A 54969-nucleotide genomic window follows, 5' to 3' on the forward strand; every position below is an offset into this window, starting at 1 on the left:
CACCCGCGGTCAGCAGTGGTGTGGCTGGGCAATTGACGCAGTTGGTGTTCGGTTTGCTGCTGGTGCTGGGGTTGATCTTCTTCCTCGCCTGGTTGCTGCGTCGGGTCCAGCAGGCTGGGCCGGCGGGCAAGGGGCAGGTGATCGAGCTGATCGGTTCCCGCGCGCTTGGCCCTCGCGACCGATTGATGCTGGTGCAGGTCGGCAACGAGCAGATTCTGCTTGGCTTGAGCCCCGGCACCATCACCGCGTTGCACGTGCTCAAGGAGCCGGTGCAAGTGCCCGGCGGGACTGAAAAAGCGACCCCGGAGTTTGCCCAGCGCCTGATGGAGCTGATGGGCAAGGATCATAAGGATAAGAAGTAATGGGTGCGCTACGCATCATCTTGACGTTGGCCCTGATGCTGGCCGCGCCGCTGGCGTTCGCCGCCGATCCGTTGTCGATCCCGGCGATTACCCTGGGCACCAATGCCGACGGCGCTCAGGAGTATTCGGTCAGCCTGCAAATCCTGCTGATCATGACTGCGCTGAGTTTTATCCCGGCGTTCGTCATGCTGATGACCAGTTTCACCCGGATCATCATCGTCTTCTCGATCCTGCGTCAGGCCCTCGGCCTGCAACAAACGCCGTCGAACCAGATCCTCACGGGTATGGCGCTGTTCCTGACGATGTTCATCATGGCGCCGGTATTCGACCGGGTTAACCAGGATGCCTTGCAGCCGTATCTGGCGGAGAAACTCACCGCTCAAGACGCCGTGGCCAAGGCTCAAGTGCCGATCAAGGATTTCATGCTCGCCCAGACTCGCAGCAGCGATCTGGAGTTGTTCATGCGCTTGTCCAAACGCACTGATATCGCGTCGCCAGATCAGGCGCCGCTGACGATTCTGGTCCCGGCGTTCGTCACGTCCGAGCTGAAAACCGCATTCCAGATTGGCTTCATGATCTTCATTCCGTTCCTGATCATCGATCTGGTCGTGGCCAGTGTGCTGATGGCCATGGGTATGATGATGCTCTCGCCGCTGATCATTTCCCTGCCGTTCAAGATCATGCTGTTCGTGCTGGTGGATGGCTGGGCGTTGATCATCGGCACGCTGGCGAGCAGCTTCGGCGGTGTATCGCCATGACGCCAGAAGTTGCGGTAGACATCTTCCGGGAAGCGCTGTGGCTGACCACCATGATGGTTGCCGTGCTGGTGATTCCGAGTTTGCTCGTGGGTCTGTTGGTGGCGATGTTCCAGGCCGCTACGCAGATCAACGAACAGACCCTGAGCTTCTTGCCGCGCCTGCTGGTGATGCTGGTAACGCTGATTGTTGCCGGTCCGTGGCTGGTGCAGACCTTCATGGAATACATCCTGCAGCTGTACGGCAGTATTCCTCAGGTCATCGGCTAAACCATGTCGCTGCTCCAGCTGACCGATACCCAGATCAGTACCTGGGTGGCGACGTTCATGCTGCCGCTGTTTCGTATCGGTGCCTTGCTGATGGTCATGCCGGTTTTCGGTACGACGCTGGTGCCCACGCGAGTGCGCCTTTATTTCGCGCTGGCGATTACGTTGGTCATCGCTCCCGGCCTGCCGCCGATGCCGCCGGTCAATGCGCTGGACTTGAGCGGACTGCTGCTGATTGCCGAGCAGATCCTCATCGGCGCGGTGTTGGGTTTCTCCTTGCAGCTGTTCTTCCAGGCTTTCGTGGTCGCCGGGCAGATCGTCTCCATTCAGATGGGCATGGGCTTCGCTTCGATGGTCGACCCTACCAACGGCGTCTCGGTGGCGGTGATCGGGCAGTTCTTCACCATGCTGGTGACGCTGTTGTTCCTGTCCATGAACGGCCATCTGGTGGTCTTCGAAGTCCTCACCGAAAGCTTCACCACGCTGCCGGTCGGCAGCGGATTGATGGTCAATCATTTCTGGGAACTGGCCGGCAAACTGGGTTGGGTCCTCGGGGCGGCGCTGATGCTGGTGCTGCCGGCGATCACTGCGTTGCTGGTGGTCAACATTGCGTTTGGCATCATGACCCGGGCGGCGCCGCAGTTGAACATCTTCTCCATCGGCTTTCCGCTGACCCTGGTGCTCGGGCTGTTCATTGTCTGGGTCGGGCTGGCGGACATCATCAATCAGTATCAACCGCTGGCCTCCGAGGCCTTGCAGTTTTTACGTGAACTGGCACAGGCGCGCTGAGTCATGGCTGAGAGCGAAAGCGGTCAGGACAAAACAGAAGACCCCACGGACAAAAAGAAAAAGGACGCCCGTGAGAAGGGAGAGATTGCGCGCTCCAAAGAGCTGAATACCCTGGCGATCATGCTCGCCGGCGCCGGTGGCCTGCTGATTTTCGGTGGTGCGCTGGCGCAGGACCTGATGGAACTGATGCGCCTGAACTTCTCGCTGTCGCGGGAGGTGCTGTTGGATCAGCGCTCCATGGGCATCTACCTGCTGCACTCGGGACAGATTGCCTTGCTGGCGATTCAGCCAGTGATGATCACTTTATTGCTCGCCGCTCTGATCGGGCCGATTTCGCTGGGTGGCTGGCTGTTCTCCGCCGGCACCATGGCGCCCAAGTTCAGCCGTATGAACCCCGGTGCCGGCCTCAAGCGCATGTTCTCGTCCAAGGCCATAGCGGAACTGCTTAAGGCCCTCGCAAAATTTTTCATCGTGTTGTTCGTGGCCCTGGCGGTGTTGTCCTCGGACATCGATGACCTGCTACGCATCGCCCATGAACCCTTGGACATGGCGATCATTCACAGCCTGCAAGTGGTCGGCTGGAGCACCCTGTGGATGGCCTGCGGGCTGATCATCATCGCCGCCGTGGACGTGCCGATACAGCTCTGGGAAAGCATCAAGAAACTGAAGATGACCAAGCAGGAAGTGCGCGACGAGCACAAGGACCAGGAAGGGCGGCCGGAGGTCAAGCAGCGGATCCGTCAGCTGCAGCGCGAAATGTCCCAGCGCCGGATGATGGCGGCGATCCCCGACGCCGATGTGGTCATCACCAACCCGACTCACTACGCCGTAGCGCTCAAGTACGATCCGGACAAGGGGGGCGCGCCGATGCTGATCGCCAAGGGCAGCGACTTCCTGGCCTTGAAGATCCGTGAAATTGCTGTGGCCAACGAAGTGCTGCTGCTTGAGTCGCCGGCACTGGCGCGTTCGATTTACTACTCCACCGAGCTTGACCAGGAAATTCCCGGCGGGCTCTACCTTGCCGTCGCCCAGGTGCTCGCTTACGTCTACCAGATCCGCCAGCACCGCGCCGGCAAGGGTAAGCGCCCGGATCCGCTCAAGGGCGACCTGCCGATTCCGCCGGATTTGCGTCGCGATTCCTGAGAACCTCCGTCCGTCTGAAAATGCGGTGTACCTGTTAGTTCTGACAGTAGACACACTTCCTCTTAAGCGTTGTCATGGCCTTGGGAATTCTCCCGTCCGATGTCCTTGCTATGGTCGTTCAATGAGTGGATTGATCACTATGGATGGGCGTTTTAGGCATTTGAGGTTACGGTCATGGCAGAGCGTGAATACAGAAAGCTTCAAGGGATGGCGCTGGAATTTGTTTCGGGAGTCCTGGAGGAGAATCGGCTCGAGCGCACGATCAGTTACTCGGCTACGTTCGGCATGACGCTGGACTTTACGCATTTTGTGCAGATGGCCAATGCCTATATTCCGGGTTATCTGAACAGCCCTATCAATGCGATTCGCCCCGAACTGGACGGGTTCGGCTACCACTATGCATACAATTACTTCTTCGGCGCTGCTGGCAATATTGGTGATGACCGCACGTTGTTCAATGTCTTCACATCCCCTCGTTATTACATGGATCAGTGGTCAAGTGGAGGGCTGGAGGAGTGTTATCACAAGCCGCAATTCAGTGTGGTCGATGGCCGTTTGCAAGTTGTTGCGCGCAAGGACTTTCGTTGGGAGGACAAGCGTGAGATCAACGTCGAAGACCTGCCGGTCATTCCCTTTCAATGGGCGCTTAACCTCATGCTGGGGCGCGACCTTTCTGGTCAGAAGGCACCTTTAACCATCGTGGTGCTCGGTTACGCTGAGGAGGATTTTGTAGAGGTGGAAGGTCTTCAAATGCATAGAGGTACGCGGTACATGGTCGGCAAGGCGCTTCATCTCGGTCCGATCCACAAAGAGCAGATTCTGACGGCGCGTTAATCCCTTTTGTAGAAGCTGTCGAGGCTGCGTCCGGCTGCGAAGCAGTCGTTAAATCCTGCGAGGACTTCGGTCGAGCGTGACCCCGGCTCGAACGCAGCCTCGCAGGCTCGGCAGCTGCTACAAAAGCTCAATACATCCCTCTATTCCCTGCCTTGGCAAAAGTTGGAAGGCTTCTTGCAGTAGCGGCTCTGCGCCTGCTTCAGGCGTCAAAAAGTTTGCTTTAAAGGAACGGGGAAAATCGGTGGATCGCTCTCAGTTATTCAACACTGCACGCACAAACGTTGCCGACTTGAGTCGGGGCAATCTGGGTGTGCCGTTGTTGCTGCTGGTCATGCTGGCGATGATGATGTTGCCGATCCCGCCGTTCCTGCTCGACGTGTTCTTCACGTTCAACATTGCGTTGTCGATCGTCGTGCTGCTGGTCTGCGTCTACGCCTTGCGGCCACTGGACTTTGCGGTGTTCCCGACCATTCTGCTGGTGGCGACGTTGCTGCGACTGGCGCTGAACGTGGCCTCCACGCGGGTGGTGATGCTCCACGGTCAGGACGGTCACGCCTCCGCCGGTAAGGTGATCCAGGCCTTCGGCGAGGTGGTAATCGGCGGCAACTACGTGGTCGGTATCGTCGTCTTCGCGATTTTGATGATCATCAACTTCGTCGTGGTGACCAAGGGGGCCGGGCGGATTTCCGAGGTGAGCGCACGTTTCACCCTCGATGCGATGCCCGGTAAACAAATGGCCATCGACGCCGACTTGAACGCCGGCCTTATCGATCAGAACCAGGCCAAACTGCGCCGGATGGAAGTGGCACAGGAAGCTGAGTTCTACGGTTCCATGGACGGTGCCAGCAAGTTCGTTCGCGGTGACGCCATTGCCGGCCTGCTGATTCTGTTCATCAACCTGATCGGCGGCATGGCGGTCGGTATCTTCCAGCACGGCATGACCTTCGGCGATGCCGGTCGGGTGTACGCCTTGTTGACCATCGGTGACGGTTTGGTGGCGCAATTGCCATCACTGCTTTTATCTACAGCTGCAGCGATCATGGTGACCCGTGCTTCCGGTTCGGAAGACATGGGCAAACAGATCAACCGCCAGATGTTCGCCTCGCCCAAAGCGTTGGCCGTCGCGGCGGGTTTGATGGCGGTGATGGGCCTCGTGCCCGGCATGCCGCACTTTTCCTTTCTCAGCATGGCGGCCCTGGCGGCCGGCGGCGCGTACCTGTTCTGGAAGAAGCAGAACGTGGTCAAGGTTCAGGCCCTGCAAGAGGTCAAGCGTCAACAGGAGCTATTGCCATCACCCGCTCGCGCTCAGGAAACCAAGGAGCTTGGCTGGGATGACGTCACTCCGATCGACATGATCGGCCTGGAAGTCGGCTACCGGCTGATTCCGCTGGTGGACCGCAATCAGGGGGGGCAGTTGCTGGCGCGGATCAAGGGCGTGCGCAAGAAGCTGTCCCAGGATCTGGGCTTCCTCATGCCGACTGTGCATATCCGTGACAACCTCGACCTGGCGCCGAGTGCCTACCGCCTGACCCTGATGGGGGTGATCCTGGCCGAAGCGGAAATTTACCCGGACCGCGAACTGGCGATCAACCCAGGGCAGGTCTACGGTACGCTCAACGGCATTACCGCCAAAGATCCGGCTTTCGGTCTGGAGGCGGTCTGGATCGAAGTCAGTCAGCGTGCCCAAGCGCAATCCCTCGGATACACCGTGGTAGATGCCAGTACGGTAGTGGCAACCCACTTGAACCAGATTCTGTACAAGCACTCGAGCGAGTTGATCGGCCACGAAGAAGTGCAGCAACTCATGCAATTGCTGGCCAAAAGCTCACCAAAACTGGCCGAAGAGCTGGTGCCGGGTGTGGTGTCGCTGTCGCAGTTGCTCAAAGTATTGCAGGCATTGCTGGCCGAACAGGTGCCCGTACGGGACATTCGCAGCATTGCCGAAGCCATCGCAAACAACGCCAGCAAGAGTCAAGATACTGCCGCGCTGGTGGCCGCGGTGCGCGTCGGCGTATCCCGCGCAATCGTCCAAAGCATTGTAGGCACTGACTCCGAGCTACCAGTGATCACGCTGGAGCCAAGGTTGGAACAAATATTGCTCAATAGTCTTCAGAAGGCAGGACAAGGCTCGGAAGAGGGTGTTCTGCTGGAGCCAAGCATGGCTGAGAAACTGCAACGCTCGTTGATCGATGCGGCGCAGCGTCAGGAAATGCAAGGTCAACCGGTGATTCTGCTGGTAGCCGGTCCGGTTCGCGCGATGCTGTCGCGATTCGGCCGATTGGCAGTCCCGGGTTTGCATGTGTTGGCTTACCAGGAAATTCCTGACAACAAGCAAGTGACCATCGTTGCGACAGTAGGGCCCAACGGCTGAGGTAGTGGTTTATGCAAGTTAAGCGTTTTTTCGCCGCCGATATGCGTCAGGCCATGAAACTGGTTCGTGATGAGCTGGGCGCTGATGCCGCCATCATTGGCAACCGCCGGATCGCCGGTGGCGTCGAGCTGACGGCTGCCCTGGATTACAAGTTGTCGGCGCTGGCTCCGCGCGTTCCGAACATGGAACTCGAAGACGAGCTGCGCAAGACCCAATCGCGGATCGTCACCGCCCAGGCCGAACTGAGCCTGCGCAGCGATGGCGAGAGCGATAAGTCCACCAATCGCCAATTGTTCGCCGGCCTGCCACTGACCGCCGCCGAGCCGCTGATCGAGCCGACCTACACCGAACCCCGTCGTCCTGCACCGGCTGCGGCACCGGCCTCCGGTGGCGTCGATCCACGGGCGTTCGACTCGATGCGTTTCGAACTCAACAGCCTGCGCGAACTGATGGAAGTGCAACTCGGCTCCCTGGCCTGGAATCAGCTGCAAGGCAGCCGTCCGGCCCAGGCCAATCTTTGGCGTCGCCTGCAACGCATCGGTCTGTCCGGCCCGTTGTCGCGCGATTTGCTGGCGCTGATTACCGATATTGAAGAGCCTCGTCAGGCCTGGCGCATGTTGCTGGCACACCTGGCGCGGATGATCGCCACACCGGAAGTCGAGCCTCTGGAAGAGGGTGGCGTGATTGCCATGGTCGGCCCCGCCGGCATGGGCAAGACCACCACCCTGGCCAAGCTCGCGGCCCGTTACGTGCTCAAGTACGGCGCGCAGAATATCGCGCTGGTCAGCATGGACAGCTATCGAATTGGTGCTCAGGAACAACTCAAGACGTTGGGCCGGATCCTCAATGTGTCAGTGACGCATGTCGATCCGGGCCAATCGCTGGTGCAGGCGCTTGAGCCTTTGCTGCGCAAACGCGTGGTGCTGATCGATACCGCGGGCCTTCAGGCCAGCGATCCGGCACTGCGCATGCAGCTCGAAAGCCTGGCCGGTCGTGGCATCAAATCGAAAAATTATCTGGTTTTGGCAACCACCAGCCAGAAACAGGTTCTAACGGCCGCTTATCACAGTTACAAGCGTTGTGGGCTCGCTGGCTGCATCCTGACTAAACTGGATGAAACGGCAAGTCTGGGCGAGGTGTTGAGCCTGGCCATCAGTCATGAATTGCCGGTGGTCTACCTGACCGATGGCCCGCGGATTCCGGATGATTTGCATCTACCGCGTCGTCATCAGTTGGTCAGTCGCGCCGTAAGCGTGCAAATGCAAGAAGAACCCAGCGAAGAAGCCATGGCTGACATGTTCGCTGATATTTACCACAGCCCGACCAAGCAGGTCGGCTGAGGTATTAATGAACAGTTTTTGTACCTACATCGATGGTCTGCCATGCATTGTTCAGTTAGTGAACGCGCAGCCAGTAATGTGGCCTCCGTCTAAGTAAGACAAGGTAAAGAAAATTCATGGGCAGCATGCATCCCGTACAGGTGATCGCGGTGACCGGCGGCAAAGGTGGCGTCGGGAAGACTAACGTGTCAGTGAACTTGTCCCTGGCTTTAGCAGAGCTCGGTCGACGCGTCATGCTGTTGGACGCCGATCTGGGGCTGGCGAACGTCGACGTCCTGCTGGGACTGACACCCAAACGTACTTTGGCCGACGTGATCGAAGGCCGCTGCGAGCTGCGCGACGTACTGTTGCAAGGCCCTGGCGGCATCCGCATCGTCCCGGCCGCGTCCGGCACACAGAGCATGGTTCATTTGAGCCCGGCCCAACACGCCGGCCTGATCCAGGCGTTCAGCGATATCGGCGACAACCTCGACGTGCTGGTGATCGACACCGCTGCGGGCATTGGTGACTCGGTCGTCAGTTTCGTCCGCGCAGCGCAAGAAGTCTTGCTGGTGGTCTGCGACGAGCCGACCTCGATCACCGATGCCTACGCACTGATCAAACTGCTGAACCGCGATTACGGCATGAACCGCTTCCGCGTCCTGGCCAACATGGCCCAGAGCCCGCAGGAAGGTCGCAACCTGTTCGCCAAGTTGACCAAGGTCACGGATCGCTTTCTTGATGTCGCCTTACAATACGTTGGCGCGGTGCCTTACGACGAAAGTGTGCGCAAGGCTGTGCAGAAGCAACGCGCCGTCTACGAAGCCTTCCCGCGTTCCAAGTGCTCACTGGCGTTCAAGGCCATTGCACAGAAGGTCGATACCTGGCCACTGCCTGCGAACCCGCGCGGGCACCTGGAGTTTTTCGTCGAGCGCCTCGTGCAACAAACCGCAGGACCCGTGCTATGACAGCCAGTGGCTATAACCTCTACAAGAAGTCGGCACGTGATGCGCAGTACGAGCTGATCGAGCGTTACGCGCCACTGGTTAAACGCATTGCCTATCACTTGCTGGCGCGTTTGCCAGCCAGTGTCCAGGTTGAAGATCTGATCCAGGCCGGGATGATCGGCCTGCTTGAAGTGTCGACCAAATACGACGCCAGCAAAGGCGCGAGTTTCGAGACGTACGCGGGTATTCGAATCCGTGGCGCGATGCTCGACGAAGTACGCAAGGGGGACTGGGCGCCACGTTCGGTCCACCGCAATACCCGGATGGTCAGCGACGCCATTCGCTCGATTGAAGCTAAAACCGGTCGTGACGCTAAAGATCACGAGGTTGCGGCCGAACTCCAATTGAGTCTCGACGATTATTACGGGATTTTGAACGACACCCTGGGCAGCCGGCTATTCAGTTTCGACGATCTGTTGCAGGACGGCGAACACGAAGGGCTGCACGAGGATGGCGCCAGTGCTCATCTCGAGCCGTCACGCGATCTGGAAGATGAACGCTTCCAGGCGGCGCTGGCGGACGCGATTGCCAATTTGCCGGAGCGTGAGCGACTGGTGTTGGCGCTGTACTACGACGAAGAGTTGAATCTCAAGGAAATCGGTGAGGTCCTGGGGGTCAGCGAATCTCGGGTCAGCCAGTTACACAGCCAGTGCGCGGCCCGTTTGCGGGGGCGTTTGGGGGAGTGGCGAGCGCGCTGAAGGCAGTGTGGGGACACTGCGAACGCGGCTGGTGGGGTGTTGAACCGTACCGGTCCCGATCTGTTGTGCTCCAGACAGTCATTGAGTGCTTTGCCGGATTGATTGAAATGGCGTGTCCAGGTGCTGGGCGCGTTTAAGACTGCTTGGAGGTCGAATTGGACAAGAACATGAAAATCCTCATCGTTGATGACTTCTCAACGATGCGGCGGATCATTAAAAACCTGTTGCGTGACCTTGGGTTCACCAACACGGTCGAGGCCGACGATGGCACTACTGCCATTCCGGTTCTCAACAGCGGCAGCATCGACTTTCTGGTAACGGACTGGAACATGCCCGGCATGACCGGTATCGATCTGCTGCGCCACGTGCGTGCCGATGAAAAACTCAAACACCTGCCGGTGTTGATGGTCACGGCCGAAGCCAAGCGCGAGCAAATCATCGAAGCCGCTCAGGCGGGTGTGAACGGTTATGTGGTCAAGCCATTCACGGCTCAGGCGTTGAAAGACAAGATTGAAAAGATCTTCGAACGCATCGGTTGATGTGCAAAGCAAGTCCGCCACGGGGGAGCTATGGAGCATAACGAGTCTTCACAGGGCGATTTCGAATCGACTCTGAAAAAACACGCGGTCGAACTGGTCGAAAGCCTTGAAAAAGGCAGGTTCGGCGACGCTGTGCAACTGATCCATGAGCTCAATCAGACCCGTGACCGTGGCCTGTATCAGGAAGTGGGCAAGCTCACTCGCGAGCTGCATAGCGCGATCGTCAATTTCCAGATTGACCCGCACATGCCGCAAGCCGAGGAAGTCTCGCAGATCACGGACGCCACCGAGCGTCTGGGTTATGTGGTCAAGCTGACCGAAGCTGCAGCCAACCGCACCATGGACCTGGTGGAAAACGCCACGCCGCTGGTCAATGGCCTGAGCAACGAAGCCCAGGCCTTGAGTACCGACTGGGGACGGTTCATGCGTCGCGAAGTCGGGGCTGAAGAGTTCCGCGAGCTGGCCCGGCGAGTCGACGGTTTCCTGACACGCAGCAGCGAAGACAATCGCGTTGTGTCGGGCAACCTCAACGACATCCTGCTCGCTCAGGATTACCAGGACCTCACCGGTCAGGTGATCAAGCGTGTGACCCAATTGGTCACCGAAGTTGAAAGCAACCTGCTCAAGCTCGTGCTTATGGCCAGTCAGGTGGACCGCTTTGCGGGCATCGAACATGACCGTGAAGCGATGCTGGCAGAAAAAGATCCGCAAAAACATCTCTCTCAGGGTGAAGGTCCGCAGATTCATGCCGATAAAAGAGAAGACGTTGTGTCCGGTCAGGACGATGTGGACGATTTGCTATCCAGTCTTGGATTTTAGGTTTTTAGGTTTTTAGACCTTTAGGAGCACCCCCTTAATGAGCTTCGGCGCCGATGAAGAGATCCTTCAGGATTTCCTGGTTGAGGCCGGCGAGATTCTAGAGCAACTGTCCGAACAGCTGGTCGAGCTTGAAAGCCGACCCGATGATGCGGACTTGCTCAATGCAATTTTTCGCGGTTTTCACACTGTAAAAGGAGGCGCCGGCTTCCTCCAGCTCAACGAGCTGGTGGAGTGCTGTCACATCGCCGAGAACGTGTTCGACATCCTGCGCAAGGGTGAACGTCGCGTCGACTCGGAACTGATGGACGTGGTTCTCGAAGCGCTGGATGCGGTGAACGGTATGTTTACCGAAGTCCGCGAGCGCAGCCCGATCACGGCTGCCACGCCTGAATTGCTGGCCGCTCTGGCCCGTTTGGCCGAGCCGCAGGCGGCAGAAGCTGCACCGGTTGCCGACGTGGTCGAAACACCGGCTGCTGAAAGCGAATCGGGTGACATCACCGATAATGAATTCGAACAACTGCTGGACTCGCTGAACGCCGTCAAGGCTCAGGCAGAAGCCCCGGCAGCTGTGCCAGCGCCGAGCAGCAATGCGGCGGGCAGCGACGAAATCACCGATGCCGAGTTCGAGTCGTTGCTCGATCAACTGCACGGTAAAGGCCAGTTCGCCGTCGATGCGGTAGCCCCGGCGCCAGCCGCACCGGCTGCCCCGAAAGCGGCAGGCGACAGCTCCGATATCACCGACGACGAGTTCGAGGCACTGCTCGATCAGCTGCACGGCAAGGGCAACTTTGCCGTTGATGCGCTGGAATCGGCCATTGCCGCGGTCCCGGCCCCGGCTGCGCCCACTGCTAAAGCGGCTGGCGGCGATCTGATCTCCGATCACGAGTTCGAATCGCTGCTCGACGAATTGCACGGCAAAGGCAAGTTCACCGAGGTCGGCACTGGCGCAGTGGTTTCTGCTCCTGTCGCCAAGGCGCCAGCACCGGCTGCGAAACCCGTCGCCAAAGCGCCCGAGCCTAAAGCCGAAGCGCCAAAGTCTGTTGCTGCTGCACCGGCTCCGGCGCGTGCCCCGGCCGCGCCGCCACCGGAAAAACCGGCCAGCGAAGCCGAGACCACCGTGCGGGTCGACACCGCGCGTCTCGACGAAATCATGAACATGGTCGGCGAGTTGGTACTGGTGCGTAACCGCTTGGTCCGTCTGGGCCTCAACAGCGGCGACGAAGCCATGTCCAAGGCCGTGTCGAACCTCGACGTGGTCACGGCCGACCTGCAAACCGCGGTCATGAAGACCCGGATGCAACCGATCAAGAAGGTCTTCGGGCGCTTCCCGCGTCTGGTTCGCGACCTGGCTCGCCAGCTCAAGAAAGAGATCAACCTGGAACTGGTCGGCGAAGAAACCGACCTCGACAAGAACCTCGTCGAGGCCCTGGCCGACCCGCTGGTCCACTTGGTGCGCAACTCGGTCGACCACGGTATTGAAGAGCCGGCCGAGCGTGAAGCGATGGGCAAGCCTCGCAGCGGCAAGGTAATCCTGTCCGCTGAACAGGAAGGCGACCACATCCTGCTGTCCATCTCCGATGACGGCAAGGGCATGGACGCCGATGTTCTGCGCGGCATTGCCGTGAAGAAAGGCTTGATGGACAAGGATGCAGCGGATCGCCTCAGCGAATCCGATTGTTTCAACCTGATCTTCGCGCCGGGTTTCTCGACCAAGACCGAAATTTCCGATGTCTCCGGACGCGGCGTGGGCATGGACGTGGTGAAAACCAAAATCGCCCAGCTCAACGGCACCATCAATATCTATTCGACCAAGGGCAAGGGCTCGAAGATCGTCATCAAGGTCCCGTTGACCCTGGCGATCATGCCCACGCTGATGGTCATGCTGGGCAACCAGGCGTTTGCGTTCCCGCTGGTGAACGTCAACGAGATCTTCCACCTCGACCTGTCGACCACCAACGTCGTGGACGGCCAGGAAGTGGTGATCGTGCGGGACAAGGCGCTGCCGTTGTTCTATCTCAAACGCTGGCTGGTCGCCTCTGCCGCTCATGAAGAGCAGCGCGAAGGCCATGTGGTGATCCTTTCGGTGGGCACTCAGCGGATCGGCTTCGTCGTCGATCAACTGGTGGGCCAGGAAGAAGTGGTCATCAAGCCATTGGGCAAAATGCTCCAGGGAACTCCGGGCATGTCCGGCGCCACCATCACCGGTGACGGCCGCATTGCGCTGATTCTCGATGTTCCGAGCATGCTCAAGCGTTACGCCGCACGGCGTATTTGATTCTGGTGGAGCGGGGCGACTGAGCCTCGCTCCGTCTAACGGAGTGTTTATGGCAGTTAAAGTCCTGGTGGTGGACGATTCGGGGTTTTTCCGCCGCCGCGTCTCGGAAATTCTTTCAGCGGATCCGAATATCCAGGTCGTCGGTACGGCGACCAACGGAAAAGAGGCGATTGATCAGGCGCTGGCCCTCAAGCCAGACGTGATCACCATGGACTACGAGATGCCGATGATGGATGGCATCACGGCGGTGCGGCACATCATGCAGCGCTGCCCGACTCCGGTTTTGATGTTCTCCTCGCTGACGCACGAAGGCGCTCGGGTAACCCTCGACGCGCTGGACGCTGGCGCGGTGGATTTCCTGCCGAAGAATTTCGAAGACATCTCCCGTAACCCGGAGAAGGTCAAGCAACTGCTGTGCGAGAAGATTCTCAGCATCTCGCGCAGTAACCGTCGTGCCAACACCTACAGCGCTCCGGCACCTGTCGCCGCACCCGTCCCGACGCCTGCACCTTCGAGCGTCAGCACCTACGGCAGCAGCGCGCCTGCACGTCCGGCACCGGCTCCGATTCCGGCACGTACGCACGCGCCAGCCTCGTCGTCGCCAACGCCGAAACGCAAAGCCTACAAACTGGTCGCCATCGGTACGTCCACTGGCGGCCCGGTTGCCCTGCAGCGGGTTCTGACCCAATTGCCGGCCAACTTCCCTGCACCGATCGTATTGATCCAGCACATGCCGGCTGCCTTTACCAAGGCCTTCGCCGAACGTCTGGACAAGCTCTGCCGCATCAGCGTCAAGGAAGCCGAGGATGGCGACATCCTGCGTCCGGGCCTGGCGTTGCTGGCGCCGGGTGGCAAGCAAATGATGATCGACGGCCGTGGCGCGGTGAAAATCCTCCCGGGCGACGAACGTCTGAACTACAAGCCGTGCGTGGACATCACCTTCGGTTCCGCGGCCAAGTCTTACGGTGACAAAGTTCTGGCGGTCGTGTTGACCGGCATGGGCGCCGATGGTCGCGAAGGCGCGCGTCTGCTCAAGCAGGGCGGCAGCTCGATCTGGGCTCAGGATGAAGCCAGCTGCGTGATCTACGGCATGCCGATGGCCATCGTCAAAGCCGAACTCGCCGATGCGGTGTACGGCCTGGACGATATTGGCAAGCATCTGGTCGAGGCTTGTATCTGATGGATGTTTTAAGCCTCATCGGGATCATCATGGCGTTTGTCGCCATCATTGGCGGCAACTACCTTGAAGGCGGCCACCTCGGCGCCCTGGCCAACGGTCCGGCGGCGTTGATCGTTATCGGCGGAACCGTCGGTGCAGCGCTGCTGCAGTCCCCGATGAGCGCCTTCAAACGCGCCATGCAGATTCTGGCCTGGATCCTGTTTCCTCCGCGCATCGACCTCGCCGGTGGCGTCGATCGCGTCGTCAACTGGAGCCTGACCGCCCGCAAGGAAGGCTTGCTCGGTCTGGAAGGGGTGGCCGACGCCGAACCTGACAACTACTCGCGCAAAGGCCTGCAACTGCTGGTGGACGGCGCCGAGCCGGAAGCGATTCGCAGCATCCTGGAAGTGGATTTCTACACCCAGGAAAGCCGCGACATCGAAGCTGCCAAAGTCTTCGAAAGCATGGGCGGCTACGCGCCGACCATCGGCATCATCGGTGCGGTAATGGGCCTGATCCACGTGATGGGCAACCTGGCCGATCCATCGCAATTGGGTAGCGGCATTGCCGTGGCCTTCGTTGCGACCATCTACGGCGTGGCCAGTGCCAACCTGGTGCTGCTGCCGATTGCCGCCAAACTCAAGTCTGTCGCTATGCGGCAGTCGCGTTATCGCGAAATGTTGTTGGAAGGCATTCTGTCGATCGCCGAAGGTGAAAACCCTCGCTCTATTGAGTTGAAGCTTCAGGGCTTCATGGATTGATGGGGGTAATGGATTATGGCTCGTCGTCGGCAACCTGAAGAACATGTAAACCATGAACGTTGGCTGGTTTCGTACGCCGACTTCATTACGTTGCTGTTCGCTTTCTTCGTGGTGATGTACTCGATCTCTTCGATCAACGAAGGCAAGTACAAGGTTATTTCCGAAGCGTTGATCGGGGTGTTTACCGACTCCGACCGCGCCCTCAAGCCGATCCCGATCGGCGACGAGCGACCGAAGACCGTGACCCCGGCCAAGCCGCTGGTTAAAGACGCCGAGCAGGTCGACGCCGGGATCGGGGGTGCCAGCGATCCGCTCAAAAGCATCGCCGACGACATCAGCGCCGCGTTCGGCGACTTGATCAGCTCCAACCAGATGACCATTCGCGGCAACGAGCTGTGGGTCGAGATCGAACTCAATTCCAGCCTGTTGTTCGGCAGCGGCGACGCCATGCCCAGCGACATCGCGTTCAACATCATCGACAAGGTTGCCGCGATTCTGAAGCCGTTCGACAACCCGATTCACGTCGAAGGCTTCACTGACGATCAACCGATCCGCACCGCGCAATACCCGACCAACTGGGAGCTGTCCTCGGCCCGTTCGGCGAGCATCGTGCGCATGCTGGCGATGCAGGGCGTGAACCCCGGTCGCCTGGCGTCGGTGGGTTACGGTGAGTTCCAGCCAGTGGCCAACAACGCCACTGCCGAGGGCCGGGCGCGTAACCGTCGAGTCGTCCTGGTGGTGTCGCGAAATCTCGATGTACGCCGCAGCCTCACGGGTACCGGAACCGCCAATGCGAAACCGGATGCCGCGTTGAAGCGTGCTGGCACACAAACTGCACCGACCCCGGTCAAGTCGCCGGGACGAGAGAGTGCCGTCAATTCTCCGTCACCCGCATTAATACGTTGAGCTTTTCCTCGGTCGACCATTTCGACCGGGAGGAACAATCCGAATGAGAGTCTGGGCAGTCGCCAATCAAAAGGGTGGTGTTGGTAAAACCACTTCCTCTATCGCTTTAGCCGGTTTACTGGCCGAGGCGGGCAAGCGCGTGGTTGTGGTCGATCTCGACCCTCACGGCTCCATGACCAGCTACTTCGGTTACGACCCCGACAGCCTGGAACACAGCAGCTACGATCTGTTCCTGCACAAGGGCAGCGTGCCGCAAGGCTTGCCCGGTCAGTTGCTGTTGCCCACCAGCCACGAGAGTATTTCCCTGTTGCCGTCGAGCACCGCACTCGCGACCCTCGAGCGTCAGTCGCCGGGTCAGAGTGGCCTGGGCCTGGTGATTGCCAAGAGCCTGGCGCAACTTTGGCAGGACTTCGATTACGCCGTGATCGACAGCCCGCCGTTGCTCGGCTTGCTGATGGTCAATGCCTTGGCGGCGAGCCAGCAATTGGTGATTCCGGTGCAGACCGAACACCTGGCGGTCAAAGGCCTGGAGCGCATGGTCAATACCCTGGCGATGATCAACCGTTCGCGTAAACAGGCGCTGCCGTTCAGCATCGTGCCGACCTTGTTCGACCGCCGTACGCAGGCGTCCCTCGGCACGCTGCGGGTGTTACGCGACAAGTACCCGGAAGAAATCTGGCAGGGCTACATTCCAATCGATACCCGCTTGCGCGATGCCAGCCGGGCAGGGGTGACGCCTTCGCAGTTCGACGGCAAGAGCCGTGGGGTGCTGGCTTATCGCGCGTTGCTCAAGCATCTGTTGGCAGCACAACTTGTCCCGCAGGTGGCGTGAGATGAACCGCCCGGTAAAAATCACCTCGCGCCCGCAACTCGCGCTCCAGTCTTATCTGGACAGCTTGCTGATGGAGGCGACGGAAGAGTTGCCGCCGGAAATCGAAGCGCTGGTTGAAATCGTTGAGGTTGTTGAAGCAGTCGAAGTTGAAGCTGCGCTGGACGAGTTCCAGGCAGCGGTGCTCGAAGAGCAGGCTCGTGATGCGCAGAAACCCGCCGTGGTTGCCGCGCCGGTAGCAGCGCCCGTGGCGAAAGCGCCGGTAGCCGTGATCGATGCACCAGCACCGGTACTCGCTCCGGTATCGACCATCGCCCCGCTGCTGCAAGCCTTGGTGCCACCGGTGGTCGAAGTCCACCTGCCACCGAGCAACACGCCGCCACCAGTGGAAGCAGATGGTCGCCCGTCCTGGGCTGCCGAGCCGTTCGAATGCCTGTTGTTCGATGTCGCCGGGCTGACCCTTGCGGTGCCGCTGGTGTGCCTGGGCTCGATTTATTCTTTGGCCGGTCATGAGCTGACGCCGCTGTTCGGTCAGCCGGAATGGTTCCTCGGGATCCTGCCGAGCCAGGCCGGCAACCTGAAAGTATTGGATACCGCGCGTTGGGTCATGCCCGACCGTTACCGCGACGATTTCCGTCAGGGCCTGCAATACGTTATTTCGGTTCAGGGCTACGAATGGGGGCTGGCGGTGCATCAGGTCAGCCGCTCGTTGCGCCTGGACCCGAACGAAATCAAATGGAGAAGTCATCGAGGTCAGCGGCCATGGCTCGCCGGCACGGTGATTGAGCACATGTGTGCGCTGCTGGACGTTTCCGCCCTGGCCGAGTTGATCGCCAGCGGCGGGGCAAAGCACATGGGCGGCATCAAGCCGCTACACAAACCGACATAGCTGCCGACATAACACGTATGCGACGGCATTGTTGAATGCCGCCAACAGAACACACACCGCCAGAAGCGGTTTTTCGAGGGGTCAGGGTATGAGTAATCAAGCGACGAATGCAAAAGGTTCTGAAGATCCGATCCTGCAATGGGTAACCTTCAAACTGGACAATGAAACCTACGGCATCAACGTGATGCGCGTTCAGGAAGTCCTGCGTTACACCGAGATCGCCCCGGTCCCGGGTGCCCCGAGCTACGTGCTGGGCATCATCAACCTGCGCGGTAACGTGGTCACCGTGATCGACACCCGTCAGCGCTTCGGCCTGATGAATGCCGAGATCAGCGATAACACCCGTATCGTCATCATCGAAGCCGACAAGCAAGTGGTCGGGATCATGGTCGACAGCGTGGCCGAAGTGGTTTACCTGCGTCAGTCGGAAATCGAAACTGCGCCGAACGTCGGTAACGAAGAATCCGCCAAGTTCATTCAAGGCGTGTGCAACAAGAACAACGAACTGCTGATCCTGGTCGAGCTGGACAAGATGATGAGCGAAGAAGAATGGTCGGACCTGGAGAACATCTGATTGATTCTTGAGGTAGCGGTCATTGTCCTGTTCCTCTTTTGGGCGGGCACGCTGGCGATGTTTCTGGCGTACATACGAGGCCAACGACTGATCGCCGCGCAACAGGCCCAGGGCGATGCGCTGCGCGATCAGCGCATCAAGGACTTGGCCAAGCGCGTCGAGGACTACCAGAGCGGCAACGTGCGCATGGGTGAAGACCTGCATGAACTGCGCGCAGTGGTTGGCCCGTTGCCGGACAAACTGGCTCAGCTGGAACAGCGCGATCCGTCGAGCCTGTCGTTTGCCCAGGCGGCAAAACTGGTCGGTATGGGCGCGAGCGTCGATGAACTGACTCAGTCTTGTGGCTTGACCCAGGCTGAGGCGGAGTTGATGAGTAAGTTGCACAAGAACTGAGAAGATCAAAAGATCGCAGCCTCGTTGCACTCGACAACTCCTACAGGGCGTACACCGTCCCAATGTAGGAGCTGTCGAGTGCAACGAGGCTGCGATCTTTTTGCATTCAACAAAGATTCAATAATCATCCCCGCGCTCGGTGATGTCCTTCTCCACCATCGGCGCATCCGGATCATGCCCTGCCGGAAACTTGCCCTTCAGATTCCACGCAAACGCAATAATCTCGGCAATCGTGCGATACAACTCCTCCGGAATACTCTCCCCCAATTCCATCCGCGCCAGCAGTTTCACCAGCTCGGCGTTTTCGTAGATGGGCACTTCATAATCGCGGGCAATCTTCAGAATGGCTTCGGCCAGTGCTTCGTCACCTTTGGCCGTGAGGGTAGGGGCGTGGGTGCCGTCGTACTTGAGCGCGATGGCCTGGCGCGGGGTGTTGGGGTTTCTCATGCGGTTTCGTCGACCCAGCGTTGTTCGAGACGGGTTTGAGGGCCTTGTGGCGGTGTGCCAAGGTGGCAATCGAGATCGCCGACATTCAGGCCGGACGCCAGCAGCCGCTGGCGCAGTTCGGTCAGGTGACTTTCGATCAGGCTGGCGGTGTACGGGCGTTCGGCCCACAGCTGGCTGGACAGGCTGCCTTTGATCAGTTGTGCCTGAATCTGCAATGGGCCCAAGGGCTCCATGTCGAACGCCAGGTCCACTCGCCACAATTGTTGTTTGGGTTCGCGCTCGTCGCGGCGTTCGTTTTGCTGTTCTTTCTCGGGCGCTTCTTCGCGCTGGAACTTGACCTGCAGCGGCACGATGTCCTGCAGATTGCGCATCGGGATTTCCAGTTGCCAGGTGTTCATCAACCGACCGTCGTCAGTCACGCCGGTCTGTTCCAGGCTCGACAGTTGATGGCTTTGCAGGCGCGAAACGGCCGCTGCTGCCAAACGCAGCAAGTGCTCGAGATCGCCTTCGCCGTCCATGCTTTGTAGCAGGCGCTCGGGCAGCGGGAAGCGGGTTGGCTGCGGTTTGGCGCTGACCTGACCGAGCATGCCGAGGGCGCTGCGCACGAAGTTCGGCATGGCCTGGGCCAGTGTGTTGGCGGCAATGATCGCGTTGAGATTGGTGTTGGCCGGCAGGCCTGGCGTCAATTGTGCGATCAGCTTGAGCAGATCACCCTTCATGTCCGGGGCCAGTGTCGGGTTCTGACCGCTGAGCAGCTTGGCTTCAAGGAACAGCCCGCTATTGGCCAGTGCCTGGGCCAACCCCTTTGGCGTGCTGAGTTGTTGAACATCGGGCAGGCCGGCGAGCAACTTGTCGACGGCGGCACGCAGATCACTGGACGTCTGATTCGAGGACGGCAGGTTTTGCAGGAGTTTGAGCAGGCCATCCAACGAACCTTGGCGGCTCTGTTGGCTGACCAGTTGTTGGGTCACGGCCAATTGCTCCTGGCGGCTGCTCAATGGCACGAATTTCAGCGTCTGGGTGTCCTGCACCAGCGCGCTCAGCAAGGTGCCAATGCGCAGTGGCGTCGGGCTGTCGATGCTCAGGGTGCTGCCGCTCAACGCGGTGTTGAGCAAGCTCACCATCGAGCGAAACACTGTCGGCTGGCCCGGCGCCTGCGGCAACACCTGAGAGGTCAGCACTTTGCCTTGCAGCAGGGTGCCGACCGGCAGTTGCGCGGTGTCGATACGGGTGAGGGTGGCGACGCTGGAGGCGATGGCCTGTTGCACGGTGACGGCCAGATTACCCGCCGACGGCTGGGTGATCGCCAGGCTGGTGCCCTGAGGCAGCGGTTGGCTGCTGGTGGCTTGGACCGTGGTCTGGCGGCCGCTGTCGAGGGTGACCTTGAGCAACAGTTGAAAGGTCTGATCCGCCTGCTTGAGCGACAGCACTTCGGCCTTGGCGGTCTGGCCCGCAGTGATCAGGCCCTCCATCGGCGTCAGTAACTTCAGCAGGTCGCCACTCACCACCAGCGGCCGCGAAGTGGCGGGGGTGGGCTGCGGTAGCGGGAGGATGTTCATTTCGCCTGTCATACGCGGTCACAACCTGAGGAAATTGCCCTCTTTAGAGTAGGGCATGGCATGTATAATGCCGCCCCGTTGTATCCGGGGCGCTGAAAACATTTCAAATACTTGATCCAGCTCCTTAGAACGGGCCGCCAATGCATTTATCCTGCATATCTTTAACGGCCGCTCCACTGCCGACTTGAACCCAAAAGGCCCGTGATCTCTTGACCAGTCCTGTCCTGCAAACCGTTGCCCTCGCCTGTGAGCGAGACCTTCGGCTGCTCTTCGAAAATCTCGAATTGAGACTGGCCAGTGGCGAAATGTTGCAAATCAGCGGCCCCAACGGCAGTGGCAAAACCAGCCTTTTACGTCTGCTTTGCGGTCTGATGCAGCCGACTGCCGGTCAAGTGCTGCTCAACGGCCAGCCACTGAACGAGCAACGCTTTGAACTGGCGCGCAACCTGCTGTGGATCGGCCATGCCGCCGGGATCAAGGACCTGCTGACGCCGGAAGAGAACCTGAGCTGGCTTTGCGCCCTGCATCAACCGGCCTCCCAGGAGGCGATCTGGCAGGCGCTGACGGCGGTCGGACTGCGCGGTTTCGAGGATGTTCCTTGCCACACGTTGTCTGCCGGGCAGCAACGCCGGGTCGCGTTGGCGCGGTTGTACCTGGAAAGCCCGCCGCTATGGATCCTCGATGAGCCGTTCACTGCGCTCGACAAACAAGGCGTAGCGCAACTCGAAGAACACCTGGCCGCACACTGCGAGCGCGGTGGCATGGTGGTCTTGACCACTCACCACACGCTGACCCGGATGCCGGCCGGCTATCGCGACATTGATCTGGGGAATTGGGCCGTATGAGTGTTTTCGGCCTGTTGGTCGCCCGTGAAGCCCGATTGTTGTTCCGTCGTCCGGCGGAGTTGGCCAATCCGCTCGTATTCTTCGCGATTGTGGTTTCCCTGTTCCCGTTGGCGGTCGGACCCGAGTCTCAATTGTTGCAAACCTTGTCTCCGGGACTGGTCTGGGTAGCGGCCCTTTTATCGGTTTTGCTCTCGCTGGACGGGCTTTTCCGCAGTGATTTCGAAGACGGATCGCTTGAACAGTGGGTCCTTTCGTCGCACCCCCTGCCTCTTCTGGTTTTGGCCAAGGTACTGGCACACTGGTCCTTCTCTGGCCTGGCACTGGTTTTGCTCGCTCCACTGCTGGCATTGATGCTCGGTTTGCCAACCGCCTGTCTGCCGGTGTTGCTGCTTTCTTTGTTGCTGGGTACACCGGTGCTGAGCCTGCTCGGTGCGGTGGGCGCAGCGCTGACGGTGGGATTGAAACGCGGTGGCCTGTTGCTGGCATTGCTGATTCTGCCGTTGTACATCCCGGTGTTGATTCTCGGCAGTGGCGCCTTGCAGGCGGCATTGCAGGGCATGCCGGCGACCGGTTATCTCCTGTGGCTTGGTAGCCTGACCGCCCTGGCGATAACCCTGACACCTTTTGCAATCGCTGCTGGCCTGAAGATCAGCGTCGGCGAATAATGAGGTCTGATCAAATTTTGATCAGTAAAGACCCTGCGCTGCTCGTGATGGCGAGCAGCAACCGTGATGGAAACAGTAATGAACTGGACTTGGTTTCATAAGCTCGGCTCGCCCAAATGGTTTTACGGCATCAGCGGCAAACTGCTGCCGTGGCTGAGTGTCGCGGCGTTGCTGCTGATCAGCATTGGTGTAGTGTGGGGCCTGGCCTTCGCGCCGCCGGACTACCAGCAAGGTAATAGCTTTCGCATCATTTATATCCACGTTCCGGCCGCCATGCTGGCCCAGTCCATCTACGTGATGCTGGCGATCTGTGGCATCGTCGGGCTGGTGTGGAAGATGAAACTGGCCGACGTCGCCCTGCAATGCGCGGCGCCCATTGGTGCGTGGATGACCGCCGTGGCGCTGGTCACCGGCGCGATCTGGGGCAAACCGACCTGGGGCTCGTGGTGGGTATGGGATGCACGACTTACGTCCATGCTTATTCTGCTGTTTCTGTACTTCGGTCTTATTGCGCTGGGCAACGCCATCAGCAATCGTGACAGTGCCGCCAAGGCCTGCGCGGTATTGGCGATTGTTGGCGTGATCAACATCCCGATCATTAAATACTCGGTGGAGTGGTGGAATACCCTGCACCAGGGCGCGACGTTCACCCTCACCGAAAAACCGGCAATGCCCGCCGAGATGTGGCTGCCACTGCTGCTGACGGTGCTGGGTTTCTACTGTTTCTTCGGCGCGGTGTTGCTGCTGCGCATGCGTCTTGAAGTGCTCAAGCGCGAAGCCCGCGCCAGTTGGGTCAAGGCCGAAGTGCAGAACAGTCTGGAGGCCGCTCGATGAGTTTTGCTTCATTCGGCGACTTCCTCGCCATGGGCCATCATGGCCTGTATGTCTGGTCAGCCTATGGCATTAGCCTGGCGGTGCTGGCCCTCAACGTGGCGGCGCCGATCCTGGCCCGCAAGCGGTATCTGCAACAAGAGGCGCGTCGTCTGCGCCGGGAGAACGGCAAGTGAATCCGCTGCGCAAAAAGCGTCTTATCATCATTCTCGCGATCCTGGTCGGTGTCGGCGCTGCCGTCGGCCTGGCCCTGAGCGCCCTGCAGCAGAACATCAATCTGTTTTACACCCCGACCCAGATCGCCAACGGCGAAGCCCCGCAAGACACGCGGATCCGCGCTGGCGGCATGGTCGAGAAAGGTTCGCTGCAACGCTCCGGCGATTCGCTGGACGTGAAATTCATCGTCACCGACTTCAGTAAATCCGTAACCATCACTTATCGCGGCATCCTTCCGGACCTGTTCCGCGAAGGGCAGGGCATCGTTGCCCTGGGCAAGCTCAACGCCGACGGCGTGGTGGTGGCCGACGAAGTGCTGGCCAAGCACGATGAGAAGTACATGCCGCCAGAAGTGACCAAGGCTTTGAAAGACAGTGGTCAATCTGCTCCAACGCCCGCGAAGGAGGGTTGATCGATGACGTCTGGACTCTATATTCCTGAACTCGGCCACCTGGCCATGATTCTGGCGCTGTGTTTTGCGCTGGTTCAGGCCGTGGTGCCGTTGTTCGGTGCCTGGCGCGGTGACCGCTTGTGGATGAGCCTCGCTCAACCAGCGGCTTGGGGTCAGTTCGCGTTTCTGCTGTTCTCCTTCGGTTGCCTGACTTACGCCTTCATGGCCGACGATTTCTCCGTCGACTACGTTGCCAGCAACTCCAACAGCGCGTTGCCGTGGTACTACAAGTTCAGCGCGGTGTGGGGCGCTCACGAAGGGTCGTTGCTGCTGTGGGCGTTGATCCTCGGCGGCTGGACCTTCGCGGTGTCGGTGTTCTCACGGCAGTTGCCGCAAGTGATGCTGGCTCGCGTGCTGGCGGTGATGGGCATGATCAGCACGGGTTTCCTGCTGTTCCTGATCCTCACGTCTAACCCGTTCGCCCGCATCCTGCCGCAGATTCCTGCGGACGGTCGTGATCTCAACCCACTGCTGCAAGACATCGGTTTGATCGTTCATCCGCCGATGTTGTACATGGGCTATGTCGGTTTCTCCGTGGCGTTCGCGTTTGCCATCGCTGCACTGCTGGGCGGTCGTCTTGATGCGGCGTGGGCTCGCTGGTCCCGTCCGTGGACCATCGTCGCCTGGGCCTTTCTCGGTATCGGCATCACCCTCGGTTCGTGGTGGGCGTACTACGAACTCGGCTGGGGCGGCTGGTGGTTCTGGGACCCGGTAGAAAACGCCTCGTTCATGCCATGGCTGGTGGGTACGGCGCTGATTCACTCCTTGGCGGTCACGGAAAAACGTGGCGTGTTCAAGAGCTGGACCGTGTTGCTGGCCATCGCCGCGTTCTCGCTGAGCTTGCTGGGGACCTTCCTCGTGCGTTCCGGCGTGCTGACCTCGGTTCACGCCTTTGCGTCCGACCCTGAGCGCGGCGTGTTCATCCTGATCTTCCTGCTGTTTGTGGTCGGTGGTTCGCTGACGTTGTTCGCCCTGCGCGCTCCGGTGGTGAAGAGCCACGTTGGCTTCAACCTCTGGTCCCGGGAAACCCTGCTGCTGGGTAACAACCTGGTGCTGGTGGTGGCGGCGTCGATGATTCTACTCGGCACCTTGTATCCGCTGATTCTCGATGCGATGACCGGCGCCAAGCTGTCCGTCGGCCCACCGTACTTCAACGCACTGTTCATTCCGTTGATGGCCTTGCTGATGATGGTGATGGCGGTCGGCATGCTGGTGCGCTGGAAAGACACTCCGGTCAAATGGCTGTTGGGCATGCTGACCCCGGTGTTGCTCGGCAGCGCCGCGCTGGCCGTGGTAGCCGGTGTCGCCTATGGCGATTTCAATTGGGCAGTGATTGCGACCTTCATGCTCGCGGCCTGGGTGCTGCTGGCCGGTGTGCGTGACATCTTCGACAAGACTCGCCACAAAGGCCTGATCAAAGGCCTGCCGACCCTGACCCGCAGCTATTGGGGCATGCAGGTCGCTCACATCGGCATTGCCGTGTGTGCCCTTGGCGTCGTGCTGTCGAGCCAGAACAGTGCCGAGCGCGACCTGCGCCTGGCGCCGGGTGAGTCCATGGACCTGGGCGGTTACCAGTTCGTGTTCGAAGGCGCCAAGCATTTCGAAGGCCCGAACTTCACCTCGGACAAGGGCACCGTTCGGGTGATCCGCAACGGCAAGGAAGTCAGCGTGCTGCACCCGGAAAAACGCCTCTACACCGTGCAGAACTCGGTGATGACTGAAGCCGGGATCGACGCCGGTTTCACCCGTGACCTCTATGTCGCACTCGGCGAACCGTTAGGCGATGGCGCCTGGGCCGTTCGCGTCCACGTCAAACCGTTCGTACGCTGGATCTGGTTCGGTGGTCTGCTCACTGGTTTGGGCGGATTGCTGGCGGCATTGGATCGCCGTTACCGGGTCAAGGTGAATAGCCGTGTGCGCGAAGCACTGGGCATGACGGGAGCCACGGCATGAGACGTTGGTTGATGCTGTTGCCCCTGGTGATTTTCCTGGTGGTGGCTGTTTTCCTTTATCGCGGTCTGTTCCTGAACCCGGCCGAGCTGCCCTCGGCGATGATCAACAAGCCGTTCCCGGAGTTTTCCCTGCCGGCCGTGCAGGGCGACAAGACCCTGACCAAGGCCGACATCCTGGGCAAGCCAGCGCTGGTCAACGTCTGGGGCACCTGGTGCATTTCCTGCCGGGTCGAGCACCCGGTGCTGAACAAACTGGCCGAGAAGGGCGTGGTGATCTACGGCATCAACTACAAGGACGTCAACGCTGACGCCTTGAAGTGGCTGGTGGAATTCCACAATCCGTACCAGCTGGACATCCGTGACGACGCAGGCACTTTGGGTTTGAACCTGGGTGTGTACGGCGCTCCGGAAACCTTCTTCATTGACGCCAAGGGCATCATCCGCGACAAGTTCGTTGGCGTGATCGATGAACAGGTCTGGCGCGAAAAACTGGCGGCCAAGTATCAGGCGCTGGTTGATGAGGCCAAGCCATGAAGCGCTGGATAGCCGCCGCAGTATTGGGCTTGAGCATGGCCGGTGTGGTGCACGCGGCCATCGACACCTACGAGTTCGCCAAAGAAGGTGATCGCGAGCGTTTTCGCGAGCTGACCAAAGAGCTGCGTTGCCCCAAGTGCCAGAATCAGGACATTGCCGATTCCAACGCACCGATCGCCGCCGACTTGCGCAAAGAGATTTTTCGCATGCTCGGCGAGGGCAAGGACAACCAGCAGATCATCGACTTCATGGTCGACCGCTACGGTGATTTCGTCCGCTACAAACCCGCTCTGAACGCCAAGACTGCTGTGCTCTGGTTCGGCCCTGCCGGCCTGTTGCTGGGTGGTTTTGTGATCATCGCCGTGATCGTCCGCCGTCGTCGCGTGCAACGCGCTGACACCAAGGATGAGCTCTCTGCCGAGGAGCGTGAGCGCCTCGACCACCTGTTGGATAAAACCAAGAATGATTGATTTCTGGCTCGCTGCAGGTCTGCTACTTCTGGTTGCCCTGAGTTTTCTGTTGATCCCCGTTCTGCGCGGTCGTCGCGCCCAGCTTGAAGAGGATCGTACGGCCCTGAACGTCGCGTTGTATCAGGAACGCGTGGCTGAGTTGCAGACTCAGCAGGAAGAGGGCGTTCTCGACGCCACGCAAATGGACACCGGTCGCGCCGAAGCCGTGCGTGAATTGCTCGCCGACACTGAAGGCGTCGAGGCGCCACGCGTGTCCCGCCTGGGCAAACCTTGGCCGTTGCTGGCGGCGATTCTGGTGCCGGTGTTGGGTCTTGGCCTGTACCTGCATTTCGGGGCGAGCGACAAGGTCGAACTGACCCGCGAATTCTCCCAGGCGCCGCAGTCGATGGAAGAGATGACCCGTCGCCTGGAGCGTGCAGTCGAGGCTCAACCGGATTCGGCTGAAGGCCTGTATTTCCTCGGTCGCACGTACATGGCTCAGGATCGCCCTGGCGATGCGGCGAAGATCTTCGAACGCACGGTGAACCTGGCCGGTCGCCAGCCGGAACTGTTGGGCCAATGGGCGCAGGCCCAGTACTTCGCCGATGGCAAAAAGTGGTCGGACAAGGTTCAGGCCCTGACCGACGAAGCACTCAAAGCCGATCCGAAAGAAGTCACCAGCCTTGGCTTGCTCGGTATTGCTGCCTTTGAAAGCCAGCGTTATCAGGACGCCATCGACTACTGGAATCGCCTGCTGGTGCAACTGCCACCGGAGGACAGTTCCCGCGCCGCGCTGCAAGGCGGCATCACTCGGGCCACCGAGAAACTCGAAGCCAGCGGTGGCAAGGTAGCCCAGGCGCCAGCTGCCAAGGTTGCCGCATTGCTCAAGGTGCGCGTGGACCTGGCACCAGAGCTGAAGGCCAAGGTCCAGCCCGGCGACAGCGTATTCATTTTTGCCCGCGCCACCGCAGGGCCTCCTGCGCCATTGGCCGCCAAGCGCCTGACCGTGGCCGACTTGCCGGCGACCGTTGAGCTGGGCGACGCCGACGCCATGATGCCGCAGTTGAAACTGTCGAACTTCCCTGAAGTCCAACTGGTTGCACGCATCTCCCGCGCCGGCAAACCCACTGCCGGCGAATGGATCGGTCGCAGCCAGCCTCTGGCCAGCAGCACCACCGCGCAGCAAACACTGACCATCGACAGCCCGGACAAATGACAGGAAACGCCACTATGACCGCCATCGCTCGTATCACCCTGCTCAGTATGGTTTTGGGGTTAAGCGCTTGCGTGGTCCAGCCGCAGCAGCCTGAACGGCTGCCACCGATCCCGCCGTCGCAGCCGCGTCCGACGCCGTCCCCGACACCGACTCCGAGCAAACCGAGCATTCCGGCCAAGCCCGCCAAACCGCTGCCACGCACCTCCGCCAGCTTCGCGCCGCCACCGGGTGGCAACAGCCATTGGGACGCCAAGCTCGGCGTGTACGTTCTCGATGATCAGACCAACACCTTCTACCGCCAGCGCACTTACTACCGCTGGGATAACGGCTGGAGCCGCTCGATCAGCCCGAACGGGCCATGGGAAGAGACAGACATCCATGGCGTTCCGGGCGGGTTGGGACGGCAATTCGGGCAGTAAGCAAAGGCGACCTACGGGTCGCCTTTTTTGTGCCCGCAGAAACTCCTGACTCACCCCAACCCCTGTGGGAGCGAGCTTGCTCGCGATGAGACCGTCTCAGTCGACATCAACTGTGCCTGACACTCCGCTATCGCGAGCAAGCTCGCTCCCACAGGGGGGGGCGGTGTTTTTCAGAACTCAACCTTTCACAAAACCTTCATCAAATGGCCCATCCAGCGACATGTGCAAGTCATAGGGCTGACACAGCCCATGCCTAAAGTCGGTTGAACTTCAAAGCGGCCAGGGACGGCTGTTCAACCAGACAGAGAAGCCCATGAACGCAGCTATCCATGTCGATCATCTGAACAAGACCTTTGCGCGCAAAACCGCACTGGTCGACCTCGAGCTCACCATCGCAACCGGTGAGATGGTCGCGCTGATTGGCGCTTCCGGCTCCGGCAAATCCACCTTGCTGCGGCACCTCGCGGGCCTGGCCTGTTGCGATCGCAACAATGGCGGCAGCGTCAAGGTGCTGGGGCGGGAAGTGCAGGCCTCTGGGCGACTGAACGGCAAGGTCCGTCGCTTGCGCGCCGATATTGGCTACATCTTCCAGCAGTTCAACCTGGTCAACCGCCTCAGCGTGCTCGATAACGTGCTGCTCGGTTGCCTGGGGCGCATGCCGCGCTGGCGCGGCAATTTGTGCCTGTTCAATGCCGAGGAAAAGCAATTCGCACTGGAATCCCTGGACCGTGTCGGCCTGGCCGATCTGGCAGCGCAGCGGGCGTCCACCTTGTCTGGCGGCCAACAGCAACGCGTGGCGATTGCCCGGGCGCTGACCCAGCGAGCCGAGGTGATTCTGGCCGATGAACCGATCGCCTCCCTGGACCCGGAGTCGGCGCGCAAGGTCATGGAAATCCTCGCCGACATCAATCGCCGCGACGGCAAGACCGTGGTGGTAACCCTGCATCAAGTCGATTACGCCACGCGCTATTGCCCGCGTGCCGTCGCTCTCAAGGGCGGCCGGATTCATTTCGACGGCCTCGCCGCTGATCTGAGCAGTCAGTTCCTCAATGATTTGTATGGTGCCGACATCGACACCAGCCTGATGTTTTCCGACCAGAGCCGTCGTCCCGAACCCGCGCCCCGGTTGGTGCTGGCTCGCGTGTGAATACCGCCACTTCCTTAACTACGCACCCTCAGGAATCCTTTCCATGTTGAACCGTATCGGTCGCGTTTTTGCTGGCGCAGCATTGCTCGCCAGCTGTGTGCTGGGCAACGCCCAGGCTGAAGAAAAAGCCATCAACTTCGGCATCATGTCCACCGAGTCTTCGCAGAATCTGAAGAGTATCTGGCAGCCGTTTCTCGACGATATGCAGAAGAAAACCGGCCTGAAGATCAATGCCACCTTCGCCTCCGACTATGCCGGCCTGATCCAGGGCATGCGCTTCAACAAGGTCGACGTCGCCTGGCTCGGCAACAAGGCCGCCATTGAGGCCGTGGACCGTTCCAACGGCGAGATCTTCGCCCAGACTGCTGCCGCCAGCGGTGCCGCCGGGTATTGGAGCGTGCTGATCGTGCGCAAGGACAGCCCGATCAACTCCGTCGACGACATGCTGAAAAACGCCAAGTCCCTGACCTTCGGCAACGGCGATCCGAACTCCACATCCGGCTATCTGGTGCCGGGCTACTACGTCTTCGCGAAGAACCATGTCGACGCCGCCACCGCGTTCAAACGCACCCTCAACTCCAGTCATGAGGTCAACGCCTTGAGCGTGGCCAAGGGACAACTGGATGTCGCGACCTTCAACACCGAAAGCTGGGATCGTCTGGAAGTGACCCAGCCGGACAAGGCTGCACTGCTCAAGGTGATCTGGAAGTCGCCGCTGATCCCCGCCGACCCATTGGTATGGAGCAAGGCCCTGAGCGACAGCGAGAAAACCAAGATCCGCGATTTCATCTTCAACTATGGCAACACCGACGCCGAGAAAGCCGTGCTCGCGGGCATGCAGTTGGGCAGGTTCCTGAAGTCCAGCGATGACCAGTTGCTGCCGATCCGTCAACTTGAACTGTTCAAGCAGCGCAGCACCATCAGCGCCGACACCAAACTTGAGGCCGCAGACAAGGCCAAGCGCCTGGCCGAGATCGATGCCGAACTGGCCAGGTTGCAAGAGCGCCTGACCTTGCTCGAGAAATCCAGCGACCAAAAGAGTACGGCCAGCGCTGGCTGATACACGGCGCGTGTCCATGTAGGAGTGAGCCTGCTCGCGATAGCGGTGGCACATGCAACATCGATGTCGACTGACACACCGCCATCGCGAGCAGGCTCACGCCTACAGGTGTTGCGCCTCTTTGAACCGCATTTTTAGAGGAATCCCATGACCACTCTGCACGCTGAAGCTGTCGGCAAGCGCACCTGGCCGCAGTACGCCGGTTGGGGCCTGTTTCTGGTCCTGCTGGCCTGGGCCTGGCACGGCGCCGAGATGAACCCGATGGCGCTGTATCGCGACTCGGGAAACATGGCGACCTTCGCCGTTGATTTCTTCCCGCCGGACTTCCACGAATGGCGCGCCTACCTCAAGGAAATGATCGTCACCGTACAAATCGCCCTGTGGGGCACGGTGTTGGCGATTGTCTGCTCGATTCCCCTGGGGATTCTCTGTTCGGAAAACATCACCCCCTGGTGGATTCACCAGCCACTGCGCCGGGTGATGGACGCGTTCCGTTCGATTAACGAAATGGTCTTCGCCATGTTGTTCGTGGTGGCCGTCGGGTTGGGACCGTTTGCCGGTGTTCTGGCGCTGTGGATCAGCACCACCGGTGTGCTTGCCAAGCTGTTTGCCGAAGCGGTCGAGGCCATCGACCCGGGTCCGGTTGAAGGGGTTCGCGCCACCGGTGCCAGCGCCCTGCAAGAGGTGATCTACGGGGTGATTCCGCAGGTGATGCCGCTGTGGGTGTCCTACGCGCTCTACCGCTTCGAGGCCAACGTGCGCTCGGCGACGGTGGTGGGGATGGTCGGTGCCGGCGGGATCGGGGTGATTCTCTGGGAAAACATCCGCGCCTTTCAGTTTGTTCAGACGTGTGCAGTCTTGCTGGTGATCATCGTCGTGGTGAGCCTGATCGACATCCTGTCGCAACGCCTGCGCAAGCAGTTCATCTGAATTTCGGAGGGGTGCCCGTGGGCGCTTTTTTTAAGCATGCAGTTGTCTAGACAAGATGAGCCGGTGTACCGCGAATTGGCCGACATCCTGCGCCGTGAGCTGGCTGATTATCAGGCCGGGGACTTCCTGCCGGCGGAGGTGCAGTTGGCTGACCGCTTCGGGGTCAACCGCCATACCTTGCGCCGCGCCATTGATGAGTTGGTGTTCGAAGGCAGCCTGTTGCGCCGCCAGGGCAAGGGCACGCAGGTGCTGGAGCGGCCGCTGATTTATCCAATGGCCGCCGACAGTGCCTACAGCCAGTCCTTGTCGGCCCAGGGTTTGGGCGTCGAGGCGGTGCTGCTCAAGCGCCGTTACTGCTTCGCCAGCCGTGAAGAAGCGCAGCACTTAGGGCTTGCCGAGATGGCGCCGATGATCGAGTTGCAGACGTTGCGCAAGCTCGATCACCAACCGGTCAGCTTGATCCGCCATCGCTACTGCGCCAGCCATGCGCCGATGCTGGCGGACTACACCGGCGGCTCATTGCGCCAGTACCTCAGCGAACGCGATCTGCCGTTGACCCGAACCCTGAGCCTGATAGGCGCCCGTTTGCCCAGCCGCGAAGAAGCCGCGTTGCTGATGATGCCCCGGCATTTGCCGGCGCTGAGTGTATTCACCCTTTCCCGCGACCGCGACGGCCGCCCGGTGGAGCTGGCCCAGTCCACCAGCCGTTCGGATCGCTTCCAGTACCAGGTCTTCACCTGATGGAGAACTCAACGATGAACCCTGTTCCTCACGACCCGCGGCAACACTGGATCGGCGTGTTGGCCCGCGCCCGTCGCAGTGAATTGCAGCCTCACGAAGCGGCACTGCGAGACGTCGAGTACCAATTGATCCGCGCCCCGGAAATCGGCATGACCCTGGTCCGTGGCCGCATGGGCGGCAATGGTGCGCCTTTCAACGTCGGCGAAATGAGTGTGACCCGTTGCGTGGTGCGCCTGGCCGATGGCCGTACCGGTTACAGCTACCTGGCGGGTCGCGATAAGGCCCACGCCGAATTGGCGGCCCTGGCCGACGCGCATTTGCAGGGCGCGCAACAGCGCCATTGGCTTGATCAGGTGATCACACCGCTGGCCAATGCCCAGGCACAACGTCGGGCGCAGAAAGAGGCGGAAACCGCCGCCACCAAAGTCGAATTCTTCACCCTCGTTCGAGGAGAAAACTGATGAGCGCACCGTTGTTGCAACCGGCGTTTACCGACCCGGTGCTGGATGCCCAGCGCGGTTTTCGCGCCGCGCTCAAAGCGCTGGCCGGCCCCGGCTTGATCCAGACCTTGCACGCCACCCCATGTCTTGAAGGGCTGGCGCCCGCCACTTACGCCTTGTGCCTGGCCTTGCTGGATGTCGACACGCCACTGTGGCTGGCACCGACTTTCGACACACCGGTGATCCGCGCCAACCTGGCGTTCCACTGCGGCTGTCCGCTGACATCGCGCCGTGAAACTGCGCGTTTCGCCTTGCTCGACGCTGAGGATCTGCTCGACCTCAGTGGCTTCGACCATGGCAATGACCGCTACCCCGATCAGTCCTGCACCTTGCTGGTTCAGCTGCCGAGTCTCGACGGCGGGGCAGGGCTGGTCTGGCGCGGGCCGGGTATTCAGACCGAGCATCGGGTCAGTCTGCCCGTGGCTGACGGCTTCTGGCGCGAGCGTGAACTGCGCAACGAATTCCCCCGAGGGCTGGACCTGTTTTTCGCCGTCGGTCACGACTTTATCGGCCTGCCGCGCAGCACGCGGGTCGCTCGCACAGCACAGGAGCTTGCCTGATGTACGTAGCCGTCAAGGGTGGCGAACAGGCCATCGACAACGCCCACCGTCTGCTGGCGAAAAAGCGCCGGGGCGATACCTCAGTCACCGAACTCGGCGTCGAGCAGATCCGTCAGCAACTGCCGCTGGCGGTGGCGCGAGTGATGAGCGAAGGCTCGCTGTACGACGAAGAACTGGCCGCACTGGCGATTAAGCAAGCGGCGGGCGATCTGGTCGAGGCGATCTTCCTGCTGCGGGCCTACCGCACCACGCTGCCGCGTTTCAGCCCGAGCCTGCCGATCGACACGTCAGACATGCAGCTCAGCCGGCGTTTGTCTGCCACGTTCAAGGACGTGCCGGGTGGGCAGTTGCTGGGGCCGACCTTCGATTACACCCATCGTCTGCTCGACTTTGCATTGCTCGCCGAAGGCGAATATCCGGGGCCACAAATGACCCCTGACGCCGTCCTCGAACCCTGCCCACGGGTTTTGGGTTTACTGGCCAAGGAAGGCTTGATCAAGAACGAATCCGACAACAGCGACAGCGTCGCCGACATCACCCGCGACCCACTGGAACTGCCCGCCAGCCGCGCGCAACGCTTGCAGGCTCTGGCCCGTGGAGATGAAGGTTTTCTGCTGGCGTTGGGTTATTCCACCCAACGCGGTTATGGGCGTAACCATCCGTTCGCCGGGGATATTCGCATCGGTGAAGTGGAGGTGTGGATCGATCCCGAAGAACTGGGCTTCCCCGTCTGCCTGGGCAGCATCGAAGTGACCGAATGCGAGATGATCAACCAGTTCGTTGGCTCGGCTACCGAGCTGGCGCAGTTCACGCGTGGTTACGGTCTGGCGTTCGGGCATGCCGAGCGCAAGGCCATGGGCATGGCGCTGGTCGACCGTGCACTGCGGGCCGAGGAGTTCAACGAAGAGATCGTGTCCCCGGCGCAACAGGAGGAATTCGTGCTGATGCACTGCGACAACGTCGAGGCCGCCGGTTTTGTCTCGCACCTCAAATTACCGCACTACGTGGATTTCCAGGCCGAACTGGAGCTGATCCGCAAACTTCGCAAACCGGTGGAGGGCCGCAGCCATGAATGACCTGACCCAGGTGCCAATTCGCGATACGGCGTACAACTTTGCCTACCTTGATGAGCAGACCAAACGCATGATCCGCCGCGCCTTGCTCAAGGCGGTGGCGATCCCCGGTTATCAGGTGCCGTTCGGTGGGCGCGAGATGCCATTGCCTTACGGCTGGGGCACCGGCGGCATGCAGTTGACCGCTGCCATTCTGGGTGCCGAAGACGTGCTCAAGGTCATCGACCAGGGCGCGGACGACACCACCAACGCCGTGTCGATCCGCCGTTTTTTTGCCCGCACCGCTGGCGTCGCGACCACCGAAAGTACGCCGGACGCGACGGTGATCCAGACCCGCCACCGTATCCCGGAAACGCCGCTGCACGCCGATCAGATCATGGTGTATCAGGTGCCGATTCCCGAGCCGCTGCGCTTTATCGAACCGTCGGAAACCGAGACCCGGACCATGCACGCCCTCAATGATTATGGGGTGATGCACGTCAAGCTCTACGAGGACATCGCCACCTTCGGCCACATCGCCACCGCTTACGCCTACCCCGTGATGGTCGACGAGCGCTATGTGATGGACCCGTCGCCGATCCCCAAATTCGACAACCCGAAACTCGACATGAGCCCGGCGCTGATGCTGTTCGGCGCGGGTCGGGAAAAGCGTCTGTACGCGGTGCCGCCCTACACACAGGTCACCAGTCTCGACTTCGAGGATCACCCCTTCGAAGTGCAGAAGTGGGACGAGTGCTGCGCCATTTGCGGCAGCCGCGATTCCTTCCTCGACGAGCTGATCATCGACGACGCCGGGACTCAGAGTTTCGTTTGTTCCGACACCTATTACTGCGCCCAGCGCGTCAGCCAGCAGGAGCAAGGCCAATGAACCATGCGCTGAAAAATCAACTGTCCACCGCCACCGCCGAGCCCTTGCTGCGAGTGCGCGACCTGTCGTTGTTGTATGGCCTGGAGAAGGGATGCCAGGGCGTCAGTTTCGACCTGTATCCCGGCGAAGTACTGGGGATTGTCGGCGAGTCCGGTTCGGGCAAATCGACGTTGCTTTCATTGCTCAGCGGGCGCCTGCCGCCCCAGCGCGGCAGCATCGGCTACCGCGACAAGCAGGGCCGGTGGATCGACCTCTACAGCGCCAGCGAAGCCGAACGCCGGACTTTGCTGCGCACCGAGTGTGGCTTCGTCGAACAGAATCCCCGGGACGGTTTGCGCATGGGTGTTTCCGCTGGCGCCAACATCGGCGAACGCCTGATGGCCCAGGGCGTACGCAATTACCAGCAACTGCGCGGGGCGGGGATCGACTGGCTGAGTCAGGTGGAAATCGACCCGATGCGCATTGACGACTTGCCCCGGACCTTCTCCGGCGGCATGCAACAGCGGCTGCAAATCGCCCGCAACCTGGTGTCGAGCCCGAGGCTGGTGTTCATGGACGAACCGACGGGTGGGCTCGACGTGTCGGTGCAGGCGCGTTTGCTCGACTTGCTGCGCGGGTTGGTGCGTGAACTGGACCTGGCCGTCGTGATCGTCACCCATGACCTGGCCGTGGCCCGTTTGTTGGCGGATCGACTGATGGTGATGCGCCGCTCACGGGTGGTGGAAACCGGGTTGACCGACCAGATCCTCGACGACCCGCAGCACCCGTATTCGCAACTGCTGGTGTCTTCGGTATTGCAGCCGTGAAGCCCCGTCCATCTGTGGAAGTCCGAGCGATGAATACCTTGATCGAGGTCCGTGACCTCTCGAAAACCTTCACCCTGCATCAACAGCACGGCGTGGTCCTGAACGTGCTGCGCGGGGTGGATTTCAGTGTGGCGGGCGGTGAGTGCCTGGTGCTGCAGGGTCAGTCCGGTGCGGGTAAAAGCACCTTGTTGCGCACGCTGTATGGCAATTACTTGCCGGCGGGCGGCAGCATTCGCGTACAGCACGACGGTCACTGGCTGGAGCTGGTGGGCGCTGCGCCGCGTGACATTCTTCAGGTGCGTCAGCGGACCCTGGGCTATGTCAGCCAGTTCTTGCGGGTGATCCCTCGCGTCGCATGCCTGGACGTGGTGATGGAGCCGGCGCTGGCCCGTGGCTGGTCAAAACATCTGGCGCAATCGCGCGCCGAGCTGCTGCTCAGCCGCTTGAACATTCCGCAACGCCTATGGCAGTTGGCACCCGGCACCTTCTCCGGCGGCGAGCAACAACGGGTCAACATCGCCCGTGGCTTTATGGTCGCTTGGCCGGTGATGTTGCTCGACGAACCGACGGCTTCCCTCGACGACACCAATCGCCAGGTGGTGCTGGAACTGATGAACGAAGCGAAAGCGGCAGGCGCCGCGTTGATCGGCATCTTCCACGACCGCACCGCCCGCGAGGCAGTCGCCGATCGCCATCTCGACATGACCCCAGCTGCTGTGGACCACGAGGAATACGCCGATGTCCGCTGAACAGATTCTCAGCAACGCCCGCCTGGTCACCGCTGACCGTGTATTCCTCGGCACGCTCGTGCTGCGCGACGGGTTGATTGCCGAAGTCGCCGAAGGTCCGAGCCGCTTGCCCCGGGCCCAGGACCTCAACGGTGATTACTTGCTGCCGGGCCTGGTGGAGTTACACACCGACAACCTGGAAAAACACATGACCCCGCGTCCAGGTGTGGACTGGCCATCGCGCCCGGCGGTGCTCAGCCACGATGCGCAGATCATTGCCGCCGGTATCACCACGGTGTTCGACGCCGTGTCTATCGGTGACGTAAACCCCAAAGGTAACCGCATGCAGAAATTGCCGGCGATGCTTGAGGCGATCTCCAGCGCTTCCGACGCCGGGCTGACTCGCGCTGAACACCGGCTGCACCTGCGTTGTGAACTGTGTCATCCGGACACGTTGAGTGTGTTCCGTGACCTGGTGGAGCATCCGCTGGTGCAACTGGTGTCGGTGATGGACCACTCGCCGGGCCAGCGTCAATTCGTCCTGGAGTCCAAGTATCGCGAGTACTACATGGGCAAGTACCACCTGACGACGACACAGATGGATGAATTCATCGCCCTGCAGATCGCCAACTCCCGTGAGTACAGCACCCGCTATCGCGCGGCGATTGCGCAGCATTGCCTGGCTCGTGGCCTGTCGGTGGCCAGCCACGACGACGCAACCCTGGCCCACGTCGAAGAGTCGGCGCGCTACGGCATGACCATCGCCGAGTTCCCGACCACCCTTGAAGCGGCGCGCGGCAGCCAACAACAGGGCATGAAGGTACTGATGGGCGCACCGAACATTGTTCGCGGCGGTTCCCATTCGGGCAACGTCGCCGCCGCTGACCTGGCTGCTGAAGGTTTGCTGGACATTCTTTCCAGTGATTACTACCCGGCCAGCCTGTTGCAAGCGGCGTTTTTACTGGCGTCCCAAAGCACATGCGACCTGGCTCAGGCGGTGCGCATGGTGACGTTGGCCCCGGCCAGAGCGGCAGGCCTGAGCGATCGCGGCGAGATTGCGCCGGGGTTGCGCGCGGACTTGGTGCAGGCCAGGACCCAGGACGGGCTGCCGGTCGTTCAACAAGTCTGGCGACAAGCGAAGAGGGTGTTTTGATGGCGGGCAGGTTGATCTATCTCATCGGACCTTCAGGTTCGGGCAAGGACAGCCTGCTGGATGCCGCACGAGCGCGGTTGGTCGAACGCGACTGTCGCATCGTGCGGCGGGTCATCACCCGCTCGGCGGAAGCTGTGGGGGAGGCGGCGCAAGGCGTGAGCCTCGACGAGTTTGCCACGCTTGAGGCGCAGGATGCGTTTGCCCTGAGCTGGCGCGCCAATGGTCTGGCATACGGCATTCCCCGGGAAATCGATGACTGGCTGGCGGCGGGGCAGGATGTGCTGGTCAATGGCTCACGCGGTCACTTGCCGCACACCCGCTTGCAATATCCAAAGGTGCTCGTGCTGTTGCTGACCGTGGATCAAGCCGTGTTGCGCCGCCGCTTGCTGGCGCGGGGACGTGAATCCGTTGCCGAAATCGAGGCACGGCTGGCACGCAATATCCGTTTCAGTGACCGTGTGCTCGCCGAGCACGATCCGGCGTTGTCTGTGATCGACAACTCCGGGATGCTGGAGCATACGGTCGAACACCTGCTGGCCTGCATCGACGGGCAACCCGTATGCGCCTGACCTTACTGGGCACCGGCGACGCCCGACAGGTCCCGGTCTACGGCTGCGAGTGCGTTGCCTGCGACCTGGCCCGCAACGATGAACGCCGCAGGCGTCGCCCGTGCAGCGCGCTGATCGAATGCGGCGATCAGCGCTGGCTGATCGACAGTGGCCTGCCCGACCTGACCGAACGCTTCCCACCCCGCAGCTTCAACGGCATTTTCCAGACCCACTACCACGCCGATCACGCCCAAGGGCTGCTGCATTTACGCTGGGGTCAGGGCTTGGTGATTCCGGTGCATGGGCCGGTGGACCCGGAAGGCCTGGCGGATCTCTACAAACATCCCGGCATTCTCGATTTCAGCCAGCCGTTCAGCAGCTTTGAAACCCGGCAGTTCGGCACGCTCAGTGTTACGGCGTTACCGCTGCTGCACTCCAAACCGACCCTTGGTTATGTGCTGGAGGGGGAGGGGCGAAGGATCGCCTACCTGACCGACACAGTGGGCTTGCCACCGTCCACTGCTGAATGGCTGCAACGCGTACCGCTGGACCTGCTGGTCCTCGATTGCTCAATACCGCCGCAACCGCAGACACCTCGTAATCACAACGATCTGAACCTTGCATTGCGTTGCATTGAGGACCTGCAACCGGAGTTGGCTGTGTTGACCCATGTCGGGCATACGCTGGATGCCTGGTTACTGGAGCACCGGAGGGAGCTGCCGGGGAATGTCAGGGTTGGTTTTGATGGGTGTGTGGTTTAGCGATCTTTAGATTTGATGCCTGCTTAACCAACAACCCCTGCACATACTCCACAAACGCCCGAGCCTTCGCGCTGGCCATTCTTCCTGTGGGAAACACCGCCCACAAATCCTGATTCGGCAACGTCCAATCCTTCATCACTTCCCTGACCGCGCCGTTGGCCAGTTCCGGTGCAAACATCCATTCGGATGCCATGGTCAGCCCTTGATGGGCGAGCACGGCTGCACGCAGACCTTCGGCGGCGTTGACGCGGACTCGCCCGCTGATGATGACTGACTGATCATCTGTCCCGTTGCGGAACTGCCAATTGGCACCGCCGCCCAAGGTGTAGACGACTGCTTGATGTTTGCTCAGATCGGCAGGGCAGGTAGGCTCGCCGTGTTTTTCGAAATAGGCGGGCGTGCCCAGTACCATGCGCCGACACTCGGCGATCTTGCGGGCGGTGAGGCCTGAGTCGCTCAAGACGCCCAAGCGCAGGGCGATGTCGACGCCTTCTTCCACCAGGTTGACGTTGCGATCGTCCAGCATCAAATCGATGGTCAGGCCCGGGTTCTGATCGAGAAATGGCCCCAGGTGCGGAACGATGTGCAGCCGGCCGAAGGTCACGGCGGCGCAAATGCGCAGGTTGCCGGTGAGCCCACTGGCGGCACCGCGCGCGGCGTTGTCAGCCTCGTCCGCTTCTCCGATGGCACGCTTGGCGCGTTCGAAAAAAGCCAGGCCAGCCTCTGTGGGCGTCAGACCTCGGGTCGAGCGCAACAGCAGCCTGACCGCGAGGCGCGCTTCCAAATGCGCGATGGCTTTCGAGACGGCGGGCTGGCCGATATTCAAGCGCCGGGCGGCGGCGGAAAACGAACCGGTTTCCACCACGTAGACGAAGGTTTCCATTGCGGCGAGGCGGTCCATTTTGAGTCCTTGTGGAGATCAAATTGTTGGAGCGGGCCTGCTCGCGATGATGGCGGCACATCCAACATCAATGTGACTGACGGTCCGCCATCGCGAGCAGGCTCGCTCCCACAGGGGATTTGGGTTGTTGGTTAGAACGCCGCTTTGCCTATCGAAGACCCGCCGTCGACAAACAAGGTTTGCCCGGTGATGAACCCGCTCTGCTCGGACAACAAAAACGCAATCGCCGCCGCGATCTCCTGCGGCTGCCCCAACCGACCCATCGGTACGCCGGCCAGATACCGCGCTTCACCTTCGCTGCCCGGCGGGTTGTTGGCGCGAAACAGTTCGGTTTCAGTCGGCCCCGGGGCCACGGCGTTTACCGTCACGCCGGTTTGCGCCAGTTCCAGCGCCCAGGATCGAGTGAAGCTGATCAGCGCCGCTTTGGCCGCCGCGTAGGCGGTGCGCTGCGTGATACCCAGCACAGTCAGGCTGGAAATGTTCACCACCCGACCCCAACCCTTGGCGCGCATGTTCGGCAGCAGCGCCTGAGTGGCCTGCAACGCCGAATGCAGGTTGACCCGCATCACGTCGTCGAACGTGTCGAGGTCGATTTCCCCCAGCACCTGCGGGCGCACCAGACCGACGTTATTGACCAGTCCATCAAATTCGTAAGTCCTGGCCAGCTCCGCCAGCACTTCCTGAGTCAGTGCCCTGTCGCTCAGATCCAGCGGAAACAGAATGCCGGGAAAGCTCAGGTCGGGCGATCGGGCGATTCCGACCACCCGATGACCCGCGCGGTCCAGGTGCTCGGCGACCGCGCGGCCGATGCCTTTGCTGGCGCCGGTGATGAGAAAGGTACGTCGGGTCATTGCTCACTCCTTGAAAGAACATGCCGCGAGTCAGGCGACATTTGATCGGTTCAGCCGCGAATCGCATCCAGCATCGCGTCAGGCTCAGGACGCTGAGTGTAATCCGGGTTGATCTCGGCGTAACGGAGCAGGCTGAGCGAAAGTATTCATGCTTGGGAAGAATGCCGCGGCCCGCCATCACACTCTGTAAAAAAACCGAGCGTCGCGTTCCGGATTTTTGTGCTTGAGTAAATATAACTCTAGGGTTACTTTTATTTGGGCCTGAGCAAGGAGGCGAGTGGTGCAGAGCAGGCTATTGATCAAGGAATTGGAGGAGGCCGGCTGGATACTGGATCGGATTACCGGCAGCCATCACCTCTTCAAACACCGGTACAACCCGTACACGATACCCGTCCCTCATCCGAAAAAGGATTTGCCGATCGGGACGGTCAAAAGCATCAGGAGGCGAGCCGGGTTGTATTGCCCGGGAGCCAGTTACGCAGGAGATCCATAATGCAATATCCAATCTGTATCGAGTGGGGCGACGAGAACACCGCCATCGGTATTCAGATCCCCGATATTCCAGGCGCCGTAACGGCCGGGGATACGTTTGAAGACGCCTATAACGCAGCGGTCGAGATTGCTCACATCATGCTTCAGGAGATTGCAGCTGACGGGGAGTCGATTCCCATGCCTACGTCTGCTGCCGCTCACCGTGGCAATCCGGGCTTTGCCGACATGGGCTGGGGAATGCTTGAGCTGGACATCGCGTCGTACATGGGCAAAACCGAGAAGGTCAATGTGACGTTGCCCGGCTACGTGATCCAGCGTATCGATCGTTATGTGCGTGAGCACAATGTCAAAAGCCGCTCTTCATTTTTGGCAGATGCGGCGATGGAGAAGTTGGTTCGGCACTGAGTGAAATCGAGACCATTGCCTTCGCGGGCGTCTAACCCTTGCCCGCGAAGCTATTGGTGGACTATGCCGTAGCCAGCGAACGGTTCTCCGAGACACTCAAAAACCGCAACAACGCCAGCAACGGAAACGCACTGCCCACAATCACGATCCACAACCAGCCACCGTGCTCATACACCGCACTGGCCACCGAAGAACCAAACGCCCCACCGATGAAGATGCTGGTCATGTACAGCGCATTCAGGCGGCTGCGGCTTTTGGCGTCGAGGGCATAGACCGCGCGTTGGCCGAGCACCATGTTCATCTGCACGCAGAAGTCGAGCACCACGCCGGTGACGGCAAGGCCGATGACGCTGTAGACCGGGTGGATGAAGGCGGGCAGGAAGCTCAGGCTGGCGAACAGCAGGGCCAGCAGCGAAGCAATGCGAGTGTGGCCGGCATCGGCCAGTCGACCGGCAATGGGGGCGGCGATGGCGCCGATGGCCCCGACCAGGGCGAAGATCGCGATCTGGGTTTGCGACAAGCCATGATTGCGCGCCAGTTCCAGCGGCACGGCGGTCCAGAACAGGCTGAAGGTGGCGAACATGCACCCCTGATAAAACGCGCGCTGACGTAACACCGGTTGTTGACGCAACAGGGTCCACAGAGAGCCCAGCAACTGACCATATGAAGCGCTGTGATCAGGCTGGCGCTTGGGGATCGTCAGCGCCAGCACGATGCTGATCGCCGCCATCAGCACCGCTGCAATCACAAACATCGCACGCCAGCCAAAATGGTCAGCCACCACGCTGGACACCGGTCGCGCCAACAGAATCCCCAGCAGCAAACCGCCCATGATCCCGCCGACTACACGGCCACGAGACTCTTCCGGTGCCAAATGTGCAGCCAGCGGAATCAGGATTTGCACCGACACCGAACTGAACCCCACCAGCAGCGATATCAGCAAAAACACGTTTGGCTGATCGGTGAACGCGGCGCCCAGCAGACTGGCAATCGCCACCACCGTGGTGATGATCATCAAACGACGATTTTCCAGCAGATCACCCAGCGGCACCAGGAAGAACAGACCCAACGCATAACCGATCTGGGTCAGCGAAACGATCAGGCTGGCCATGGTGCTGGTCAGGCCAATATCTGGCGCGATCAGGCCGATGATCGGTTGGGCGTAGTAGATGTTGGCAACGATGGCACCGCAGCAGAAGGCGAATAGCAGCACCATGCCTCGGGTCATTGTTGCGGTGCCGTGGGGCACCTGGGTCGCTGGGTTCATAACGGGTCTCGCTGAGCAAAAGAGAATGCGCGCAGGCTAAAGGGCTATCGGAATGGGCAGAAGTGGGTTTGGAGTGATAGCAATCATTCCGTTGCGGAATGAGTGACGGACATGTGTGATGTCCATCGAGGAGCCTTGCGTCAAAATATCGAGGTCCGATGATACATTCACTTACATCCTGTTCGATAGCGTGCTTATGTTCTCTCTTCACGTTTCATTAAACGGAAGGCACTTTCATGAATGCGATGTTTCGTCATCTGATTCGCGGCGCTTCAGTGGTTACCTTGATCGGCTTGTTCACGGCAGGTCTTGCCCAGGCTGCCGACGCGCCGGGCATGCGCATCGGCGTTCGCGGTGAGATCACCGGGGTCAGTCCCGACGTGCTGAAAGTCCACGTCAACAGTGGTGAAAACGTGGTGATCAACCTGACTAAAGACACCAAGGTCCGCGCCGTCACCCTGGCCAATATCGAAGACATCAAACCCGGCAGCTACATCGGCTCGGCGGCCGTTTCGCAGGAAGACGGAACCCTCAAGGCACTGGAAGTCCACGTCTTCCCACCAGAACTGGCTGGCAGCGGCGACGGCCATCGGCCGTTTGATTTGGCGAAGGGCAGCAGCATGACCAATGGCAGCGTCGGTGATTTGGTCGTCAGCAATGGCCGGGTGTTGACCGTCAACTACAAGGGCGGCCAGCAGAAGATTCTGGTGCCGGAGGATGTGCCGATCGTGAACCTGGTGCCGGGGGATCGCAGCTTGCTGAAGGTGGGCGTGAAGATCGTGACGTTTGTGACTCAAAGTGCAGACGGGACGCTGACTGCCCAATCCATTGCGGCGGGCAAGGATGGCGTGACGCCGCCGATGTAACTGCTTGGCGCAAACCCTGTGGGAGCGAGCTTGCTCGCGAATGCGGCGTGTCAGGCAACAAATTTATCGAATGGATAAATGTCATCGCGAGCAGGCTCACTCCCACAGGGGATCTTCAGTGAACACGAGTTTTGTGTTCGGGCACAAAAAAGGCGACCTTCTCAGGTCGCCTTTTTCGTGGGGCTCAGCAATTACTGACCGCTGTAGATCTGATCAAAGATCCCGCCATCATTGAAGTGGGTCTTCTGCACAGTCCGCCAGTCACCAAAGGTCTTCTCCACCGACAGGAAATCCACTTTCGGGAAACGATCGGTGTACTTGGCCAACACCGCCGGATCACGCGGACGCAGGTAGTTTGCCGCCGCAATCTCCTGGCCTTCCGGCGACCACAGGTACTTCAGGTATTCCTCGGCCGCAGCGCGAGTGCCTTTCTTGTCGACGGTTTTGTCGACCACCGACACTGGCGGCTCGGCTTCGGCGGAGACGCTTGGGTAGATCACTTCAAACTGATCACGACCAAACTCACGGGCAATCATTTCCGCTTCGTTTTCGAAGGTCACCAGCACATCACCAATCTGGTTGGTCATGAAGGTCGTAGTGGCTGCGCGGCCACCGGTATCCAGCACCGGCGCTTGTTTGAACAGCTTGCCGACGAAGTCTTTGGCTTTGCTTTCGTCGCCACCGTTTTTCAGCACATAACCCCAGGCCGAGAGGTAGGTGTAGCGGCCGTTACCCGACGTTTTCGGGTTTGGCACGATCACCTGTACGCCGTCCTTGAGCAGGTCGGGCCAGTCTTTCAGGGCTTTCGGGTTGCCTTTGCGAACGATGAACACGGTGGCGGAGGTGAACGGCGCACTGTTGTTCGGCAGACGGGTGACCCAGTTGTCCGGGATCAGTTTGCCGTTGTCCGCCAGGGCGTTGATGTCGGTGGCCATGTTCATGGTGATGACGTCAGCCGGCAGGCCATCGATCACCGAACGCGCCTGTTTGCTGGAACCGCCGAAGGACATCTGCAGGGTGATGTTTTCGTTGTGCTCCGCTTGCCAGTGTTTCTGGAAGGCAGTGTTGTAGTCCTTGTAGAAATCGCGCATCACGTCGTAGGAAACGTTAAGCAGGGTCGGTGCAGCCTGAGCCATGCTGGTCAGTGCCAGACCAGCGGCCAGAAGTGAGGCGCCAAAGAGTTTTTTCACTGCGCAGTCCTTGTTTTTTGTAGGAGCTGCCGCAGGCTGCGATCTTTTGATTTCGTTCTTGATCTTAAATAGCCGACACCAATCAAATTCAAAAGATCGCAGCCTGCGGCAGCTCCTACGGGTTAGTTGTCAGTCATTAAAAGAAGTGTCGCCACCGTTTTGCCAGCGACTATAACGGGGCTTGCATAGTCCTTTAAAGATTAAAAAGCACTTTGCTTATTCCATTTTCTTGAACAGCTGATTACCGCACCGTGAGCAGAACGCGGCGCCATGTTCGTGGTTGTTTTTCTTGCACACCGGGCAGTCATGTTGCAGTTGTTCGCCGCGCATCGCGTTGGCCAGTTCGGCGGTGAAAATTCCCGTCGGCACGGCGATGATCGAGTAACCGGTGATCATCACCAGCGACGAAATCACCTGGCCCAGCGGCGTCTTAGGCACGATGTCGCCGAAGCCCACGGTGGTCAGCGTGACGATAGCCCAATAGATGCCCTTGGGAATGCTGGTGAAGCCGTGCTCCGGGCCTTCGATCACGTACATCAGCGTTCCGAACACCGTCACCAGGGTGCAGACGCTGAGCAGAAACACCACGATCTTCTGCTTGCTGCCGCGCAATGCGGACATCAGATAGTTGGCTTGCTTGAGGTACGGGCTGAGCTTGAGTACGCGGAAGATCCGCAGCATCCGGATGATCCGGATAATCAGCAGGTACTGCGCATCGGCGTAATACAGCGCAAGAATGCCGGGCACGATCGCCAGCAAATCCACCAGTCCATAAAAGCTGAACGCATAGCGCAACGGCTTGGGTGAGCAATACAGCCGCAGGCCGTATTCGATGGCGAAGATGACCGTGAAGCCCCACTCGATGTACGCCAGTACATTGGCGTAGTTCTGGTGAACCGCGTCGATGCTGTCGAGCATCACGATCACAATACTGGCGAGGATGATCAACAGCAGGATGCCGTCGAAGCGCTGACCGGCCTTGGTGTCGCTCTGGAAAACCATGACGTAAAGCTCTTCACGCCAGTTTTTGTTGCTGTCCATGGATACCGCCTGAACCAATGATCAGCGAAGCCTAGGTTGATTCTCCTCCAGAGTGCAAGGCGTACGGGCGACAGCGGTCTTGCCGAGCATTTGAACAATCGTTCTGATCAGCCAGCAGGAGAGGATGAACGGCGCGGTCAGCGTTGGCAGACCGATGGCGGCAAACACCGGCGTCAGCAACAGCGCTGATGCAATACCGACCAACGGCAGCCAAGGCTTCTGGCGCTGCGAGCTGAAGGCGAGGGCGGCGAGTACGGCGTTATAGCCACCGAGGCCGATCAATGCGGTATAGAAGTCGTGATGCAGCATGCTCCAGCCCATGCCCGCGACAGACGCCAACAACGCCCAGCAGAATGCGCGGCGATCAGCGATCAGCAAGCCCACGGCAATCATCGTACCGGCCAGCGGATGACCGAGGAACATCACCTGGCCGAGGCCTTTGAGTGGTGCGGTGAGCATGTTCAGCGTATTGATTTCGATCAAGTGCGCATTTGTCGAGGGCGTGGCGAAGCACAGCAGCAACCAGCCCAGCCCCACGAAGGGCGCCGTATAGGCCGGCAGGTACTGGCTGACCCGGACGCGTTTGAGCCACTGTTGAGTGAACATCGCGCTCAGGCCGCCCGCGGCAATGATCAGCGGCGGCAACATCGCTGACCACGGGAAGTAGAGGCTCAGCAACAAGCCGAGCAAGACACCGTTGTAACTGAAGAGCCCGGCCTGTCGATCGGCCTTGGCATAGCCGCGTCGTTGCGCGGTGAGCAGCCCGGCGACACCGCCCAGCAGTGCACCGCCGAGCAGGGTGGGCGCGGTGAAAAGAATGGCCAACAGGCACAGCAGACCGCACAGCGGATGACGCTGGAGGAAGATCTGGCTGAAGCCGTTGAGCAGGGCAGTGGCCCAGTCGGGGCAGTGGGTGTTGAAGTGGTTGGCAGGCATTTTTATCTATGTGTCAAAGGGACCGAGTTGCCTGCATCGCGAGCAGGCTCACTCCCACACTGAATCTTTGTTCAGCTGATGGATGTGTGAACTACACACATCCACTGTGGGAGCGAGCTTGCTCGCGATGGGGCCGGTATGGACGCTAAATCAGCGTCTCTATGCGCAAAGAGTTAGTCGACCCCGGCTGCCCAAACGGCACACCCGCCGTGATCAATAACGTGTCGCCACGCTTGGCCATACCCTGCGCCTGGGCAATCTCCAGCGCCGTCGAGCACACTTCATCCACCTGCCGCAGCCGATCATTGACCACCGAGTGCACGCCCCACGCCACGGTCAACCGGCGAGCGGTTTGCAGGTTCGGCGTCAGGTTGAGGATCGGCACCGTCGGCCGTTCCCGCGCCGCACGCAAACTCGAGGTGCCGGACTCGCTGTAATTCACCAGTACCGCCACCGGCAGCACATTGCTGATGCGACGAATCGCGCAGCTGATCGCATCGGAAACAGTTGCCTCAGCCTTAGGCCGGCTCACATCCAGTTGCGCCTGATAGTCCGGACCATTTTCCACCTGGCGAATGATCTTGCTCATCATCTGCACGGCTTCCAGCGGGTACTCGCCAGACGCGGTTTCCGCCGACAACATCACCGCATCCGCACCTTCGGCCACGGCATTGGCAACATCGGTCACCTCGGCACGGGTCGGGGCAGGGGAGAAGCGCATCGACTCCAGCATCTGGGTCGCCACCACCACCGGTTTGCCGAGCTGACGGCAGATGGTGATGATGTTTTTCTGGATTTGCGGCACGCTTTCGGCCGGCACTTCCACGCCCAGGTCACCGCGAGCAACCATGATCGCGTCGCTCAACTCAGCGATTTCGCGCAGTTGTGTCACGGCCGATGGCTTCTCGATCTTGGCCATCAAAAACGCTTTGTCGCCGATCAGTTCGCGCGCCTCGCGAATGTCTTCCGGGCGCTGCACAAACGACAGCGCCACCCAGTCCACACCCAGCTCCAGACCGAAGCTCAAATCGCGACGGTCCTTGGCGGTCAGCGGGCTCAGTTCCAGCACCGCTTGCGGCACGTTCACGCCTTTGCGATCCGAGAGTTCGCCACCATTGAGCACGGTGGTGTCGATGGCGTCGGAGTACTTGGTGACCACGCGAAGACGCAGCTTGCCGTCGTCCAGCAGCAGGTCCATGCCCGGCTCAAGTGCGGCGATGATTTCCGGGTGAGGCAGGTTGACCCGGCGCTCATCGCCCGGCGTCGGGTCAAGATCCAGACGCAGCGCCTGACCGCGATGCAGTTGCACTTTGCCCTCGGCGAACTTGCCGACCCGCAGTTTCGGGCCTTGCAGGTCCATCAGAATGCCCAGCGGATAATTCAGCTGGCGCTCGACTTCACGAATCCACTGATAGCGCTGAGCGTGGTCGGCGTGATCGCCATGGCTGAAGTTCAGGCGAAAGATGTTGACCCCGGCCTGCACCAGCTCACGGATGTCGTCGATCCCGTCAGTGGCAGGACCGAGGGTGGCGAGGATTTTAACCTTCTTGTCAGGCGTCATTTTTAGGGCTCTCGAGAATCAGGATGGCACGGAAGTCGTTGACGTTGGTGCGGGTCGGCTCGGTGACGATCAGTGCGTCCAGCGCCTCGAAATAGCCGTAGCCATTGTTGTTGTCCAACTCGTCGCTGGCGCTCAGGCCGAGGGCGGCGGCGCGGGCGTAGCTGTCCGGGGTCATGATTGCGCCGGCGTTGTCTTCGGAGCCGTCGATGCCATCGGTGTCACCGGCCAGCGCGTAGACGCCGGGCAGACCTTTGAGGCTGTCGGTCAGGCTCAGCAGGAATTCGGCGTTGCGTCCGCCACGGCCATTGCCGCGTACGGTGACCGTGGTTTCACCGCCCGAGAGGATTACGCAGGGCGCTGCCAATGGCTGACCGTGCAGCACGACCTGACGGGCGATACCGGCATGAACCTTGGCCACTTCGCGGGATTCGCCTTCCAGGTCGCCGAGGATCAGCGGGCTGAAACCGGCTTGACGCGCTTTCACCGCAGCGGCTTCAAGCGACTGTTGTGGACGAGCGATCAGCTGGAAGTGACTGCGCGCCAGGCTCGGATCGCCGGGTTTGACCGTCTCCGATTCCGGGCTCTGCAGCCAGTTGCGCACCGAGGCCGGGACTTCGATGTTGTAGCGCTTGAGGATCGCCAGGGCTTCGGCCGAGGTGCTCGGGTCGGCCACGGTGGGGCCGGAGGCGATGACCGTGGCGAGGTCGCCCGGTACATCGGAAATCGCATAGGTATAAACAGTGGCAGGCCAACAGGCTTTGCCGAGACGGCCACCCTTGATCGCCGAGAGGTGCTTGCGTACGCAATTCATCTCGCCAATGGTGGCGCCGGATTTTAGCAGGGCTTTGTTGATCGACTGCTTGTCGGCCAGGGTGATGCCGGCCGCGGGCAACGCCAGCAGGGCAGAGCCACCGCCCGAGAGCAGGAAGATCACACGGTCGTCTTCGGTCAGGTTGCTGACCAGTTCCAACACGCGTTTGGCGACCGCCAGACCGGCAGCATCAGGCACCGGGTGAGCGGCTTCGACCACTTCGATTTTTTCACACGGGGCGCCGTGACCGTAACGCGTCACCACCAGACCTGATACTTCACCCAGCCAGCAACGCTCCACCACTTGGGCCATGGCCGCGGCGGCTTTGCCGGCACCGATGACGATCACCCGACCGCTGCGATCTTTGGGCAAATGGGCTTCGAGGACTTGCTGCGGATGGGCCGCGTCGATGGCTGTGGCAAACAGCTCGCGCAGGAATTGTTGCGGATTGACCGACATGGCGGGCTCCCGGATTTCTTGTTATTGGGGTTGGAGCAACTCGGATCCTTGTGGGAGCCAGCCTGCTGGCGATTCAGGCGCTGAGGTCTATCAGACACACCGCGTTGATTTCATCGCTAGCAGGCTAGCTCCCACAGGTTCAGGCAGGGCTTACTTGTTATCGCGAATCGAGAAATTCGCCATGTGTTCCAGGCCCTTGATCAGCGCCGAGTGGTCCCAGTTGCTGCCGCCGATGGCCGCGCAGGTGCTGAACACTTGCTGGGTGTTGGCGGTGTTCGGCAGGTTGATGCCCAGCTCGCGCGCGCCGGCCAGGGCCAGGTTCAGGTCCTTCTGGTGCAGGCTGATGCGGAAGCCTGGATCGAAAGTGCCTTTGATCATGCGCTCGCCGTGCACTTCGAGGATCTTCGAAGATGCGAAACCGCCCATCAGCGCTTCACGGACCTTGGCTGGATCGGCACCGTTTTTCGAAGCAAACAGCAGGGCTTCGGCCACGGCCTGGATGTTCAGCGCCACAATGATCTGGTTCGCCACTTTCGCGGTTTGACCGTCGCCGTTGCCGCCCACCAAAGTGATGTTCTTGCCCATCGCCTGGAACAGCGGCAGAACGCGCTCGAAGGCATCGGCATCGCCGCCGACCATGATGCTCAGGGTCGCGGCCTTGGCGCCGACTTCACCGCCGGACACTGGCGCGTCGAGGTACTGAGCGCCTTTTTCGTTGATTTTGGCAGCGAAAGCTTTGGTGGCGGTTGGCGAGATCGAGCTCATGTCGATCACGACTTTGCCTTTGCCTACACCGGCCGCAATGCCGTCTGCGCGAAACAGCACGTCTTCGACCTGCGGGGTATCCGGCACCATGACGATGATGAATTCGGCTTCTTGCGCGACTTCTTTCGGGTTCGCCAGGGCGACGGCGCCACCGGCAATCAGGTCAGCAGGTGCAGGATCGTGGTGTGCCGACAGGAACAGGCTGTGACCGGCTTTCTGCAGGTTCAACGCCATTGGGTGGCCCATGATGCCGGTGCCGATAAATCCGATTTTAGCCATGAGAAATTCCTCTTGTTTTTGTGTTGCTCGCAAGCAAATAGGGGGAGCGCTTTGTGTGGGAGCGGGCTTGCTCGCGAATGCGGTGTGTCAGTCGACGTGAATGATGAATGACACACCGCATTCGCGAGCAAGCCCGCTCCCACAGGGATCTGCGTCAGATTGCGTTATGGGTTTTGAGCCAGCCCAGGCCTGCTTCAGTGGTGGTCAGCGGCTTGTATTCGCAACCGACCCAACCCTGATAACCGATGCGGTCCAGGTGTTCGAACAGGAAGCGGTAGTTGATTTCACCGGTGCCCGGTTCGTTGCGCCCAGGGTTATCGGCCAACTGGATGTGGTTGATCTCGCCCAGGTGCGCAGCCATGGTGCGGGCCAGGTCGCCCTCCATGATTTGCATGTGGTAGATGTCGTATTGCAGGAACAGGTTGGCGCTGCCGACCTGTTCGCGAATCGACAGGGCTTGCGCCGTGTTGTTCAGGTAGAAACCCGGGATGTCGCGGGTGTTGATCGCTTCCATCACCAGTTTGATGCCCACCGCTTGCAGCTTTTCGGCCGCGTACTTGAGGTTGGCGACAAAGGTCTTTTCCACGGTGGCATCGTCCACACCTTGTGGACGAATACCGGCCAGGCAGTTGACCTGGGTGTTGCCCAACACTTTCGCGTAGGCAATCGCCAGGTCGACACCGGCGCGGAACTCTTCAACCCGGTCCGGCAGGCACGCGATACCACGTTCGCCCTTGGCCCAGTCACCGGCCGGCAGGTTGAACAGCACCTGGGTCAAGCCATTGGCATCGAGCTTGGCTTTGATCTCGGCGGAGCTGAAGTCGTAAGGGAACAGGTATTCGACACCACTGAAGCCGGCCTTGGCGGCAGCTTCAAAACGGGCAAGAAAATCCTGCTCGGTGAACAGCATGGACAGGTTGGCTGCGAAACGCGGCATGGTGGTCTCCCGTATATGTGTGAGGTCCCTTGTGGGAGCGAGCCTGCTCGCGAAAGCGGTGTGTCAGCCAACATCTTTGTTGGATGTGAAGCCGCCTTCGCGAGCAGGCTCGCTCCCACAATGGGAACGATCAGCAGTTAATCGAGCATCGAAATCGCGGTCGGCGCGTCGTTGCCGACCAGCGCCAGGTCTTCGAATTCGTTGACCGCGTTGATCTCGGTGCCCATGGAAATGTTGGTCACACGCTCCAGAATAATCTCGACGATCACCGGCACCCTGAACTCTTCGATCAGCTCCTGAGCTCGGCGCAGGGCAGGCTGGATCTGGCTCGGTTCGAACACACGCAGCGCCTTGCAGCCCAGGCCTTCGGCGACCGCGACGTGGTCGACACCGTAACCGTTGAGTTCCGGAGCGTTCAGGTTGTCGAAGGACAGCTGCACGCAGTAGTCCATGTCGAAACCGCGCTGGGCCTGACGGATCAGCCCCAGGTACGAGTTGTTCACCACCACGTGGATGTACGGCAGCTTGAACTGCGCGCCCACCGCCAACTCTTCGATCATGAACTGGAAGTCATAGTCGCCCGACAGCGCCACAACTTTACGGGTCGGATCCGCCTTGACCACGCCCAGCGCTGCCGGAATGGTCCAGCCCAGAGGACCTGCCTGACCGCAGTTGATCCAGTGACGCGGTTTGTAGACGTGCAGGAACTGCGCGCCGGCAATCTGCGACAGACCGATGGTGCTGACGTAGCACGTGTCCTTGCCGAACACCTGGTTCATCTCTTCGTAAACCCGCTGCGGCTTGACCGGCACGTTGTCGAAGTGAGTCTTGCGCTGCAGGCTGGATTTGCGTTGCTGGCAGTCTTGCAGCCAGGCGCTGCGGTTTTTCAGCTTGCCGGCGGCTTGCCATTCGCGAGCGACTTCGATGAACACAGTCAGCGCGGCAGCGGCGTCGGAAACGATACCGAGGTCCGGGGTGAACACGCGGCCGATCTGAGTGCCTTCAATGTCGACGTGAATGAACTTGCGGCCTTCGGTGTACACGTCGACCGAACCGGTATGACGGTTGGCCCAACGGTTACCGATACCCAGCACCATGTCGGATTTGAGCATGGTCGCGTTGCCGTAGCGGTGCGAAGTCTGCAAGCCAACCATGCCCACCATCAGTGGGTGATCGTCCGGAATGGTGCCCCAGCCCATCAGGGTCGGGACTACCGGAATACCGGTCAGCTCGGCGAATTCCACCAGCAACTCGCTGGCGTCGGCATTGATGATGCCGCCACCGGCCACCAGCAACGGACGCTCGGCCTGATCGAGCATGGCCAGCGCCTTCTCGATTTGCACGCGGTTAGCGGTTGGCTTGGCCAGCGGCAGTGGTTCGTAGGCGTCGATGTCGAATTCGATTTCAGCCATCTGCACGTCAAACGGCAGATCGATCAGCACCGGGCCTGGACGGCCGGAGCGCATTTCGTAGAAGGCTTTCTGGAACGCGTAAGGCACCTGGCCCGGTTCCATGACGGTGGTTGCCCACTTGGTCACTGGCTTGACGATCGAGGTGATGTCGACAGCCTGGAAGTCTTCCTTGTGCATACGGGCGCGGGGTGCCTGGCCGGTAATGCAAAGAATCGGGATCGAGTCGGCCGAGGCGCTGTAGAGCCCGGTGACCATGTCGGTACCGGCAGGTCCCGAAGTGCCGATGCACACGCCGATGTTGCCGGCCTTGGTGCGGGTGTAGCCCTCGGCCATGTGCGAGGCGCCTTCAACGTGGCGAGCAAGGACGTGATCGATGCCACCGACCTTCTGCAAGGCGGAGTACAGCGGGTTGATCGCGGCGCCGGGGATGCCAAAAGCGGTATCAACCCCTTCACGGCGCATCACCAGAACGGCGGCTTCGATTGCTCTCATTTTGCTCATGGTTTTGTGCCTCTTACGTTTTGTAATTGTATACAAGTTGCTTTGCGCAGAGTGTATTCACGGCGGACGGCGCAGGTCAATCCATTTTCTCAAGCGGCCGTTTCATTCGTCGGAAGCCCAATCTACTGTGGCTTTTCGTCGCATGTGGCGCTTTTCGAAAATTATTGTATACAAAAAAATAACTCATTGTGTTCTATTTGTTGCATCGGACTTCTGAACAAAACGCAGTCCAACAGCTTTCCCTATAACAAAATGAGGACGGCACCATGAGCGCTTTAACCTTGAAAGTCGCAGTCAACCTGGCCAATCAGGCTATCTCCGCAGGGCGTGCAATCTCGGCGGCTCCATTGACCATCGCAGTACTGGATGCGGGTGGACACTTGGTCACCCTGCAGCGTGAAGACGGCGCCAGCCTGCTGCGCCCGCAGATCGCCATCGGCAAAGCCTGGGGCGCCATCGCCCTGGGCAAAGGCTCACGCCTGCTGGCGCTGGACGCACAACAACGACCGGCGTTTATCGCCGCTTTGAACAGTCTGGGGCAGGGCAGCGTCGTCCCGGCACCGGGCGGTGTATTGATTCGGGATCAGGAAGGGAATGTGCTGGGGGCGGTGGGTATCAGCGGGGATCTTTCCGATGTTGATGAGCAATGTGCGATCAATGCGATTGAGGCGCTGGGGTTGCAGGCGGATGCGGGGGTGACTGCTTGATTAATGGGTGATTGATCTACCGCTATCGCCAGCAGGCTGGCTCCCACAGGGGATTATCTGCGTGTCAGAGATCCACTGTGGGAGCCAGCCTGCTGGCGATGGTGCTCTACCAGACACATCCTGCCAAAAGTCTGCCCCCGCCTTTTAGTCATCACAAGACTAGGCTCTTTTTGATTTCATCATGAAAAGGGCAATGGAATGCCGGATTTACCAGGTTCAAACCGTCTGCGCATCGGCCGCTATACCGAGCAAAACCGCATCTATCTCTTAACGACAAACACACTCGACCGAGTACCTGTTTTCAAGGACTTCACCTTGGGCAGATTAGTCGTCTCGCAATTTCGCGCTGCGCAGGACCAAGGTTGTGCAAACTCACTGGCCTGGGTCGTCATGCCGGATCATTTTCATTGGCTGATCGAATTGCAGCGGGGGTCGCTCTGC

The 54969-nt window shown here is 60.2% G+C and carries 61 protein-coding genes (2 of these 61 cut by a window edge); 48 read left to right on the top strand and 13 right to left on the bottom strand.

Annotated features, from left to right (window positions below; all coding sequences use genetic code 11):
• The 20 genes from fliO to ACMXYJ_RS09920 form a co-directional block, all read left to right on the top strand.
• Positions 1-362: the 3' portion of a flagellar biosynthetic protein FliO gene (gene fliO / locus ACMXYJ_RS09825; RefSeq protein ID WP_309676313.1), read on the top strand. Its footprint begins 85 nt before the window's first position; only the last 362 of its 447 coding nucleotides appear in the window; its start codon lies beyond the left edge, outside the window; it ends in the stop codon at positions 360-362.
• The gene (fliP, locus tag ACMXYJ_RS09830) at positions 362-1120 is read left to right on the top strand and encodes a flagellar type III secretion system pore protein FliP (RefSeq protein ID WP_415759644.1); all 759 of its coding nucleotides are present in this window, start codon (positions 362-364) and stop codon (positions 1118-1120) included. The genes fliO and fliP overlap by 1 nt, the downstream gene beginning before the upstream one ends.
• Positions 1117-1386, top strand: a complete 270-nt coding sequence (gene fliQ / locus ACMXYJ_RS09835; protein ID WP_007948918.1) for a flagellar biosynthesis protein FliQ — start codon at positions 1117-1119, stop codon at positions 1384-1386. Before fliP ends, fliQ begins: the two co-directional genes overlap by 4 nt.
• Before the next feature lie 3 nt (positions 1387-1389).
• Positions 1390-2172 (top strand): flagellar biosynthetic protein FliR, encoded by a 783-nt coding sequence (gene fliR / locus ACMXYJ_RS09840; RefSeq protein ID WP_415759645.1) that lies wholly within the window; start codon positions 1390-1392, stop codon positions 2170-2172.
• 3 nt (positions 2173-2175) lie between these two features.
• Positions 2176-3315, top strand: coding sequence for a flagellar biosynthesis protein FlhB (flhB, locus tag ACMXYJ_RS09845; RefSeq protein WP_415759646.1), 1140 nt, complete (start codon positions 2176-2178; stop codon positions 3313-3315).
• A gap of 174 nt (positions 3316-3489) precedes the next feature.
• Positions 3490-4149, top strand: a complete 660-nt coding sequence (locus ACMXYJ_RS09850) for a hypothetical protein (protein ID WP_415759647.1) — start codon at positions 3490-3492, stop codon at positions 4147-4149.
• Positions 4150-4390: 241 nt separating this feature from the next.
• The gene (flhA, locus tag ACMXYJ_RS09855) at positions 4391-6520 is read left to right on the top strand and encodes a flagellar biosynthesis protein FlhA (protein WP_415759648.1); all 2130 of its coding nucleotides are present in this window, start codon (positions 4391-4393) and stop codon (positions 6518-6520) included.
• An 11-nt stretch (positions 6521-6531) separates the two neighbouring features.
• Positions 6532-7860: a flagellar biosynthesis protein FlhF gene (gene flhF / locus ACMXYJ_RS09860; RefSeq protein ID WP_415759649.1), complete on the top strand. Its 1329-nt coding sequence runs from the start codon at positions 6532-6534 to the stop codon at positions 7858-7860.
• A gap of 116 nt (positions 7861-7976) precedes the next feature.
• Positions 7977-8807: a flagellar synthesis regulator FleN gene (gene fleN, locus ACMXYJ_RS09865; protein ID WP_008001746.1), complete on the top strand. Its 831-nt coding sequence runs from the start codon at positions 7977-7979 to the stop codon at positions 8805-8807.
• On the top strand, positions 8804-9544 hold the full coding sequence (fliA, locus tag ACMXYJ_RS09870) for an RNA polymerase sigma factor FliA (protein ID WP_007894214.1): 741 nt from the start codon (positions 8804-8806) through the stop codon (positions 9542-9544). Before fleN ends, fliA begins: the two co-directional genes overlap by 4 nt.
• A gap of 167 nt (positions 9545-9711) precedes the next feature.
• Positions 9712-10083, top strand: a complete 372-nt coding sequence (locus ACMXYJ_RS09875) for a chemotaxis response regulator CheY (RefSeq protein ID WP_024012118.1) — start codon at positions 9712-9714, stop codon at positions 10081-10083.
• A gap of 30 nt (positions 10084-10113) precedes the next feature.
• Positions 10114-10902 (top strand): protein phosphatase CheZ, encoded by a 789-nt coding sequence (locus ACMXYJ_RS09880; RefSeq protein WP_415759650.1) that lies wholly within the window; start codon positions 10114-10116, stop codon positions 10900-10902.
• 37 nt (positions 10903-10939) lie between these two features.
• Positions 10940-13177, top strand: a complete 2238-nt coding sequence (locus ACMXYJ_RS09885) for a chemotaxis protein CheA (protein ID WP_415759651.1) — start codon at positions 10940-10942, stop codon at positions 13175-13177.
• Positions 13178-13226: 49 nt separating this feature from the next.
• Entirely contained in the window at positions 13227-14357 is a 1131-nt protein-coding gene (locus ACMXYJ_RS09890) for a protein-glutamate methylesterase/protein-glutamine glutaminase (protein ID WP_415759652.1), read from the top strand.
• A complete protein-coding gene (locus ACMXYJ_RS09895; RefSeq protein WP_095127762.1) occupies positions 14357-15097 on the top strand; it encodes a flagellar motor protein in 741 nt (246 codons plus the stop codon). The genes ACMXYJ_RS09890 and ACMXYJ_RS09895 overlap by 1 nt, the downstream gene beginning before the upstream one ends.
• Positions 15098-15109: 12 nt before the next feature.
• A complete protein-coding gene (gene motD / locus ACMXYJ_RS09900) occupies positions 15110-16003 on the top strand; it encodes a flagellar motor protein MotD (RefSeq protein ID WP_415760702.1) in 894 nt (297 codons plus the stop codon).
• A 43-nt stretch (positions 16004-16046) separates the two neighbouring features.
• Positions 16047-16835: a ParA family protein gene (locus tag ACMXYJ_RS09905; protein ID WP_415759653.1), complete on the top strand. Its 789-nt coding sequence runs from the start codon at positions 16047-16049 to the stop codon at positions 16833-16835.
• Between the two features lies 1 nt (position 16836).
• Positions 16837-17721 carry a CheW domain-containing protein gene (locus tag ACMXYJ_RS09910; RefSeq protein WP_415759654.1) on the top strand — a complete coding sequence of 295 codons (885 nt, stop codon included), beginning with the start codon at positions 16837-16839 and terminating at the stop codon, positions 17719-17721.
• Between the two features lie 88 nt (positions 17722-17809).
• Entirely contained in the window at positions 17810-18295 is a 486-nt protein-coding gene (locus ACMXYJ_RS09915; protein WP_008155806.1) for a chemotaxis protein CheW, read from the top strand.
• Positions 18296-18688, top strand: a complete 393-nt coding sequence (locus tag ACMXYJ_RS09920) for a DUF2802 domain-containing protein (protein ID WP_056742068.1) — start codon at positions 18296-18298, stop codon at positions 18686-18688. It begins immediately after the preceding gene.
• A gap of 117 nt (positions 18689-18805) precedes the next feature.
• On the opposite strand, the gene ACMXYJ_RS09925 is transcribed toward ACMXYJ_RS09920, so the two are convergent.
• Together ACMXYJ_RS09925 and ACMXYJ_RS09930 are read right to left on the bottom strand one after the other, a co-directional pair.
• Positions 18806-19135 (bottom strand): EscU/YscU/HrcU family type III secretion system export apparatus switch protein, encoded by a 330-nt coding sequence (locus ACMXYJ_RS09925; protein ID WP_415759655.1) that lies wholly within the window; start codon positions 19133-19135, stop codon positions 18806-18808.
• Positions 19132-20706, bottom strand: coding sequence for a flagellar hook-length control protein FliK (locus ACMXYJ_RS09930; protein ID WP_415759656.1), 1575 nt, complete (start codon positions 20704-20706; stop codon positions 19132-19134). The genes ACMXYJ_RS09925 and ACMXYJ_RS09930 overlap by 4 nt, the downstream gene beginning before the upstream one ends.
• Before the next feature lie 197 nt (positions 20707-20903).
• Here ACMXYJ_RS09930 and ccmA point away from each other — a divergent pair, with 197 nt between their 5' ends.
• The 23 genes from ccmA to phnP all read left to right on the top strand — a co-directional run bounded on the left by ccmA (position 20904) and on the right by phnP (position 39147).
• The gene (ccmA, locus tag ACMXYJ_RS09935; RefSeq protein ID WP_415759658.1) at positions 20904-21539 is read left to right on the top strand and encodes a cytochrome c biogenesis heme-transporting ATPase CcmA; all 636 of its coding nucleotides are present in this window, start codon (positions 20904-20906) and stop codon (positions 21537-21539) included.
• Positions 21536-22204, top strand: coding sequence for a heme exporter protein CcmB (gene ccmB / locus ACMXYJ_RS09940; RefSeq protein ID WP_008155797.1), 669 nt, complete (start codon positions 21536-21538; stop codon positions 22202-22204). The genes ccmA and ccmB overlap by 4 nt, the downstream gene beginning before the upstream one ends.
• A gap of 78 nt (positions 22205-22282) precedes the next feature.
• Complete coding sequence (locus ACMXYJ_RS09945) at positions 22283-23038, top strand: heme ABC transporter permease (protein ID WP_415759659.1); 756 nt, start codon at positions 22283-22285, stop codon at positions 23036-23038.
• On the top strand, positions 23035-23211 hold the full coding sequence (gene ccmD / locus ACMXYJ_RS09950; RefSeq protein WP_007894243.1) for a heme exporter protein CcmD: 177 nt from the start codon (positions 23035-23037) through the stop codon (positions 23209-23211). Before ACMXYJ_RS09945 ends, ccmD begins: the two co-directional genes overlap by 4 nt.
• Entirely contained in the window at positions 23208-23663 is a 456-nt protein-coding gene (gene ccmE, locus ACMXYJ_RS09955; protein WP_008145548.1) for a cytochrome c maturation protein CcmE, read from the top strand. Before ccmD ends, ccmE begins: the two co-directional genes overlap by 4 nt.
• 3 nt (positions 23664-23666) lie before the next feature.
• Positions 23667-25655, top strand: a complete 1989-nt coding sequence (locus ACMXYJ_RS09960) for a heme lyase CcmF/NrfE family subunit (protein ID WP_415759660.1) — start codon at positions 23667-23669, stop codon at positions 25653-25655.
• Positions 25652-26188, top strand: a complete 537-nt coding sequence (locus tag ACMXYJ_RS09965; protein WP_008145551.1) for a DsbE family thiol:disulfide interchange protein — start codon at positions 25652-25654, stop codon at positions 26186-26188. The genes ACMXYJ_RS09960 and ACMXYJ_RS09965 overlap by 4 nt, the downstream gene beginning before the upstream one ends.
• Positions 26185-26658: a cytochrome c-type biogenesis protein gene (locus ACMXYJ_RS09970; protein WP_415759661.1), complete on the top strand. Its 474-nt coding sequence runs from the start codon at positions 26185-26187 to the stop codon at positions 26656-26658. The genes ACMXYJ_RS09965 and ACMXYJ_RS09970 overlap by 4 nt, the downstream gene beginning before the upstream one ends.
• Positions 26651-27853, top strand: coding sequence for a c-type cytochrome biogenesis protein CcmI (gene ccmI / locus ACMXYJ_RS09975; protein ID WP_415759662.1), 1203 nt, complete (start codon positions 26651-26653; stop codon positions 27851-27853). Before ACMXYJ_RS09970 ends, ccmI begins: the two co-directional genes overlap by 8 nt.
• 14 nt (positions 27854-27867) lie before the next feature.
• Positions 27868-28272 carry a hypothetical protein gene (locus ACMXYJ_RS09980; RefSeq protein ID WP_415759663.1) on the top strand — a complete coding sequence of 135 codons (405 nt, stop codon included), beginning with the start codon at positions 27868-27870 and terminating at the stop codon, positions 28270-28272.
• 313 nt (positions 28273-28585) lie between these two features.
• Entirely contained in the window at positions 28586-29419 is an 834-nt protein-coding gene (gene phnC, locus ACMXYJ_RS09985) for a phosphonate ABC transporter ATP-binding protein (protein ID WP_415759664.1), read from the top strand.
• Positions 29420-29462: 43 nt separating this feature from the next.
• On the top strand, positions 29463-30479 hold the full coding sequence (gene phnD / locus ACMXYJ_RS09990; RefSeq protein WP_415759665.1) for a phosphonate ABC transporter substrate-binding protein: 1017 nt from the start codon (positions 29463-29465) through the stop codon (positions 30477-30479).
• Between the two features lie 147 nt (positions 30480-30626).
• Positions 30627-31409, top strand: a complete 783-nt coding sequence (gene phnE, locus ACMXYJ_RS09995; protein WP_415759666.1) for a phosphonate ABC transporter, permease protein PhnE — start codon at positions 30627-30629, stop codon at positions 31407-31409.
• A gap of 36 nt (positions 31410-31445) precedes the next feature.
• The gene (gene phnF, locus ACMXYJ_RS10000; RefSeq protein ID WP_415759667.1) at positions 31446-32150 is read left to right on the top strand and encodes a phosphonate metabolism transcriptional regulator PhnF; all 705 of its coding nucleotides are present in this window, start codon (positions 31446-31448) and stop codon (positions 32148-32150) included.
• A gap of 14 nt (positions 32151-32164) precedes the next feature.
• The gene (gene phnG, locus ACMXYJ_RS10005; protein ID WP_415759668.1) at positions 32165-32611 is read left to right on the top strand and encodes a phosphonate C-P lyase system protein PhnG; all 447 of its coding nucleotides are present in this window, start codon (positions 32165-32167) and stop codon (positions 32609-32611) included.
• Positions 32611-33210 (top strand): phosphonate C-P lyase system protein PhnH, encoded by a 600-nt coding sequence (phnH, locus tag ACMXYJ_RS10010; protein WP_415759669.1) that lies wholly within the window; start codon positions 32611-32613, stop codon positions 33208-33210. The genes phnG and phnH overlap by 1 nt, the downstream gene beginning before the upstream one ends.
• A complete protein-coding gene (locus tag ACMXYJ_RS10015) occupies positions 33210-34286 on the top strand; it encodes a carbon-phosphorus lyase complex subunit PhnI (protein ID WP_415759670.1) in 1077 nt (358 codons plus the stop codon). Before phnH ends, ACMXYJ_RS10015 begins: the two co-directional genes overlap by 1 nt.
• Complete coding sequence (locus ACMXYJ_RS10020; RefSeq protein WP_415759671.1) at positions 34279-35151, top strand: alpha-D-ribose 1-methylphosphonate 5-phosphate C-P-lyase PhnJ; 873 nt, start codon at positions 34279-34281, stop codon at positions 35149-35151. The genes ACMXYJ_RS10015 and ACMXYJ_RS10020 overlap by 8 nt, the downstream gene beginning before the upstream one ends.
• Complete coding sequence (gene phnK / locus ACMXYJ_RS10025) at positions 35148-35957, top strand: phosphonate C-P lyase system protein PhnK (protein ID WP_415759672.1); 810 nt, start codon at positions 35148-35150, stop codon at positions 35955-35957. The genes ACMXYJ_RS10020 and phnK overlap by 4 nt, the downstream gene beginning before the upstream one ends.
• A 29-nt stretch (positions 35958-35986) precedes the next feature.
• On the top strand, positions 35987-36706 hold the full coding sequence (gene phnL / locus ACMXYJ_RS10030) for a phosphonate C-P lyase system protein PhnL (protein ID WP_415759674.1): 720 nt from the start codon (positions 35987-35989) through the stop codon (positions 36704-36706).
• Positions 36696-37838, top strand: a complete 1143-nt coding sequence (locus ACMXYJ_RS10035; protein ID WP_415759675.1) for an alpha-D-ribose 1-methylphosphonate 5-triphosphate diphosphatase — start codon at positions 36696-36698, stop codon at positions 37836-37838. The genes phnL and ACMXYJ_RS10035 overlap by 11 nt, the downstream gene beginning before the upstream one ends.
• Positions 37838-38407, top strand: coding sequence for a phosphonate metabolism protein/1,5-bisphosphokinase (PRPP-forming) PhnN (phnN, locus tag ACMXYJ_RS10040; protein WP_415759676.1), 570 nt, complete (start codon positions 37838-37840; stop codon positions 38405-38407). Before ACMXYJ_RS10035 ends, phnN begins: the two co-directional genes overlap by 1 nt.
• A complete protein-coding gene (gene phnP / locus ACMXYJ_RS10045; protein ID WP_415759677.1) occupies positions 38398-39147 on the top strand; it encodes a phosphonate metabolism protein PhnP in 750 nt (249 codons plus the stop codon). The genes phnN and phnP overlap by 10 nt, the downstream gene beginning before the upstream one ends.
• On the opposite strand, the gene ACMXYJ_RS10050 is transcribed toward phnP, so the two are convergent.
• Entirely contained in the window at positions 39116-40048 is a 933-nt protein-coding gene (locus ACMXYJ_RS10050) for a LysR family transcriptional regulator (RefSeq protein ID WP_415759678.1), read from the bottom strand. The two genes, phnP and ACMXYJ_RS10050, sit on opposite strands and share 32 nt — an antisense overlap.
• Positions 40049-40179: 131 nt before the next feature.
• Entirely contained in the window at positions 40180-40899 is a 720-nt protein-coding gene (locus tag ACMXYJ_RS10055) for an SDR family oxidoreductase (protein WP_415759679.1), read from the bottom strand.
• Positions 40900-41179: 280 nt separating this feature from the next.
• On the opposite strand from ACMXYJ_RS10055, the gene ACMXYJ_RS10060 reads away from it, so the two are divergent.
• Positions 41180-41392, top strand: a complete 213-nt coding sequence (locus ACMXYJ_RS10060) for a type II toxin-antitoxin system HicA family toxin (RefSeq protein WP_283183591.1) — start codon at positions 41180-41182, stop codon at positions 41390-41392.
• A complete protein-coding gene (locus tag ACMXYJ_RS10065; protein ID WP_415759680.1) occupies positions 41392-41796 on the top strand; it encodes a type II toxin-antitoxin system HicB family antitoxin in 405 nt (134 codons plus the stop codon). The genes ACMXYJ_RS10060 and ACMXYJ_RS10065 overlap by 1 nt, the downstream gene beginning before the upstream one ends.
• A 61-nt stretch (positions 41797-41857) precedes the next feature.
• Here ACMXYJ_RS10065 and ACMXYJ_RS10070 read toward each other — a convergent pair whose 3' ends face one another.
• Positions 41858-43063, bottom strand: coding sequence for an MFS transporter (locus ACMXYJ_RS10070; RefSeq protein ID WP_415759681.1), 1206 nt, complete (start codon positions 43061-43063; stop codon positions 41858-41860).
• A gap of 236 nt (positions 43064-43299) precedes the next feature.
• Between ACMXYJ_RS10070 and ACMXYJ_RS10075 the strand changes: the two genes are divergently transcribed.
• Positions 43300-43929, top strand: coding sequence for a hypothetical protein (locus ACMXYJ_RS10075; protein WP_415759682.1), 630 nt, complete (start codon positions 43300-43302; stop codon positions 43927-43929).
• A gap of 191 nt (positions 43930-44120) precedes the next feature.
• On the opposite strand, the gene ACMXYJ_RS10080 is transcribed toward ACMXYJ_RS10075, so the two are convergent.
• The 8 genes from ACMXYJ_RS10080 to gcl all read right to left on the bottom strand — a co-directional run bounded on the left by ACMXYJ_RS10080 (position 44121) and on the right by gcl (position 53821).
• A complete protein-coding gene (locus ACMXYJ_RS10080; protein ID WP_218536511.1) occupies positions 44121-45119 on the bottom strand; it encodes a sulfate ABC transporter substrate-binding protein in 999 nt (332 codons plus the stop codon).
• A gap of 216 nt (positions 45120-45335) precedes the next feature.
• On the bottom strand, positions 45336-46160 hold the full coding sequence (locus tag ACMXYJ_RS10085; protein WP_415759683.1) for an ion transporter: 825 nt from the start codon (positions 46158-46160) through the stop codon (positions 45336-45338).
• A 21-nt stretch (positions 46161-46181) separates the two neighbouring features.
• Entirely contained in the window at positions 46182-47096 is a 915-nt protein-coding gene (locus ACMXYJ_RS10090; RefSeq protein ID WP_415759685.1) for an urea transporter, read from the bottom strand.
• Positions 47097-47241: 145 nt separating this feature from the next.
• Complete coding sequence (gene pyk, locus ACMXYJ_RS10095) at positions 47242-48657, bottom strand: pyruvate kinase (protein ID WP_415759686.1); 1416 nt, start codon at positions 48655-48657, stop codon at positions 47242-47244.
• Complete coding sequence (locus tag ACMXYJ_RS10100; protein ID WP_415759687.1) at positions 48647-49927, bottom strand: glycerate kinase type-2 family protein; 1281 nt, start codon at positions 49925-49927, stop codon at positions 48647-48649. The genes pyk and ACMXYJ_RS10100 overlap by 11 nt, the downstream gene beginning before the upstream one ends.
• Before the next feature lie 150 nt (positions 49928-50077).
• Positions 50078-50971 carry a 2-hydroxy-3-oxopropionate reductase gene (locus ACMXYJ_RS10105; RefSeq protein ID WP_415759688.1) on the bottom strand — a complete coding sequence of 298 codons (894 nt, stop codon included), beginning with the start codon at positions 50969-50971 and terminating at the stop codon, positions 50078-50080.
• 154 nt (positions 50972-51125) lie between these two features.
• Positions 51126-51908, bottom strand: coding sequence for a hydroxypyruvate isomerase (gene hyi, locus ACMXYJ_RS10110; RefSeq protein WP_415759689.1), 783 nt, complete (start codon positions 51906-51908; stop codon positions 51126-51128).
• Between the two features lie 137 nt (positions 51909-52045).
• Positions 52046-53821, bottom strand: coding sequence for a glyoxylate carboligase (gene gcl, locus ACMXYJ_RS10115; protein WP_415759690.1), 1776 nt, complete (start codon positions 53819-53821; stop codon positions 52046-52048).
• A gap of 266 nt (positions 53822-54087) precedes the next feature.
• On the opposite strand from gcl, the gene ACMXYJ_RS10120 reads away from it, so the two are divergent.
• A complete protein-coding gene (locus tag ACMXYJ_RS10120; RefSeq protein WP_046046337.1) occupies positions 54088-54528 on the top strand; it encodes a GlcG/HbpS family heme-binding protein in 441 nt (146 codons plus the stop codon).
• A gap of 198 nt (positions 54529-54726) precedes the next feature.
• A protein-coding gene (locus ACMXYJ_RS10125; protein ID WP_415759691.1) for an REP-associated tyrosine transposase crosses the window boundary here: on the top strand, positions 54727-54969 show its 5' portion. The gene runs 216 nt beyond the window's last position; 243 of the gene's 459 nt are visible here — the first part of the coding sequence; the start codon lies at positions 54727-54729; its stop codon lies off the right edge, out of view.

Source organism: Pseudomonas arabinosi, from assembly GCF_047758675.1.
In the GTDB taxonomy this organism is placed as follows: domain Bacteria; phylum Pseudomonadota; class Gammaproteobacteria; order Pseudomonadales; family Pseudomonadaceae; genus Aquipseudomonas; species Aquipseudomonas arabinosi.

Excerpts from the sequence above, each read along its gene's own strand:
- fliP (WP_415759644.1), top strand. The coding sequence starts at position 362 with ATGGGTGCGCTACGCATCATCTTGACGTTGGCCCTGATGCTGGCCGCG.
- fliQ (WP_007948918.1), top strand. The coding sequence starts at position 1,117 with ATGACGCCAGAAGTTGCGGTAGACATCTTCCGGGAAGCGCTGTGGCTG.
- fliR (WP_415759645.1), top strand. The coding sequence starts at position 1,390 with ATGTCGCTGCTCCAGCTGACCGATACCCAGATCAGTACCTGGGTGGCG.
- flhB (WP_415759646.1), top strand. The coding sequence starts at position 2,176 with ATGGCTGAGAGCGAAAGCGGTCAGGACAAAACAGAAGACCCCACGGAC.
- ACMXYJ_RS09850 (WP_415759647.1), top strand. The coding sequence starts at position 3,490 with ATGGCAGAGCGTGAATACAGAAAGCTTCAAGGGATGGCGCTGGAATTT.
- flhF (WP_415759649.1), top strand. The coding sequence starts at position 6,532 with ATGCAAGTTAAGCGTTTTTTCGCCGCCGATATGCGTCAGGCCATGAAA.
- fleN (WP_008001746.1), top strand. The coding sequence starts at position 7,977 with ATGGGCAGCATGCATCCCGTACAGGTGATCGCGGTGACCGGCGGCAAA.
- fliA (WP_007894214.1), top strand. The coding sequence starts at position 8,804 with ATGACAGCCAGTGGCTATAACCTCTACAAGAAGTCGGCACGTGATGCG.
- ACMXYJ_RS09875 (WP_024012118.1), top strand. The coding sequence starts at position 9,712 with ATGAAAATCCTCATCGTTGATGACTTCTCAACGATGCGGCGGATCATT.
- ACMXYJ_RS09880 (WP_415759650.1), top strand. The coding sequence starts at position 10,114 with ATGGAGCATAACGAGTCTTCACAGGGCGATTTCGAATCGACTCTGAAA.
- ACMXYJ_RS09885 (WP_415759651.1), top strand. The coding sequence starts at position 10,940 with ATGAGCTTCGGCGCCGATGAAGAGATCCTTCAGGATTTCCTGGTTGAG.
- ACMXYJ_RS09890 (WP_415759652.1), top strand. The coding sequence starts at position 13,227 with ATGGCAGTTAAAGTCCTGGTGGTGGACGATTCGGGGTTTTTCCGCCGC.
- ACMXYJ_RS09895 (WP_095127762.1), top strand. The coding sequence starts at position 14,357 with ATGGATGTTTTAAGCCTCATCGGGATCATCATGGCGTTTGTCGCCATC.
- ACMXYJ_RS09905 (WP_415759653.1), top strand. The coding sequence starts at position 16,047 with ATGAGAGTCTGGGCAGTCGCCAATCAAAAGGGTGGTGTTGGTAAAACC.
- ACMXYJ_RS09910 (WP_415759654.1), top strand. The coding sequence starts at position 16,837 with ATGAACCGCCCGGTAAAAATCACCTCGCGCCCGCAACTCGCGCTCCAG.
- ACMXYJ_RS09915 (WP_008155806.1), top strand. The coding sequence starts at position 17,810 with ATGAGTAATCAAGCGACGAATGCAAAAGGTTCTGAAGATCCGATCCTG.
- ACMXYJ_RS09925 (WP_415759655.1), bottom strand. The coding sequence starts at position 19,135 with ATGAGAAACCCCAACACCCCGCGCCAGGCCATCGCGCTCAAGTACGAC.
- ACMXYJ_RS09930 (WP_415759656.1), bottom strand. The coding sequence starts at position 20,706 with ATGACAGGCGAAATGAACATCCTCCCGCTACCGCAGCCCACCCCCGCC.
- ccmB (WP_008155797.1), top strand. The coding sequence starts at position 21,536 with ATGAGTGTTTTCGGCCTGTTGGTCGCCCGTGAAGCCCGATTGTTGTTC.
- ACMXYJ_RS09945 (WP_415759659.1), top strand. The coding sequence starts at position 22,283 with ATGAACTGGACTTGGTTTCATAAGCTCGGCTCGCCCAAATGGTTTTAC.
- ccmD (WP_007894243.1), top strand. The coding sequence starts at position 23,035 with ATGAGTTTTGCTTCATTCGGCGACTTCCTCGCCATGGGCCATCATGGC.
- ACMXYJ_RS09960 (WP_415759660.1), top strand. The coding sequence starts at position 23,667 with ATGACGTCTGGACTCTATATTCCTGAACTCGGCCACCTGGCCATGATT.
- ACMXYJ_RS09965 (WP_008145551.1), top strand. The coding sequence starts at position 25,652 with ATGAGACGTTGGTTGATGCTGTTGCCCCTGGTGATTTTCCTGGTGGTG.
- ACMXYJ_RS09970 (WP_415759661.1), top strand. The coding sequence starts at position 26,185 with ATGAAGCGCTGGATAGCCGCCGCAGTATTGGGCTTGAGCATGGCCGGT.
- ccmI (WP_415759662.1), top strand. The coding sequence starts at position 26,651 with ATGATTGATTTCTGGCTCGCTGCAGGTCTGCTACTTCTGGTTGCCCTG.
- ACMXYJ_RS09980 (WP_415759663.1), top strand. The coding sequence starts at position 27,868 with ATGACCGCCATCGCTCGTATCACCCTGCTCAGTATGGTTTTGGGGTTA.
- phnC (WP_415759664.1), top strand. The coding sequence starts at position 28,586 with ATGAACGCAGCTATCCATGTCGATCATCTGAACAAGACCTTTGCGCGC.
- phnD (WP_415759665.1), top strand. The coding sequence starts at position 29,463 with ATGTTGAACCGTATCGGTCGCGTTTTTGCTGGCGCAGCATTGCTCGCC.
- phnE (WP_415759666.1), top strand. The coding sequence starts at position 30,627 with ATGACCACTCTGCACGCTGAAGCTGTCGGCAAGCGCACCTGGCCGCAG.
- phnF (WP_415759667.1), top strand. The coding sequence starts at position 31,446 with ATGCAGTTGTCTAGACAAGATGAGCCGGTGTACCGCGAATTGGCCGAC.
- phnG (WP_415759668.1), top strand. The coding sequence starts at position 32,165 with ATGAACCCTGTTCCTCACGACCCGCGGCAACACTGGATCGGCGTGTTG.
- phnH (WP_415759669.1), top strand. The coding sequence starts at position 32,611 with ATGAGCGCACCGTTGTTGCAACCGGCGTTTACCGACCCGGTGCTGGAT.
- ACMXYJ_RS10015 (WP_415759670.1), top strand. The coding sequence starts at position 33,210 with ATGTACGTAGCCGTCAAGGGTGGCGAACAGGCCATCGACAACGCCCAC.
- ACMXYJ_RS10020 (WP_415759671.1), top strand. The coding sequence starts at position 34,279 with ATGAATGACCTGACCCAGGTGCCAATTCGCGATACGGCGTACAACTTT.
- phnK (WP_415759672.1), top strand. The coding sequence starts at position 35,148 with ATGAACCATGCGCTGAAAAATCAACTGTCCACCGCCACCGCCGAGCCC.
- phnL (WP_415759674.1), top strand. The coding sequence starts at position 35,987 with ATGAATACCTTGATCGAGGTCCGTGACCTCTCGAAAACCTTCACCCTG.
- ACMXYJ_RS10035 (WP_415759675.1), top strand. The coding sequence starts at position 36,696 with ATGTCCGCTGAACAGATTCTCAGCAACGCCCGCCTGGTCACCGCTGAC.
- phnN (WP_415759676.1), top strand. The coding sequence starts at position 37,838 with ATGGCGGGCAGGTTGATCTATCTCATCGGACCTTCAGGTTCGGGCAAG.
- phnP (WP_415759677.1), top strand. The coding sequence starts at position 38,398 with ATGCGCCTGACCTTACTGGGCACCGGCGACGCCCGACAGGTCCCGGTC.
- ACMXYJ_RS10050 (WP_415759678.1), bottom strand. The coding sequence starts at position 40,048 with ATGGACCGCCTCGCCGCAATGGAAACCTTCGTCTACGTGGTGGAAACC.
- ACMXYJ_RS10055 (WP_415759679.1), bottom strand. The coding sequence starts at position 40,899 with ATGACCCGACGTACCTTTCTCATCACCGGCGCCAGCAAAGGCATCGGC.
- ACMXYJ_RS10065 (WP_415759680.1), top strand. The coding sequence starts at position 41,392 with ATGCAATATCCAATCTGTATCGAGTGGGGCGACGAGAACACCGCCATC.
- ACMXYJ_RS10070 (WP_415759681.1), bottom strand. The coding sequence starts at position 43,063 with ATGAACCCAGCGACCCAGGTGCCCCACGGCACCGCAACAATGACCCGA.
- ACMXYJ_RS10075 (WP_415759682.1), top strand. The coding sequence starts at position 43,300 with ATGAATGCGATGTTTCGTCATCTGATTCGCGGCGCTTCAGTGGTTACC.
- ACMXYJ_RS10085 (WP_415759683.1), bottom strand. The coding sequence starts at position 46,160 with ATGGACAGCAACAAAAACTGGCGTGAAGAGCTTTACGTCATGGTTTTC.
- ACMXYJ_RS10090 (WP_415759685.1), bottom strand. The coding sequence starts at position 47,096 with ATGCCTGCCAACCACTTCAACACCCACTGCCCCGACTGGGCCACTGCC.
- pyk (WP_415759686.1), bottom strand. The coding sequence starts at position 48,657 with ATGACGCCTGACAAGAAGGTTAAAATCCTCGCCACCCTCGGTCCTGCC.
- ACMXYJ_RS10100 (WP_415759687.1), bottom strand. The coding sequence starts at position 49,927 with ATGTCGGTCAATCCGCAACAATTCCTGCGCGAGCTGTTTGCCACAGCC.
- ACMXYJ_RS10105 (WP_415759688.1), bottom strand. The coding sequence starts at position 50,971 with ATGGCTAAAATCGGATTTATCGGCACCGGCATCATGGGCCACCCAATG.
- hyi (WP_415759689.1), bottom strand. The coding sequence starts at position 51,908 with ATGCCGCGTTTCGCAGCCAACCTGTCCATGCTGTTCACCGAGCAGGAT.
- gcl (WP_415759690.1), bottom strand. The coding sequence starts at position 53,821 with ATGAGCAAAATGAGAGCAATCGAAGCCGCCGTTCTGGTGATGCGCCGT.
- ACMXYJ_RS10120 (WP_046046337.1), top strand. The coding sequence starts at position 54,088 with ATGAGCGCTTTAACCTTGAAAGTCGCAGTCAACCTGGCCAATCAGGCT.